Genomic DNA, 57,671 nt, shown 5'->3' on the forward strand with positions numbered 1-57,671 from the left:
CCTGATGATCACCGGTCTCGTGCCTGTGCTGTTGCCGCGTCAACTCCCGCTCAACGCGGACGATCCACCCAATCCCGGAACTTGAAACCGCCCTGGGGCGGGTGCGGCAGGAATTTGCGACTCTGGAGGGCCTGGCGGGGTCCGAGGCACTGAGCAGGCGAGGGTCACGGTTGGTTGCCGTCCCGGCGGGGAAGCTTGTCGCCGATCGCCTCGACCAGGGTCTCGACCTCCTGGGGGAACTTGCGGGCCCAGGTCGTCAGGAACGCGCTCTTTACGATGTGGCCGGAGGTGAAGTCCAAGTCGCCGCCAATCTGTTCCCAGATCATGTGTCTGTCCCAGTTGGTCAGCGAGCGCTCCTTCACGACCTTCTTCACGCGCTCCTGGTCGTGCAGGTCGAGGTGGAGGGCCACCGCGAGCCGACCTGCTTCTTCATCGAGGCAGTCCAGAATCCGCCCCAGTACATGTGCTTCGGGCGAGCCGGAGCCAGGAAGCGTGAAGATCCCCTTCTCCGGGTCCGCACGTTCAGCTTGGTCACCGTCGAGGATGCAGATCGATGGAAAGGTGACGGTCGGGTCGACGTTGTGATGAGCGTTGACCTTGATGGCGGGGTCGTGGCCTCCCATTCCATGGACCTTGACCTCGTCCAGCTCGATACCTCCGTGGCTGCGCAGAGCGGTGGTGACCATGAGCTCAGCGAAGTCATCCTCAACGAAGATCGCGAGTTTGGCCTGGATCTGTCCGGTGATGGTCCGCAGGGCTCTGACGTCGAGCTTTCCCTGGATTACGGCGCCGTCCAGAGCGGCCCAGATGGCCTTGGAAGGCAGTGGGGCCAGCGCGTCGTTGGAGTGCGTGGTGAAAATGACCTGGCAGGACTTGCGGTGTGCGACACCGATCAGGTATTCGACCATGCGCTGAGTGGCCACCGGGTGTAGGCCGTTTTCGATCTCCTCGATCAGAATCATGGCCCCAGGGGAAGCGGCTTCGACCTCGGCGACGATGCGGATAACGCTCGCCTCGCCGGCGCCGAAGTGGAACTCGGAGTATCCGTCGCCCCGAGGGGTGAGCCCGGAGAAGAGTGAGACCTTGCCAGCCTTGTCCACGTAGAGCTGCTGGAACCCTTCTATGGGCTTGGCCAGGATCTTTGCAGCATGCTGAGTGACTTCAGGGTCAAGCGTGACCTCGCGCACCGCGGCGAAGGACCCACCGATGGCGGCCTTGAGCTTGGACCGCTCCGTGGCGGGCAGGGTCCGCTCGACTCCGAACACCAGCACCTCGCGATCGAGCGCGGTGCGATTCCATTTGAGCTGCTTGAAGCTCGCTGTGCGTGAAACCGACAAGCGCGGTGTGTGTTCTTTGTCGATCAGTTCATACTCAATCGACCAGTTCTGCATGCTGGCGTCATATTTGCCACTCTTGGCGAAGAATCGTCCCGGCGAGACACTCTTGTAGGCGAGCGCCGCTGCCCCCAGAACAGTGGTCTTGCCCCCACCATTTGGCCCGACGAGCGCAGTGACCGGGAAGTCGAAGGTGACTTCACGGTCGGTGAAGCCTCGGAGCTTCCGCAAGGTCAGCCGCTTGAGGTACTTGCCGTAGTTCTCCTTGGAGACCTTGGTCTCCAAGTCGGTGATCACGCTCGGCCGGACTTCGCTCCTGTAGTCAGCCACCACTGCCCCGTCTGTTTCTCGACTGCTTATGGGGTCATGGTCTCAGATGTGACGGTCCGAAAGGCGGCTCGTCACTCTGGTGCGGCCGGATGGAGGTCGGGATGGGGCGTGTTGTGCCTCTTTGTTGAGGCGTGCCGGTCTTTCGGCGTTGCCGGATCTCGCGCTGCGTCTCAGCCTTGTCGAACTGCTCTTCCTGCCATGCGAGGTGGCGGCGGCGCCTGGAGACGTGGAGGTTGAGTGTCGCGTAGGAGACGGACGTGTCGTGCTCATCCATCAACGCGGCCCAGATGTCCCGGGTGCCCAACCCCGCGTCCAGCATAGAGTTGATCAACAGCGTGGCCGCACGAGTCACGGGGGCTTGCTGGGGTGGGAGGTCGCGGGACAGCGGCCGGTTGTGAGCGAGGGCGTCTCGGACCAGTCGCCTCGGGACGCGGTAGCGGTCGGCGAGTTGCCGAAGGGTCAAGCCTTCGTCTCGGGCAGCGTCGTGCAGTTGGAGGTAGAGGTCCGGTCGCCTGCTCGCAAGATGCGCTTTCCCTGGCCCTGGTCGGTAGCGGCGGCGCGGCGTACTCACGTCGGAGAGCACACGCTCCAAGCCTGCGACGGTGCGTCCGGAGACGTCTGCGAGGCGCTCGACGCGAGGTTTGCCGAACCATTGAGGCGGGCCGCAGAGGAATCCGTGCAGGTAGCTGGGCTTGAGGTGGTTGGCATGGGCGAGACGCCGGATGAACGAGTCAGTTCCCTCGCCGAGCCGCGGCGAGACCTGGACGGGGAGCCGTGCAAGGTGCCCGTAGGGGGTGCCGGTCACCGCCTGCCCGCCTTCGCCGGCGGAGTGGGCGTCTCCGCAGCATGGTCCAGCGGAATCGCGCGGAGCACGCCTTCGGTGATGCGTTCGGTTCCGCTGAGGATGGCGTCGATCGCTGCTCCGCGGATGGCGTGCGACAGAGCCCCGATCATGCCGACTGTGCGGTTGTAGAGGTAGCGGTCCAGTTTGACCAGGCTGCCCGGCGGGTGGTCGTGTAGGAGCAGGGTCTGTTCCATGGTCGCGACCAGTCCCTTCCACTCGTCGCCGTAAGGGAACGGACGGGTCGGGACGAGGGTGAACCGGCCCGCGATCTGCGCGCCGCGGACCCCGGCCAGCAACTCGCTGTTTTCGATGTCGATGCCCGCGTAGACGAACGTGGCAGGGATGCGCTCGGAGAAGTACTTCAGCGTGTCCGACACCTCGGCGCCGGACCGGGTGGTCTGCGAAATGTTGTGGATCTCGTCGACGAGGACCAAGCCGACACGGGTGTCGGTGCAGACGCCCACCACAGCCTCGATGATGTCAGTCATGTTCGACCGAGCCCGGACCGGCAGACCGAGGAAGCGGGCAAATTCCGCGGCGACCATGCGGGGAGTCGCAGCGGGCGGGACGGTGATGTAAAGCACCGGGATGCGGTCGGGGACATTCGGGTGGCGAGCCCGGTCGAGGAGTTCATGGGAGCGTCCGAGCTGGGTAATGGCGCTGGTCTTGCCGGTGCCGGGCAGGCCGGAGACGATCAGCCCGCGACGGGCGCTGATCGTGTGCCGGTTGAGCAGGACCAATCGCCGCCCGCAGATCACCGTCTTCTCGACGAACGAGGTGGAGACGACGAGCAAGCGGGCGTGGTGGTCGAGACGGTTGTCGTCGTAGCGGACTCGTTCGTCCGGGGACAGCCGCCGCAGTTCGCCGGGGGCGAGCAGGCCTGGCGGTTTGGGCGGGCCGTCGATGAACCGGCGCCACCCCTCCAGAGTGGTGAGCTGGCGATTGGCGTCGGCGTCGGCCTCCTGCAGGACGGTCGGCGGGGATGTAGTCACGGACGCCTCCAAGGGTTGGCAAGCGGGTCGAACAGGCCCAGTGGGATGACCTCGGCGAGTTCGGTGTCCGCCTCCTCGTTCGAGGCGGTCATCGTGTCCGGCGGTGGGGTGTGGACTGGCCGGTCGGTGGCGGTTGCCCGCGTGCGGGCGGCGACGCGACGGTCCCTTCGGGAACGCTTGGTCGGCTGGCCCTTGTCCGTGGCCGGACCTTCGTGGGCGCGTTTGAGCAGGGCTGCGGCGGCGTCCGCGATCTGTTCCTCGGTGCCGCCCGGAACCTGTTCGCGGGCGTGGTCCCAGGCCATCTCGCCGAAGGGGACGCCGACGCGGTGCAGGTGTTTCCAGAACACGGTGATCCACCGGTTGCGCCGTCGGTCGCGTACCCAGATCCGGGAGATGTCGTAGGGGTCGTAGTGGATCTCCCAGAGGCCCTTCTTCACCGTCACCCCGGAGTGCTGGCGGCGCAGCGGGTTCAACTCGCGGTCGTCGTAGGTGCGGTGCTTGATGCGGATGCCGTAGGAGTTGATTGCCTGCCAGCGTTCTGGCAGTAGTTCGACGTAGTCCTCGCCGTTCAGCGGGACGGGAACATAGCCGCAGGACTCCAGCAGGATCGCGTACTTCTCGTTCGGTGAGAATGCCCGCCGGGGTGCATCCGGGTCGCGTAGCGCGTCATGGGGCCTGGTCTGCCAGCAGGCGATGATCCACTCGTCGAGAAGGTTCTGGAGTTCGGGGAGGGACCACAGCGGTCCGTCCTCCAACTTGCGGCCGCGGCGGTCCGTGGTCGAGCCGGTGTAACCGGCGGCGAACTGGGCGAACAGCGTGGCCGCGGAACCCAGGGTCTTCTCGATCGTGCCCTTCTCAAACGGCGATGCCTTGTGCGTCGGCTGCAGGTTGATGCCGAGGTAGCGGCAGGAGGCCCGGAAGTTGTGCGAGATGAACACCTTGCCGTGGTCGCAGACGATCGTCTCCGGCACGATCACCGGCCGGGCCGCCGCGTGCTCCAGACGCTCGTCGATGCTCAGCAACCGCCGGTGCGGCAACACCGATCGGGACATCCGCAATGCCTGAGACCAGCCCGGACGCATCGTCTCTGGGGTAACACTGCGGGCCAGCAGGGCGGAAGCGTCCGCGGCCTTCGTGGTGGGCCGCAGCACCGCCGCAGTGATCGACCTGGTGGCGATGTCGACCATGGCCGTCAGCTCGACCTTCTCGGCGACCCCGTCGTCCAGCCGCACCAGCACGTCCAGCGGCGTGGAGTCGATCTGCATCAGCTCACCCGGAGCACTGGCCGGCACTTCACCGAACGGTCCGGAGGGCCTGGCGTGGATCGAGCGGCGGGTGCGGGCCGAGCCGGTGGCGTGGGTGCCGGAGGCCAGTTTCTCGAACAGCCGGTAGAACGTGGCCCGCGACGGCAGCTCAGCGCCGGCGGTCTCCTCGTCAGCGGCGAGAATCTGCTGGGTCCGCCAGATGATGAACCCGATGGTCCTCGACGACGCTTCGGCAGTCTCGGCGATCGCCTGCCGCATGGCCTCCACCACCGCCGCATCGACCTGCCCGAAGGCCGGCATCTGTTTGGCCGACCGGCCGTCGGCCAGTCCAACCAGCCCGTCCCGCTGGTAGCGCTGGCGCCGCTGCTTGATCCCGCTGGCCGTTACCCGGTGCCCGGCCTCTGTCAGCTCGGCGGCCTTGGCCCGCTCGCGCTGAGCCAGCGAATGCTGTTTCGGGTCGAATTCAGACCGCGGACCGGCCCCGTCCGGGGCATCCGGCGGCACCCCGTGCAGGACCTCCAGAATGTGCCTCTCCCACCAGCAGGCCTGTTCAGCGGCCGTCTCGGGAAACTCCGCGATCCGGGCCGTCGGCGGCACCCGCCTCTCGCTGGTCACCGGACGCCCCCATCAGCCAGGCGCACGATCATGCGCGGCCCCATCAGCTCGGTCGCCATCGCTTCCACGGTCAGGTGCTGAAGCCAGAGGAGGTGGAACAGCACGGGCAGCGTTGTCAGCCGATCGCCCGCCGAGACAGCCCCAGCCATCAGCGGCCCCGGGGTCGCAAAGACCTCCCGGATGCGGGCCGCGACCGGGCCGTTAAGACAACGAGGGTGCCGGTAACGCGACAGCCACCGGACGTTCGCCAGCAGCACTGCCTCCGGAACCCCGACTCGGTCGAAACACCACCCGGCCTGGGCGCAGGCCAGGCGCGTCACTTCGAACGCTTCGGCATCCTTCGGCTCGATCCGCTCGTCCGCACGGACATCGACGACCACCGCCGAGCCGTCCCCACGGCGTACGAAGTAGTCCGGGGCGTGCCGACGCTCCCTCTCACCGTCGTGCCAGTGCAGCCAGAACGGCTGTGACGCGATCCCCACCACTTCGGGATCGAAGTCCATCAGCAGGACCCGGTCCCGCTCCAGCCACGACTCGAAACCGACGTGCCGCCCGGTCGTGGCAGCCCAGTACCAGCCCGGAAAGTGACGCTCACCACGCGACCACCGAAAGGGCCGTACGGGCGGTGTGTCCTCGAAGCGGGCCGTCACGCAGTCCAGGAGCGGACGTCGCCGACGCTCGCGTACCGCATCCACATACGACAGCTCGACATACGGCCCTGCAAGATCCACCTCAGCCGGTACAGCCACCCAGCACCCCCAGTGCGACTAGCCGCACGACTAGGTTCGCTGAGATAGAAGGCCAAACGACTGGGTTCGCTGAGTAAACGCCTCGAATGGATGAGAGCGGACAGCGGGGCCGGGCATGACCGCCCCGCGCGCGATGTACTAGAGTTATCTCGACATCGAGATATCTGCCGAAGGTGCACCGCAGCCGCCGGCTCGGTAAGGGTTACCTAACTTAGCCTTACCTTAGCGGATCGGCCGAGATGCCGAGGCGGCAGGATCGTGGTGGTACGCGCACATCAATGAAGGAGACTGTCGTGTCGGCGAACAGCTTCGACGCCCGCAGCACGCTGCAGGTGGGCGACGAGTCGTACGAGATCTTCCGGCTGGACAAGGTGGAGGGCTCGGCCCGACTGCCGTACAGCCTCAAGGTCCTGCTGGAGAACCTGCTCCGCACGGAGGACGGCGCGAACATCACCGCCGACCACATCCGCGCCCTCGGTGGCTGGGACTCCCAGGCGCAGCCCAGCCAGGAGATCCAGTTCACGCCGGCCCGCGTGATCATGCAGGACTTCACCGGCGTGCCCTGTGTCGTGGACCTCGCCACCATGCGTGAGGCCGTCAAGGAGCTCGGCGGCGACCCGGCGAAGATCAACCCGCTGGCCCCGGCCGAGCTGGTCATCGACCACTCCGTCATCGCCGACAAGTTCGGCACGAACGACGCCTTCAAGCAGAACGTCGACCTGGAGTACGGCCGCAACAAGGAGCGCTACCAGTTCCTGCGCTGGGGCCAGACCGCCTTCGACGAGTTCAAGGTCGTCCCGCCCGGCACCGGCATCGTCCACCAGGTGAACATCGAGCACCTGGCGCGCACGGTCATGGTCCGGGGTGGCCAGGCCTACCCCGACACCCTCGTCGGCACCGACTCGCACACCACCATGGTCAACGGTCTCGGCGTGCTCGGCTGGGGCGTCGGCGGCATCGAGGCCGAGGCCGCGATGCTCGGCCAGCCGGTCTCCATGCTCATCCCGCGGGTCGTCGGCTTCAAGCTCACCGGCGAGCTGCCCACCGGCACCACCGCCACCGACCTGGTGCTGACCATCACCGAGATGCTCCGCAAGCACGGCGTCGTCGGCAAGTTCGTCGAGTTCTACGGTGAGGGCGTCGCCGCCACCTCGCTCGCCAACCGCGCCACCATCGGCAACATGTCGCCGGAGTTCGGCTCCACCGCCGCGATCTTCCCGATCGACGACGAGACCATCAAGTACCTGAAGCTGACCGGCCGCTCCGAGCAGCAGCTCGCGCTCGTCGAGGCCTACGCCAAGGAGCAGGGCCTCTGGCTGGACCCGAAGGCCGAGCCCGACTTCTCCGAGAAGCTGGAGCTGGACCTGTCGACGGTCGTCCCCTCGATCGCCGGCCCGAAGCGCCCGCAGGACCGCATCGTCCTCGCCGAGGCCGCCCAGCAGTTCGCCAAGGACGTCCTCAACTACGTCGAGGCTCCCGTCGCCCAGCAGGCCACCGCGGCCTCCCCGGTCGACGAGGCGAGCAACGAGTCCTTCCCGGCCTCCGACGCCCCGGCCTACGGCCACCAGGAGAACGGCGCCGGCGCGCCGCAGCACGCCGCCGGCACCGGTGCGGCCGTCCCGTCGAACCCGGTCACCGTGACCGCCCCCGACGGCACGAAGTACGAGCTGGACCACGGCGCGGTGACGGTCGCCGCCATCACCTCCTGCACCAACACCTCCAACCCGTACGTCATGGTCGCCGCCGCCCTGGTGGCCAAGAAGGCGGTCGAGAAGGGCCTGACCCGCAAGCCGTGGGTCAAGACCACCCTCGCCCCGGGCTCCAAGGTCGTCACCGACTACTTCGACAAGGCGGGCCTCACCCCGTACCTCGACAAGGTCGGCTTCAACCTGGTCGGCTACGGCTGCACCACCTGCATCGGCAACTCCGGCCCGCTGCCGGAGGAGGTCTCCAAGGCCGTCAACGACAACGACCTCGCGGTCACCTCGGTCCTCTCCGGCAACCGCAACTTCGAGGGCCGTATCAACCCCGACGTCAAGATGAACTACCTGGCCTCCCCGCCGCTGGTCGTCGCGTACGCCATCGCGGGCTCCATGAAGGTGGACATCACGCGGGACGCCCTCGGCACCGACCAGGACGGCAACCAGGTCTTCCTGAAGGACATCTGGCCCTCCGAGGCCGAGGTCAACGACGTCGTGGCGAACGCCATCGGCGAGGACATGTTCAACAAGTCCTACCAGGACGTCTTCGCGGGCGACGCCCAGTGGCAGGCGCTGCCGATCCCGACCGGCAACACCTTCGAGTGGGACGCCGAGTCGACCTACGTCCGCAAGCCCCCGTACTTCGAGGGCATGGAGATGGAGCCGGCTCCGGTCTCCGACATCTCCGGGGCCCGCGTCCTCGCCAAGCTGGGCGACTCGGTGACGACCGACCACATCTCGCCCGCCGGTGCCATCAAGGCCGACACCCCGGCCGGCAAGTACCTCACCGAGCACGGTGTCGAGCGCCGCGACTTCAACAGCTACGGCTCCCGCCGCGGCAACCACGAGGTCATGATCCGCGGTACGTTCGCCAACATCCGCCTGCGCAACCAGATCGCGCCGGGCACCGAGGGCGGCTACACCCGCGACTTCACCCAGGCCGACGGTCCGGTGTCGTTCATCTACGACGCCTCGCGCAACTACATCGAGCAGGGCATCCCGCTGGTCGTCCTGGCCGGCAAGGAGTACGGGTCCGGCTCGTCCCGCGACTGGGCGGCCAAGGGCACCGCGCTGCTCGGCGTCAAGGCCGTCATCGCCGAGTCGTACGAGCGCATCCACCGCTCGAACCTCATCGGCATGGGCGTCCTGCCGTTGCAGTTCCCGGAGGGCCAGAACGCCGAGTCCCTCGGCCTGACCGGCGAGGAGACCTTCTCCTTCGCGGGTGTCGAGGAGCTCAACAACGGCACCACCCCGCGCACGGTCAAGGTCACCACCGACACGGGCGTCGAGTTCGACGCGGTCGTCCGCATCGACACCCCCGGTGAGGCCGACTACTACCGCAACGGCGGCATCATGCAGTACGTGCTGCGCAGCCTGATCCGCAAGTAACACGCGAGCAAGCGGTACGGCAGGGCAGTCGAGGGCCGCACCCCCGGTGACGGGGGTGCGGCCCTCCGCCGTTTCCGGGTGCGCGGCCGACGCGCACGGGGAGCCGGGCCGTGACCCCTGCGGCAGCCAGGCCCGGGGCGAATCAGGACGCGGAGGGGGGAAGACCGATCGAACGGCTTTCCTCCACGACCTGGTAGCCGGCGCTCGTGTACAGGTTCATCGCCACGTCGTTGCCGCCCCACACGGTGAACATCAGCACCGAGTCGCCCGCTGCGAGCGTGGCCTGTTCGCCGACCGCCATCGCGGCCCGCCCGTACCCCCTGCCGCGGTGCGCTTCCTCGATCTGCAGTGAGTAACCGTAGGTGATCCCTGGGAGATGCCCGTGCTTCAACCAGCCGGTACCGATCCGCTCGCCCGCCGCCTCGAGCACCAGGAACGTGTTGTCCGGTGTCGACAGTCCCTCGGGTATCAACTTGGCGAAGTCGCGGTCGGACTTGCGTGCGGCGTCCTCGGGGCTCAGGGCTCCCGCCCGGACGATGTCGCCGACGTAGGCGGCCTTTTCGGAGGCGAGCCATCCGAGGTACTCGTCCTGGGCCATCGGCCGTGCGGTGACGCCGTCGACGGCTTCGGGCACGGAACCGAGGCGTCGCGTCCTGAGCTGGCCGCGGACGCCGTAACCGTCGAACAGCCGGCCGGCCGACTCGGTGAGCCGTACCTCCAGTCGGCGAGCGCCGCGATCCGCGCACCATCCCTCGGCCCAGTCCCGGGCGGCCTGCTCGTGCTCCCGGCCTGCGTGGCGAGCGTCGACGTGGAGGTCGCCGATGCGGCCCGTGAGCGTGCCCTTGTCATCGGTCACGCCCACGGCGACGTGTCCCGCTCGGGCCCCGTCGTCCGTGATCTCGGCGACGGTCCAGCCGCCGATGTCGGCGCGTGCTTCCTCGGCCATGCGCTCCGCCGCGGCCGCACCGAGCCCAGCCGCCGTGTACGCGGCGAGCAACCGCCGCTCGAAGTCCTGCCGCCATTCCGTGCTGTCACCGAGGACGTGGATTTCTGTCACCGGATCACACTAGCCACGCTGTCATGGACCTGGCTTGTGTTTTTCGCCCGGCGCCCCGCTGTCGGACTACCGGCGGCCAGGGAAGACGCGGGGCGCCGGCCCGAGGGCGGGACGGGGGATTCCGCAGAGGTGCGGTTGCCGGTGCGGGACTAGCCTGGGAAGTACTCGGGCGGCCCGCACACGCCAAGGTCCGCGCAAGGCCGGCGCCCGCATCAGTCTCCTCGTTCTGCCGACCGGGCGCAGCGCCGCGTCGCCGACGGGCGCCCGCATCAGGCAGGAGAACGAAGATGGCTTGGAATGTGAACGGTACATATGTGGAGAGCTGCAACTGCGACACCGTGTGCCCCTGCACCACCTCGGGCCTTACCGCACCCGCCGACAACGAGCGCTGCCAGGTGACCCTCGCGTTCCACGTCGCACGAGGCGAGGTCGACGGCCTGGACGTCTCGGACCACAGCGTCGTCGTCTTCGCCGACACCCCGCAGGTGATGGCCGACGGCGGCTGGCAGGTGGCCCTGTACGTCGACGCCTCGGCCGACGACAGCCAGGCGGACGCGCTGGGCAAGGTGTTCTCCGGGCAGGTGGGCGGACCGATGGCGGCACTCGCGCCCCTCATCGGCGAGGTCCTCGGTGTCGAACGCGTCCCCATCGACTTCGGTGACGACGGACACCGTCACACCGTGCGAGTGGCGGACGCCATCGACATCGAGATCGAGGACCAGGTGGCCCCGCAGTACGGCGAGGACGGCCCGGTCATGGGACTGACCGGTATGTTCCACCCGGCGAACAGCACACTGACCGTCGCCCGGTCGACGCGGGCCCTCGGCAAGGACGTACACGGCCGCTCATGGGACTTCACCGGCCGCAACGCGCACTCGGCGACCTTCTCGTGGTCGGCGTGACCAGAACGACGATCACCGTTCGCCACCGGACGCGTTACACCGGGCTGCTGCTGCTCACGGCGGCTGCCGCCTGGGCCTGGGTGGTGCTGCGCCGGGGCGACATGGGATCCGGGACCATGACGGGGGACCTGTTCGCCTTCATGGTCACCTGGACGATCATGATGACCGCGATGATGCTGCCCGCCACGGCACCGGTCGCCTCCCTGTACGCACGGACGGGCCCCGTGCACGAGGCCCCGCGCATGATCGCGTTCACCGCCGGCTACGTGCTGGTCTGGGCAGCCGCCGGACTGCCGGCGTACGCCCTGGCCGTCGGCGCCGATCAGGTCACGACCGCACACCCCACGGCAGGGACGGCGGCGGCCGCCGCCGTCTTCGCCGTCAACGGTCTCTACCAGCTCACCCCGTTCAAGGACTTCTGCCTGACCAAGTGCCGCTCACCGATCGGCCTGCTGCTCCGCTACGCGTCGTACCACGGCCCGTCGCGCCACCTGCGCGCCGGAGCACACCACGGCGCGTTCTGCCTCGGATGCTGCTGGTCCCTGATGCTGCTGCTCACCGCGTTCGGTGTGATGAACCTCTGGGCCATGGCGGCCCTGGCCACCGTCGTCGCCGCGGAGAAACGCCTGCCGCGCGGTCCGCTTCTCGCCCGCGTCGTCGGCGTGACCTCGCTGGCCCTCGCGATCGCCGTCTTCTGGGCGCCCTTCCTGGCCCCCAACCTCACGGGTGGCGGCATGACCGGGATGCGGGGCCTCTCTCATCCGTGACGGGCCGAGGGCACCCAGGGGCTCCGACCTCACGGCTGTGCTTGCCTCGGCAGGGTCAGGATTTCGGCTCCGTCGTCGGTGATGGCGATCGTGTGCTCGCTGTGTGCCGTCCGGCAGCCTGTCGCGCTCCGGAGCGTCCACCCGTCGGCATCGGTGACGAGGGTGGCGGTGTCCGCCATGACCCACGGTTCCAGTGCCAGCAGCAGCCCGGGGCGCAGTTCGTATCCCCGGCCGGGCCGTCCGGTGTTCGCGACGTGCGGGTCCTGGTGCATCGTCGATCCGATGCCGTGACCTCCGAAATCGGTGTTGATCGGGTACCCCGCCTCGCTGAGGACCGTGCCGATGGCGTGGGAGATGTCGCCGATGCGGGCCCCGGGACCGGCGACGGCGATCCCCGCGGCCAGCGCACGCTCGGTCGCACTGATCATCGCGACGCTCTCCGGGGGCTTCGCGTCGCCCACGACGAAGCTGATGGCGGCGTCCGCGGCGACTCCGCCCTTGGAGACGGCGAGGTCGAGCGTCAGCAGATCACCGTCGGCCAGCGTGTAGTCGTACGGCCGCCCGTGGAGCACGGCGTCGTTGACGGCCGTGCAGATGTAGTGGCCGAACGGGCCGCGTCCGAAGGACGGCGCGTAGTCGACGTAACAGGACTGCGCTCCCGCCTCGACGATCATGGCCTTGGTCCACCGGTCGATGTCCAGCAGATTCGTGCCGACCGTGCTACGCCCCTTCAGCGTCTGCAGGATGTCGGCGACCAGGGCGCCTGTGTCCTTCGCCCGGGCCACCCGGGTGGGGTTCAGGATCTCGATCATGCGGCGACTTTCTCACGTGGTCAATAATTATACCGGCAAACTATACCGGTAAAGGTGGGGGAGTCGTGGTCGGGTTCCCGCCCGGCGCAGAGCAGGCCGACTCTGGTCACGACACGGTGAGGGGTGGTTGTCTGGCTGCGGCGATCTCACCGAACGCCCTGACTCGACCCGACCGGCCCGGCCGGCAGGAGGACTCCGCTGCCATGAGCAACAGCCCCTACACGTACGAATACAAGGTCGTCACCTTCCGGGAGTCGCTGATCGGCGACGCGCTGGACAGCGACAAACTGGAGAAGGTCCTGAACAAGCATGCCGAGGACGGCTGGGGTCTCAAGGCCATCACCTCCGCCGACGTCAAGGGCCGCATAGGCCCCGGAGCCGTCGAGGGGCTGCTGCTGACCTTCGAGCGTCCGCGCGGATGACGGGACCGCTGTGCCCCCCGGCCGAGGCCATGCCCGAGCGGACCTCGGCCGGGGGCCCGGGCGCCTGACGGGCCGCGAGTTTCGGATGGTCGACATCGGGGAGCCAGTCCTGCCCGGGTGCGTACTCCAGCCAGCGCCGGGCGCGGCCGGCCTCGGTGAAGCCGCGCAGCAAGGTGTCGAGCAGAGGATGGCGGGACGACTCCCGCCAGGCCAGCGACCACGCGTACAGCGGTGTCGGCTCGACGAGCGGGATACAGCGCAGGCCTGTCCGGTCCGGCAGCGGCACGTCGGCGGGGAAGACGGTGAAGCCTTCCGGGTCGGCGCTCAGGTGCTGGACGAGACGGTCCAGGCCCAGATTGGGGCCGTCGTGCCGCCGCGTGATCCCGAACTCGTCGGCGAAGCGGCGCAGGAAGTCCAGGCGGTCCAGTTCGGCCGGGCACCACAGGACGCTGTCGCGCAGGTCGGCCGGGCGCAGTGCGTCGGCGTCGGCCAACGGGTGGGACGGGCCGACCACCACGTCGACGGGTTCCAGCCGCACCAGCCGCTGGGTGAGTCCCGCGTCCCGGCCGTCGGGCAGCGGGTGCACCCGGCCGAATCCCAGGTCCGTGTCGCCGCTGAGCAGGGCCTGCGCCACTGACGGCCAGTCACGTCCCGGGCCCGGCTCCCATCGCACCGCGCCGAGCTCCCGTACCGCCTCGGCGACCGTGCGCATCGGCGCGTACAGATGGCCCCACGTGTCGATCCGTACGACCGGTCCGGCGCCCGTCACCGCAGCGATCGCCCGCTCACCGGCTGCGAGCGCCTCGCGCGCGGCCGGCAGGAACCGCACTCCCGCCTCGCTCAGCCGGACACCGCCCTGGCGCTCGAACAGCCTCGTGCCCAGCGACTCCTCCAGCCGTGCGATGCGCTTGGACAGCGCCTGCTGACTGGTCCTCAGTTCTTCGGCGGCCCGCCCGAAGTGAAGTGTCCCGGCGGTCGCGACGAAGGCGCGGACCAGGGCGAGGTCGAGGTCCATGCCGCTGACCTTATGCGACAACCCCGCGTTGTGGGCATGGCGGCCTGGTTGTTGGCCGGGCCGCCACTCCACCCGGTCGGATGGTCCCGACGGCAGGCCACCGAAGGGATGAGCACGATGAAAGCTTTCGTACCGACCGGAGATCCCGCCGAGCCGGTCGTCCTCGCCGATGTCGCCGAGCCGACGCCCCGCCCCGACGAGGCGCTGGTGAAGGTCGAGGCGTTCTCGGTCAACCGGGGGGAGACGTTCAAGCTGGAGAAGCCCGTCCCCGGCGAGCGTCCCGGCAAGGACATCGCGGGCCTGGTCGTGCAGCCGGCCGCCGACGGCAGCGGACCGTCCGGAATCACTCGGGTCGTCGGCCACCCCATGTCGGGCGGCTGGGCGGAGTGCGTGGCGGTGCCGACCGACGCGCTGGCCGAACTGCCGGACAGTGTCTCCGTGCTCGAGGGCGCCGCGCTGCCGCTGGCCGGGCTCACCGCGCTGCGGCTGCTGCGTGCCGCCGGACCGGTGCCGGGCCGGCGGGTCCTGCTGACCGGTGCCTCCGGGGGTGTGGGCCACTTCGTCACCGAGCTCGCGGCCGCCGCCGGGGCCCAGGTCACCGCCGTCACCCGGGACGCGGAACGCGGCGCCCGACTTGCCGCACTCGGTGCCGCCGAGATCGTCCACGACGTGGGCGACGCCCGAGGTCCGTACGACATCGTGCTGGAGTCGACCGGAGGCCGGGCCCTCCCCCTCGCGCTCGCACGGCTCGCCAGGCGGGGCACGCTCATCTGGTTCGGGCAGGCCAGCCGCACACCGGTGACGCTCGACTTCTTCGACTTCTTCACCGGGCCCGAGTCGGCCGTCATCCGCCACTTCCACTACCTCGACGCCGACAGCCGCCTCGACGACGATCTGGTGGCGCTCGTCCGGCTGACCGCCGAAGGCCGACTGCACCCCGAGATCGGCCGCGTCACGGACTGGGCCGACACGGCGACGACCCTGACCGACCTGCGCGACCGTCGCGTCCGCGGCAAGGCCGTCCTCACCCTTTCCTGAACCGTCCCCGTCCTCAACCACCCCTGGACCGAAGGAGCAAGACCGTGACCATCAACCACGACCCCAGGGCCGTCGTCGTCCGCTACGTCGAGGCCGTACGTGACGGCGACGCCGACGTCATCCACGACAGCTTCTCCGCAGACGCGACCTGGCACTACCCGGGCGACCTGCCCGTCTCCAGGGTGTGGCGAGGGCGCGACGAGATCGTCGACGAGTTCCTCGGCAACATGGGAACGGTCTTCGTCCCCGGCACCCTGGAGATCGAACTGGTCGGCACGATCGCCGAGGGCGACCGCGTGGTGGCCGAATGGACCGCCAAGGCCAGGACCGTGTACGGCGGCACCTACGACAACCGCTGCATCGGCATCTACACGGTGCGCGACGGCAAGATCGCCTCCGTCGTGGAATACGCCGACACCCGGCACGTGGCCGCGACCCTCTTCCCGGACCACGACACCCACCGGTCGACCGGCACCGAGTGAGCCACCCCCGTACGCCGTGGTGGTTCTCCGTACGTGTTCTCCTGCGACCTGATCCGCCGGACCGGCCCTGGCCGGCAGGCCCGGGGCGATCAAGAAGTCCGGATCCCGGCTTCGGTGCGTCACCCGACGGCCGATGCGGACTCCACCCCGCACCACCGTTTACATATCGCCTCCCAGCGGCTAACTTCCCAAGCAAGTGGGGTGGGAGCGCTCCCATCGTCGGACCGGAACCCGCCGCCGGGTTCGCTCCCGCCTCGCCCAGCCCCCCACGCACTCGCAGACCCTCGCACGGCCGTCAACCCAGAGGTAGATGTGTCATGCCTACGACGTCCCCACCATCCCCTCCGTCCCCACCACCCTCGAACGCCCGCGCGGAGCGTCCCCGGTTACCCCACCCCACCCGCCGGAGCGCCCTCTTCCTGGTCCTCCTGGCCCTCCTGACCACCATCCCCGCCCTCGGTCTCATCCTCGCCGCCGGCGGGCGGGCGGAGGCGCACGGGACGCCGATGAAACCGGGCAGCCGTACCTTCCTGTGCTGGCAGGACGCACTCACCAGTACCGGTGAGATCAAGCCCGTCAACCCCGCCTGCAAGGCGGCCCAGCAGGTCAGCGGCACCACGCCCTTCTACAACTGGTTCTCCGTGCTGCGCTCGGACGGCGCCGGCCGCACCCGCGGCTTCGTGCCGGACGGCCAGCTGTGCAGCGGCGGCAACCCCAACTTCACCGGCTTCAACGCCGCCCGCGCCGACTGGCCGGTCACCCACCTCACCGCGGGCGCGACCGTCGACTTCTCGTACAACGCCTGGGCTGCGCACCCCGGTTGGTTCTACGTCTACGTCACCAAGGACGGCTACGACCCGACCAAGCCGCTCACCTGGGACGAGATGGAGGACCAGCCGTTCCTCACCGTGGACCACCCGCCGCTCAACGGCAGCCCGGGCACGGTCGACGCCAACTACTCCTGGACCGGGAAGCTGCCGTCCGACAAGACGGGACGCCACATCATCTACATGGTGTGGAAGCGCTCGGACAGCACGGAGACCTTCTACTCCTGCTCCGACGTCGTCTTCGACGGCGGCCACGGCGAGGTCACGGGTATCCACGACCCGGGCAACCCGTCCGAGCCCCCGCCCGGCACCTGCACGGCCACCCGCAAGACCACCGGCAGCTGGGCGAACGGCTACCAGTCCGAGGTGACCGTCACCAACAGCGGTGACGTGCCGATGCTCGGCTGGATGGTCGACTGGTCGCTGCCGAGTGGGCAGTCGGTGGCCAGCCTGTGGAACGGCAGCGCGACGTACAGCGGACAGGACGTGATGGTCCACAACGTCGACTGGAACGGCTCGTTGAGTCCGGGGCAGAGTACGACGTTCGGATACGTCGTCCAGGGCTCCGGCGGTGACACCACGACGACCCTGCCCTGCCAGGTCGGCTGAACCACCCCTCCGGGCGGGCCCCGAAAGGGGAGGGGCCCGCCGGACACGCGCACGCTCCGGGCCCGCCGGACACGCGCACGCTCCGGGCCCGCCGGACACGCGCACGCCCCGGGCCCGCCGGACACGCGCACGCTCCGGGCCCGCCGGACACGCGCACGCCCCGGGCCCGCCGGACACGCGCACGCCCCGGGCCCGCCGGACACGGGCGGGCCCGGGGCCCACCGGTCAGGCCAGCAGTTCCACCTCCGCCAGCGTCGACTCCCGGTCGAGCACCAGCCGGTACTCCCGGTAGGTGCCCGGCGAGGCGATCGTGAAGGCCCGGGTCTGGTGGTCCCACCGGAAGGCTTCACGCGAGCGGTGGTCCAGGGTCTCCCAGTGGCTGCCGTCGGTGGAGCCCTGCAGGGTCCAGCCGGCCGGAGCGCTGGTGCGGTCCGCGGACGAGGTCAGGGTGTACTGGAGCGGCTCGACCGCGCCCCTGGCCGGCAGCGCCACCGAGGTGACCGTCGCGTCCGTCGACGAGGTGTTGTCGAACAGCGGGCCGTCGCCCTGCAGGACGTCCGCGCGGGGAGTCGGGACCTTGTCGTCCCGGGTGATGGACACCGGGGCCGCGTTCCGGCCCGAACCCCAGGTGGACGGCCGGGAGCCCATGTGGAAGTCCAGGACCGCGCCCTTGGCGAGCAGGGAGTGGGGCAGGGACGTCGAGGTCCAGGGCCGGCCGTTGACGGTCAGGCCCTGCACGTAGACGTTCCCGGCGCTGTTGCGGGGCGCCCGCACCACCAGGTCCCGGCCGTTCTCCAGGTGGACGGTCGCCTTCGTGAACAGCGGGGAGCCGATGGCGTACTCACCGCTGCCCATCACCAGCGGGTAGAAGCCGAGCGCGGAGAAGAGGTACCAGCCCGACTGCTCGCCGTTGTCCTCGTCCCCGTGGTAGCCCTGCCCGATCTCGCTGCCCGTGTAGAGGCGGGACAGTGCCTCGCGGACGGCGGCCTGCGCCTTCCAGGGCTGGCCGGCCGCGTCGTACATGTAGATCACGTGGTGTGCGACCTGGTTGGAGTGGCCGTACATGCCCATGCGTACGTCCCGGGCCTCGGTCATCTCGTGGATGACACCGCCGTAGGAGCCCACGAAGTCGGGGGAGGCCGTCTCCGGGGTGGCGAAGTACTGGTCGAGTCTGTCGGCGAGCGCGTCACGGCCGCCGTAGAGGTTGGCCAGGCCCCGGCCGTCCTGCGGAACGGTGAAGGCATAGCCCCAGCCGTTGGTCTCGGTGTAGTCGTAACCCCACACGCGCGGGTCGTACTTGGCGGAGTCGACCCGCCAGTGGCCCTGCGCGTCGCGGCCCTGGAAGAAACCGGCCTCGGGGTCGAAGAGGTCGACGTAGTCCCGGGCGCGGTTGAGGAAGTACTGCGACTCCTCCTCGTAGTGCCGCTCGCCGGTCTTCCGGTACAGGGCCTCGCCCATCCGCGCGATGCCGTAGTCGTTGACGTACCCCTCCATCGCCCACGACAGGCCCTCGGGCGTGTCGGTGCCGGTGTAGCCGAGGAAGGGCGAGGTGATCATGCCCTTGCGGCCCACGCCCGGCATCGGCGGCACGACGGTCGCGTTCTTCAGGGCCGCGTCGTACGCCGTCCTCGCGTCGAAGTGCACGCCCTTGACGTAGGCGTCGGCGAAGGCCACGTCCGAGGAGGTGCCGGTCATCAGGTCGGCGTACCCGGGGGAGGACCAGCGGGAGGTCCAGCCGCCGTCCTTGTACTGCTGGACGAAGCCGTCGACCATCCTGCCCGCCTGGGACGGTGTCAGCAGGGAGTACGCCGGCCAGGTCGTGCGGTAGGTGTCCCAGAAGCCGTTGTTGACGTAGACCGTGCCGTCCACGATCTTCGCGCCGGTGTGCGTCGGGGTGTCCGGACCCGGCATGGGGGAGAAGGGGGAGGCGTACTCGCTCCGGCCGCCGACCTCCTCGAAGCCGGAGTTGGGGTAGAGGTACAGCCGGTACAGGCCCGAGTAGAGGGTGGTCAGCTGCTCGGGGGTCGCACCCTCCACCTCGACCCGGCCGAGCAGCCCGTCCCAGGTCCGCCGGGCGCGCGCCCTGACCGTGTCGAAGGAGGTGCCGTCCGGGATCTCCTGGCGCAGGTTGTCCTTCGCCTGGTCGGTGCTGATCAGCGAGGTCGCCAGGCGCAGGGTGACCGTGCGGTCGGCGCCGGCGGCGAAGCGCAGATAGCCCTTGACCCCGCTCACGGCGCCGTCCGTGACCGGCTGGTCGAACTCGCCGTACACGAACAGCCGCGTCGCACCCGTCGACAGGCCCGACTTGACGTCGGAGTAGCCGGTGACGGTCCCGTGCTCCTCGTCCAGGGTGAGGCCCGCCTGCTCGGTGACGTTGTCGAAGAGCACGCTCGCGTCCGCGCCCGGATAGGTGAAGCGCAGCACCGCCGCGTGATCCGTCGGCGTCATCTCCGCCTTCAGCCCGTTCTCGAACCGCACCCCGTAGTAGTACGGCCGTGCGGTCTCGTTCTCGTGCCGGAAGGGCAGCGCCCGTGCCTCGCGTCCGGTGTCCGGGGTGCCCGGGGCGGCGGACGGCATCAGCTGGAAGGTCTGCCGGTCACCCATCCAGGGGCTCGGCTCATGACTCGCGCTGAACGCCTGGATCGTCGGCAGGTTGTCGTCGTCGTTGGCCCGCGCGTACTCGTACAGCCAGCTCAGCGAGGACGCGTTGGTCACCGGCGTCCAGAAGTTGAAACCGTGCGGGAGCGCGGTCGCCGGGAAGTCGTTGCCGCGGGAGAAACTGCCGCTGGAGTTGGTGCCGCGCGTGGTCAGCGCGTAGTCGGACAGATGGGCCCGGGGCTTCGCGGGGGCCGCCGGTGCCATCACCACGTCGTCCAGCCAGCCGCGGAACTTCGCCGGCCCGGCCGGGGAGTCGTAGGCCAGCAGTACGCGGTCGACCGTCTTGCCCGCCGCGACCGACCCGATCCGTGAGACCACGTCGTTCCACTGGTTGACGTACAGCACCTTGGCCGCGCCCTGCCCCCGCGGCGACAGGGGGAAGCCGTGCTGGTCGCTCGCGCCGAGGTCGCTCAGATAGGTGCCGTCGGTGAACGCGAGGTCCACGGAGACGTTGGTGGCGTCGTAGTCGCGGTCGCCGTCGGCCATCGAGGGGAAGAGGCGGTACGACAACCGGGTGTCGGGGCCGACCGCGACGTTCACGTCGAAGATCTTGTTGTACGAGTACGCCCGCCCGGCCGCCGTGTGGCGTCCAGCGTAACGCAGTGCCCGCTTTCCGGTGAACCCGGCGCGGGCCTTCGCGGTCGGCGAGCCGCTCGGTCCCCGGTCGACCAGCGAGAGCATGTCCTGCGGGACCGGGCCGCCCCCGCCGCCCGTGGAGAACTGCACATCGGCGAGCTGCACGATGTCCGGGGCGCCGGCGTTCTTCGTGATCTCCAGCCGGAAGTGCTGGTACTCGGCCGGCTCGGCGAGGTCGTAGGACTTCGTCCGGAACCGTTCGGAGAAGGACTCGCCGGAGCGGGTGTCGACGGTCTTCCAGTCCTTGCCGTCGGCGGAACCCCGCAGGGTCCAGTCCTGAGGGTCGCGTTCGGCGAAGTCATTGGCCGAGGTGAGGGCATATGTCAGGATTTTCAGGGGTTTGTCCAGATCGAACTCGACCCAGCCGGTGTTCTCGAAGGTCAGCCACTTGGTGCCGGGCTCGCCGTCGACGAGGTTCTCCTTCACCTCGCCCGCGCCCGCGTTCTCGCCGCCGGCCCGCACATCCGTGACATGGTCGGTCACATTGCCCGGGATGCCGGTGCTGTAGCCGCCGTCGACACCCGAGGCGCGCTCGGCGCCGTCCGGTCCGGTGTCCACGGTGTTCAGCCAGTCCGGAGCGGGATCGCCCGGTTCGAACGAGGACGCGAACTCCCGGTCGGCGGCGGGCGTCCCGGCGGGCAGCGCGACCGCGGCTCCCGGTGAGCCCACCGCCATGACGAAGGCGGCCGTGAGGACGGCCGCCGGACCCCATCTGTACCGAGTTCTCCGCTGCATCTACGGAAACCCTCCCTGCGCCCGGTCATCCGGACAACGTTGTCAACTGTGGGCGCAGGAACCAGTAGGTGGTCAAGTGGCCGGTGATGTCAAGGCCGTTGAGTGTGGCATTCAGGCCTAATGGCAGGGAATTCTCCCGCACGGAACACGCAGGGGGCTCGTATTTCCGCGAGGTCTCAACTCGGATAAGACCCATGGCCAACCCTGCCCTCGATCTTGCTCCGCCGGTGAGGAGTGGACTATACCTGTCGGCGTTTCCTGCAGTACTCGGCGTTTCCTGCACGACCCAGCGCTACCCGACCGCGGTGCCGGGGAGGATCCGGTTCACCGCCTGAGTCCTGGAGAAGGCGAGGACTTGAGCATGGGATCCACTTCCGCAGCGAACCACGGTGCCGGCGGTGTCGGCCGCCGCGACCTGATCAAGCGGTCGGCCGCACTCGGCCTCATGGGCGTCCCGGTGGCGGGATTCCTGTCCGCGTGCGCCAGCAGTGGCGGCGGCGGTCAGGACAAGGCCAAGACGGGCAAGAAGACCGGCAAGAACCCGCTCGGCGTCAACGACACCGCCCCGATGGAATTCGTCCTGTTCGACGGCGGCTTCGGCAAGGAATACGCCCAGGACGCCGTGAAGATCTACCAGAAGGACTTCCCGAAGGCGAAGGTGAAGTTCTCCGCCACCCAGAAGATCCAGTCCACCCTCCAGCCCCGCTTCAACCAGGGCACCCCGCCCGACCTCATCGACAACTCCGGCGCCGAGCAGATGGACATGGGTGTCCTGGTCGGCAAGAAGCAGCTGGCCGACCTCACCCCGCTGCTGGACGCCCCGTCGTACGACGACCCGGACAAGAAGGTCCGTGACACGCTGCGCCCCGGCATCGTGGAGATGGGCCAGTTCGACGGACAGCCGGTCTGGATCCTGTACTACGCCTACACCGTCTACGGCGTCTGGTACTCCCAGAAGGCCCTGGACTCGCTGGACGAGAAGTACCCCGAGACCTGGGACCAGATGCTCGCGGTGTGCGCCAAGGCCAAGAAGAAGGGCATGGCGGGCTGGACCTACGCGGGGAAGTACCCGTACTACATCCCCTTCTCGCTGTACCCGATGATCGGCAAGGTCGGCGGCCGTGAGGTGCTCGACGCCATCGACAACCTCGAGCCGAACGCCTGGAAGCACCCGGCCGTCAAGGCCTGCTTCGAGGCGTACTACGAGCTCTACAAGAAGGGGTACATCCTGCAGGGCACCCCGGGCCTGGACCACATCCAGTCGCAGACCGCGTGGGCCAAGGGCAAGGCGCTGTTCATCCCGAACGGCTCCTGGGTGGAGAACGAGTCGGCGAACGTCATCCCCAAGGACTTCGACCTCGCCGTCTCCGCGCCCACCGGCATCGACTCCTCCGACAAGATGCCCTTCGGCACCATCTGGGCCTCCGGTGGCGAGCCCTTCGTCGTCCCGGCGAAGGCCGCGAACCCGGAGGGCGGCATGGAGCAGCTGCGCATCATGCTCAGTGAGGCCTCCTCGAAGAACTTCACGGCCAAGGTGAAGTCGCTGACCGCCTACAACGGCGGCACCTCCGGGATCACCCTCACCCCTGGCCTGAAGTCGGGCGTCGCCGCGCTGCAGAAGGCGGGTGACAATGTGGTGAATCCGCGTATCCAGGACTGGTACGTCCAGCTGCAGAAGGAGCAGATCGGGGTGGCCGGTCTCGGCGAGATGATGGCCGGAAGGGCCACCCCGGCCGAGACCATCAAGAAGATCCAGGGCTTCGCCGACGCGGCCGCCAAGGATTCGACGATCAAGCACTACAAGCACCAGTAACCCGTACGGCCCATACAGCCCGTATTCCATATCGGCACCGGAGTGGCGATGCAGCACGGCAAGTACCGGTTCATCGTGGGGTTCCTGGCGCTCCCCCTGGGACTGTACGCGCTCTTCGTGGTCTGGCCGTTCATCCAGTCCATCTACTACTCGTTCACGGACTGGACCGGTCTGAGCCCCGAGTTCAAGATGGTCGGCCTGGACAACTACAAGAGGATGCTCAGCGACGAGATCTTCTGGAAGTCCTTGCAGCACAGCTTGATGTTCGCGGTCGTGCTGCCGCTGGTGACGATCAGCCTGGCGCTGTTCTTCGCCTTCATGATCAATGTGGGCGGGCGCAGGAGGAGGGGCGGCCCGGTGATCTCCGGGGTCCGGGGCTCCTCCTTCTACAAGATCGTCTATTTCTTCCCGCAGGTGCTGTCGATCGCGATCGTCTCCCTGCTGTTCGCCTTCGCGTACAACCCCGACAGCGGCGCGCTCAACTCGCTGCTGCGGGGGATCGGCCTCGGCCACGTCCAGCCGCTGTGGCTCGGCGACCCGAACCTGGCCCTGTGGTGCGTGATGGCGGTGCTCGTCTGGTCCACGGTCGGCTTCTTCGTCGTCCTGTTCTCGGCGGGCATGGCCTCCATCCCGGCGGACCTGTACGAGGCCGCGCTGCTGGACGGAGCCGGCCGCGCCACCACCTTCTTCCGCATCACCCTGCCGCTGCTGTGGGACACCGTGCAGTCCGGCTGGGTCTACATGGGCATCCTCGCCCTGGGCGCCGAGTCCTTCGCGGTCGTGCAGATCATGACGACCGGGCCGGGCGGCCCCGACTACTCGACCACCGTGCTGGTCCTGTACGTGTACCAGAAGGCGTTCCGGGACGGTCAGGCCGCCTACGCCACCACCATCGGCGTCGCCCTGCTCGTCGTCACGCTGGCCTTCGCCGCGGTCGTGATGCGGCTGGGCCGTCGCGAGCGGCTGGAGTTCTGAGCAGATGAAGACGACGGAATCTCCCGAGACCCCCGGCACTCCCGAGACCCCCGCCCCCGCGCCCGCCGGGTCCGGTGTCCCCGTGGTGAAGGTGGACCTGCCGGCCGGAGCGCGGCCGGGGCGGAAGAAGGAGGGCGGCGTCCTCAACGTCTTCTCGCACGGCATCCTGGTCATCTGGGCGATCATGGTGGTCATGCCGCTGCTGTGGGCGGTGATGACGTCCTTCAAGGACGACAGCTCCATCTTCGGCTCGCCCTGGTCGCTCCCGGACAGGCTGCACTTCGACAACTGGGCGCGGGCGTGGACCGACGCCAACATGAGCGACTACTTCCTCAACACCGTCCTCGTGGTCGGCGGTTCGCTCATCGGCACGCTGGTCCTCGGCTCCATGGCCGCCTACGTCCTGGCCCGCTTCGACTTCCCCGGCAACCGCTTCATCTACTACCTGTTCATCGGCGGCATGAGCTTCCCGGTCATGCTGGCGCTGGTCCCGCTGTTCTACGTCGTGAACAACATGGGCCTGCTGAACACCATCCACGGCCTGATCCTGGTCTACATCGCCTACTCGCTGCCGTTCACGGTGTTCTTCCTGACTGCGTTCTTCCGCACCCTGCCGACCTCGGTGGCGGAGGCGGCCTTCGTCGACGGCGCCTCCCACTCCCGCACGTTCTTCCAGATCATGCTGCCGATGGCCAAGCCCGGCCTGATCAGCGTCGGCATCTTCAACTTCCTGGGCCAGTGGAACCAGTACATGCTCCCCACGGTCCTCAACACCGACCCCGACAAGCACGTCCTCACCCAGGGCCTGGTCCAGCTCGCCGTCAGCCAGGGCTACAAGGGTGACTGGTCCGGTCTGTTCGCGGGACTGGTGATGGCGATGCTGCCGGTGCTCGCCGCGTACATCGTGTTCCAGCGTCAGGTGGTCGCGGGGCTCACGGCGGGGGCTCTGAAGTAGCGCGCGGAGGCGGCACCCGCCTTCGCAGAAGCAGATTCGCACGCGGCCGCCCGCCCTCCCGCCGGGCGGCTCCGGACCATTCCGCGATCATTCCGCGTCTGAACGGTCCCGCCGGCTCTCCGGCGCCCCGAGAAGTTCCCGCTCCCGGCCCCCGGCACGGCTGCCGGAACCCCGTCGTCCGGCACTGCCGCCCTGCTCGGGAGTGGCGTGCGCAGACCCGGACGGGGTGTCGGGCGGAACGGAACATGCGAGAGCGATTTCCGTCAAGGACTTGACTGCGGTAACCCCTACAGCACAGCTTGGAGTTCATAACTTGTAAGTGGCCCGGTTCCGCGGTTGTGACCTGGGTCACGGGCGGCGCAGGGGCCGCCCGGCCGATGGCGGGAGTGGATGGGTCGATGGAGACTCCGGGGTCGCAGTCGTCACTGCACCGAGCCAACCTGGAACGGGTCGTACGCGCGGTACGGCTCGCCGGGTCGCTCACGCAGGCCGAGATCGCGCGGACGACCGGCCTGTCCGCCGCGACGGTCTCCAACATCGTGCGGGAACTGAAGGACGGCGGCACGGTCGAGGTCACACCCACCTCGGCCGGCGGCCGGCGGGCCCGCAGCGTCTCGCTGAGCGGTGACGCCGGCATCGTCATCGGCGTCGACTTCGGGCACACCCACCTGCGCGTCGCGATCGGGAACCTCGCGCACCAGGTGCTGGCCGAGGAGTCCGAGCCGCTGGACGTCGACGCCTCCGCGACCCAGGGCTTCGACCGGGCGGAGGTGCTGGTCAACCGTCTGGTCGAGGCGACCGGCGTCGACCGGTCCAAGATCGCCGGAGTCGGCGTCGGTGTACCCGGTCCGATCGACGTCGAGTCCGGGACGCTCGGCTCGACCGCCATCCTGCCGGGCTGGACCGGAGCCCGCCCGGCCGAGGAGCTCAGGGCCCGCCTCGGCGTCCCCGTGCACGTGGACAACGACGCCAACCTCGGCGCCCTGGGCGAACTGGTCTGGGGCAGCGGGCGGGGTGTTCGTGATCTTGCTTACATCAAGGTCGCCAGCGGTGTCGGCGCGGGCCTGGTGATCAACGGGAAGATCTACCGCGGCCCGGGGGGCACGGCGGGCGAGATCGGGCACATCACGCTCGACGAGGCCGGGCCGGTCTGCCGCTGCGGGAACCGCGGCTGCCTGGAGACCTTCGCCGCCGCGCGCTACGTGCTCCCGCTCCTGTGGTCCAGCCACGGCACCGACCTGACGCTCGAGGGCGTCGTACGGCTGGCACGGGACGGCGACCCCGGCTGCCGCCGGGTGATCGGCGACGTAGGCCGCCATGTGGGCAGCGGAGTGGCCAACCTCTGCAACCTGCTCAACCCGAGCCGGGTGGTCCTCGGCGGCGACCTGGCCGAGGCCGGAGAACTCGTCCTGGGGCCGATCAGGGAGTCCGTCGGGCGCTACGCCATCCCCAGCGCCGCACGCCAGCTCTCCGTGCTCCCAGGGGCCCTCGGAGGCCGCGCGGAGGTGCTCGGGGCACTCGCTCTCGCCCTCAGTGAGATGGGTGATTCAACCCTTTTGGACGGCACTCCGGCGGTCGCCGCACCCGCCTTCACTTAGAGAACGAATGACGCCGTTGCCATCTCGTTAAGTATTTACTTCTTGACGTCGCACGTGTGGCCGAGTTGACTTCCAGCCACCTCGGCCGCAGCGTTGCGGCCCTGTCAGGGAGGCACCCCAAACAATGAACGCAACGATGCGTAGAGTCGTGATCGGAACCGCGGCGGTTTCGATGGCCCTGTCGATGGCCGCCTGTGGCAAGGCCGGCGACAAGAAGGACGACTCCGGCAGCACCAAGAACTCCTCCAGCGGCGGCAAGACCATCGGTCTGCTGCTTCCCGACAGCGTCACCGCGCGCTACGAGAAGTTCGACCACCCGTTCTTCGAGGCGAAGATCAAGTCGCTCTGCTCCGACTGCACGGTCGAGTACGCGAACGCCGCGGGTGACGCTGCCAAGCAGGCCCAGCAGGTGAGCAGCATGATCACCAAGGGTGTCAAGGTCATCGTGATCAGCGCCCAGGACTCGGCCGCCATCAAGTCGTCCATCCAGACCGCCGTCAACAAGGGCATCAAGGTCGTCGCGTACGACCGCCTCGCCCAGGGCCCGGTCTCGGGGTACGTCTCCTTCGACAACGTCAAGGTCGGCGAGCTGCAGGGCCAGGGCCTGCTCGACGCGCTCGGCTCCAAGGCGAACAAGAAGTCCAAGGTCGTCATGATCAACGGTGACGACGCCGACCCGAACGCCGCCCAGTTCAAGCAGGGCGCGCACAAGGTCCTCGACGGCAAGGTCGACATCGCCTACGAGCAGTCCGGCCTCTGGAAGGACTCCGTCGCCGCGCAGAAGATGAAGGCCGCCATCACCCAGCTGGGCGCCAAGAAGATCGCCGGCGTCTACTCGGCCAACGACGACATGGCTGCGGGCATCGCCACCACCCTCAAGGGCGCCGGCATCAGCGGCATCCCGCTGACCGGCCAGGACGCCGAGCTCGCGGGCATCCAGCGCATCCTCGCCGGCACGCAGTCCAGCACGGTCTACAAGCCGTTCAAGCAGGAGGCCGACACCGCCGCCGAGATGGCCTACGACCTGCTCCAGGGCAAGAGCATCTCCTCCCTCGCCACCACGACGCAGACCAGCGGCTCCGGTGACAAGGTGCCCTCCGACCTGCTGACCCCGATCTCGGTCACCAAGGCCAACATCAAGGACTCGGTCGTCAAGGACAAGATCTACACCGTCCAGGAGATCTGCACCGGCGAGTTCGCCAAGGCCTGCAAGTCCGCCGGACTGCAGTAAGCGCTCCAGCGACGCCCGGGTGACGCCCGTACGAGCCGCCTTCAGGCGCTCGTACGGGCGTCACCCGGGCACCGGACCGCCGAGCGGTCCCCGCGGAACCCCTCCGACGCCCGCCCCGGCTCTCATACCCCGCTGCCGGGCGGGCGTCGGACGGAACCGTTGCCAAGCGCAGCGTGTTCGCGCATGTTCATCTTGTTAACCGCGTGCATTCGCACGTCCCTCCGCGCCTGTTCCCCAAGCGCGGCATCCCCGCCGGTCAGGCGGCGAAGGAGATGGTTCACGTGTCCGCTACGCCCGTGCTGGCGTTGCGCGGAGTCTCCAAGCGGTTCGGTGCGGTCCAGGCCCTCACCGACGTCGAGCTGGAGGTCCACGCCGGAGAAGTGGTCGCCCTGGTGGGCGACAACGGCGCAGGAAAGTCCACCCTGGTCAAGACGATCGCCGGTGTCCACCCCATCGACGAGGGCGTCATCGAGTGGGAGGGCAACCCGGTCACGATCAACAAGCCGCACGACGCCCAGGGGCTCGGCGTCGCGACGGTCTACCAGGACCTCGCGCTGTGCGACAACCTCGACGTGGTCGGCAACCTCTTCCTGGGCCGCGAGCTGCTGCACCGGGGCGTCATCGACGAGGTGTCGATGGAGAAGCAGGCCCGCGAGCTGCTGAGCACGCTCTCCATCCGCATCCCGAGCGTCCGCATCCCGATCGCCAGCCTCTCCGGCGGTCAGCGCCAGGTCGTGGCCATCGCCCGCGCCCTGATCGGTGACCCGAAGGTGGTCATCCTCGACGAGCCCACCGCCGCCCTCGGCGTCGAGCAGACCGCGCAGGTCCTCGACCTGGTCGAACGGCTGCGGGAGCGCAACCTCGGCGTCATCCTCATCAGCCACAACATGGCGGACGTCAAGGCCGTCGCGGACACCGTCGCCGTGCTGCGCCTGGGCAAGAACAACGGGTCCTTCTCCGTGAAGGACACCAGCCACGAAGAGATCATCGCCGCGATCACCGGTGCCACGGACAACGCCGTGACCCGTCGTGCGGGGCGTCGCACCGCGGAGGCGGCCAAGTGAGCGAGACGTCGAACACCGTGAAGAAGGACCCGGAGCCCGCCGTGTCCAAGGACACCGCCGTCGCGTCCGTCGAGGACCCCACGTCCGCGGCCGTCCCCGTCGTCGACCCGCGCCTGCTGGTCCGCGAAGAGGGCTTCAAGGGGTACATCACCGAGTTCAAGCGGAAGATCAAGGGCGGTGAGCTGGGCTCGCTGCCGGTCGTCATCGGTCTGATCATCATCTGGACCATCTTCCAGGTGAAGAATGACCGCTTCCTCAGCGCCGACAACCTGTCCAACATCAGCTACTTCATGTCGGCCACCGGCATGCTGGCCATCGGCCTGGTGTTCGTGCTGCTGCTCGGCGAGATCGACCTGTCCGTCGGCTCGGTCAGCGGTCTGGCGTCCACGGTGTTCGCGGTCTTCGTCGTGAACCACGGCATGAACGAGTGGCTGGCGCTCGTCCTCACGATCGTCACCGGCGTCGCCATCGGCGCGCTGCACGGCTGGTTCTTCGCCAAGATCGGAGTGCCCGCGTTCGTCGTGACACTCGCCGGCTTCCTCGGCTGGAACGGTCTGATGCTGTGGCTGCTGGGCGACAGCGGCACGATCAACATCCCGGCCGACTCCGGCCCGGTGCACCTCCTCGGGCAGAGCTCCTTCTTCATGGACCAGGCCATCGTCGGCGCCTACCTGCTGGCCGGCCTCGGTGTCGTGCTGACGCTCGTGGGATCGTTCAACGAGCAGCGTCGCCGTCGCGCGGCCGGTGTGCCCTTCCGGCCCACCAGCGAGATCCTCGTCCGCGTCGGCCTGCTCGCCGTCGCGTCCTTCGCCGCCGCGGCCGTGCTGAACAGCTCCAACGGCGTCTCCAACGCCCTGGTGATCTTCCTCGCGTCGCTGATCGTCGTGGACTTCGTCCTGCGCCGCACCACCTACGGCCGCAAGGTCTTCGCGGTCGGCGGCGGCATCGAGGCGGCCCGCCGTGCCGGTATCAGCGTGCCGATGGTCCGCATCACCGTGTTCGCCATCTCCGGCGGCTTCGCGGCGGTCGGCGGCATGTTCTTCGCCGGTCAGACCGCGAGCGCCACGCTGAACGCCGGTGGCGGCAACACCCTGATGCTGGCGATCGCCGCGGCGGTCATCGGCGGTACGAGCCTCTTCGGTGGCCGGGGCTCGGTGTGGTCGGCGCTGCTGGGCATGCTGGTGATCCAGTCGATCCAGACGGGTCTGGACCTGCTGAACATGAACACGTCGATCCAGTACATGATCACCGGTGCGGTGCTGCTGGGTGCGGTGGTCATCGACTCGGTGTCGCGTCGTAGCCAGAAGGCCGCGGGGCGCGCATAACGCGGGGGGCCGTTTACGCGGCAGCGCCGTAAGGGGTGCGGTGGTTTCTGCGGGTGCCGGTCCGTTGTGGCTGGTCGCGCCCACGCGGCGGAGCCGCATGTCGGCAGAGCCCCGCGCCCCTCAAGGCATTGCGGTCCCGCCCCTGAGGAACAAGCCGTGTGCCCGGTGCCTTCAAGGCGCCGGGCACTGGTGTGTCTTGCGGGCGTGTCAGATGGGTACCGCCCTTCGGGTGACGCATCACGCACCGCCCGGGCGCCGTCCGCCACAGCGGAACATTAGACTCGACGAGCCCGGCAACAGCTCGATCAGCTTTTACTGCAAGGAGGCACGGGTGCCGCTGCTGACCCGCATCAGGGGACCGCGCGATCTGGACCGGCTCAGCCTGGAGGAGCTGGACCAGCTGGCAGAGGAGATCCGGACCTTCCTCGTCGACGCCGTCTCCAAGACCGGCGGCCACCTCGGCCCCAACCTGGGCGTGGTCGAGCTCACCATCGCCCTGCACCGTGTCTTCGAGTCACCGAAGGACAAGGTGCTGTGGGACACCGGGCACCAGTCGTACGTGCACAAGCTGCTCACCGGCCGGCAGGACTTCTCCAGGCTGAAGATGAAGGGCGGCCTGTCGGGCTACCCCTCGCAGGCCGAGTCCGAGCACGACGTCATCGAGAACAGCCACGCCTCGACGGTCCTCGGCTGGGCCGACGGCATCGCGAAGGCCAACCAGATCCTCGAACGCGACAGCCACGTGGTCGCGGTCATCGGCGACGGCGCGCTCACCGGCGGCATGGCCTGGGAGGCGCTCAACAACATCGCCGAGGCCAAGGACCGCCCGCTCGTCATCGTCGTCAACGACAACGAGCGGTCCTACGCACCGACCATCGGCGGTCTCGCCAACCACCTGGCCACGCTGCGCACGACCGACGGTTACGAGCGCTTCCTCGCCCGGACGAAGGAGATCCTCGACCGCACCCCGGTCGTCGGAAAGCCGCTGTACGAGACCCTGCACGGCGCCAAGAAGGGGCTGAAGGACTTCATCGCCCCGCAGGGCATGTTCGAGGACCTGGGCCTGAAGTACGTCGGCCCGATCGACGGCCACGACATCGAGGCGCTGGAGTCGGCGCTGGCCCGCGCCAAGCGCTTCGGCGGCCCGGTGATCGTGCACTGCCTCACCGAGAAGGGCCGCGGCTACCAGCCCGCCCTCCAGGACGAGGCCGACCGCTTCCACGCCGTCGGCAAGATCCACCCCGACACCGGCCTGCCGATCAGCAGCTCCGGCGCCGACTGGACCTCGGTCTTCGGCGACGAGATGGTCGAGCTGGGGCGGGAGCGGGGGGACATCGTCGCCATCACGGCCGCCATGCTCCAGCCGGTCGGCCTCGACAAGTTCGCCAAGGCCTTCCCGGAGCGGGTGTACGACGTCGGCATCGCCGAGCAGCACGCCGCCGTGTCCGCCGCGGGTCTGGCCACCGGTGGCCTGCACCCGGTCTTCGCGGTGTACGCCACCTTCCTCAACCGCGCCTTCGACCAGGTCCTGATGGACGTCGCCCTGCACAAGTGCGGAGTGACCTTCGTACTGGACCGGGCCGGTGTCACCGGCACCGACGGCGCCTCGCACAACGGCATGTGGGACATGTCGATCCTGCAGGTCGTGCCGGGGCTCCGGCTGGCCGCGCCGCGCGACGCCGACCAGGTGCGCGCCCAGCTGCGCGAGGCCGTCGAGGTCACGGACGCGCCGACCGTGGTGCGCTTCTCCAAGGGCGCCGTCGGCCCCGCCGTACCGGCCGTCGGCCGGGTCGGCGGCATGGACGTGCTGCGCGAACCCGGCACGGACCGGCCGGACGTCCTGCTGGTCTCCGTCGGTGCGCTGGCCCCCATGTGCCTGGAGATCGCCGCCCTGCTCGACCAGCAGGGCATCTCGACCACCGTCGTCGACCCGCGCTGGGTCAAGCCGGTCGACGAGGCCATGGCCCCGCTCGCGGACCGCCACCGCGTGGTCGTCACCGTCGAGGACAACAGCCGCGTCGGCGGTGTCGGCTCGGCGGTCGCGCAGGCGCTGCGGGACGCCGGCGTCGACGTGCCGCTGCGCGACTTCGGCATCCCGCCGCGCTTCCTCGACCACGCGTCCCGCGCCGAGGTGATGGCCGAGATCGGGCTGACCGCCCCGGACATCGCCCGCCAGGTCACCGGTCTGGTCTCCAGGCTGGACGGCAGGTACGACCGCCCGACGGCCGAGGTCGACTCCGTGGAGCCCGCGCGCGACTAGTCGCTGTCGTTCCCAGAGCCGGTTCCGCCACGTCTCCCAGTGGCGGAACCGGCTCTTTTGCGTGAACCTGCCTGTGCCGGGGCATACGCATCCCCAGCCCTCTCGATCATGTCGAGCGACGAGCGTGTGGGAGGTAGGCCCGTGAGCAGCACCCTCTTCCGGACGAAGAAGGTCGAACAATCCATCCTCGACACCGAGGAACCCGAGCACGCGCTCAGGAAGTCCCTCTCCGCGCTCGACCTCACGGTGTTCGGCGTCGGTGTCATCATCGGCACCGGCATCTTCGTCCTGACCGGCGCCGCCGCCAAGAACAGCGCCGGCCCCGCCGTGTCCCTGTCCTTCGTCGTGGCCGGTGTCGTGTGCGCGCTGGCCGCCCTCTGCTACGCCGAGTTCGCCTCAACGGTACCGGTGGCGGGCTCCGCGTACACCTTCTCGTACTCCTCGCTCGGCGAGCTGCCCGCCTGGATCATCGGCTGGGACCTGGTGCTGGAACTGGCCCTCGGTACGGCGGTGGTCGCCGTCGGGTGGTCCGGTTACATCCACTCGCTGCTGGACAACGCGGGCTGGCACCTGCCGGCGGTGCTCAGCGGCAGGGACGCCAACCCCGGCTTCGGTTTCGACATCCTCGCCGCCGCCCTCGTGCTGGTGCTCACGGCCATCCTCGTCGTCGGCATGAAGCTCTCCGCTCGGGTCACCTCGGTCGTCGTCGCCATCAAGGTGGCCGTCGTCCTCGTCGTCATCATCGCGGGCGCCTTCTTCATCAACAGCGGCAACTACCACCCGTTCGTCCCGCCTTCGCAGCCCGTGGCGGCGGGCGGCGACCTCAAGGCCCCGCTCATCCAGCTGATGTTCGGCTGGGCGCCCTCCAACTTCGGTTTCATGGGCATCTTCACCGCGGCGTCCGTCGTCTTCTTCGCGTTCATCGGCTTCGACGTCGTGGCCACCGCCGCCGAGGAGACGCGCAACCCGCAGCGCGACGTGCCGCGCGGCATCCTCGGCTCCCTGGTCATCTGCACCGCGCTGTACGTCGCCGTGTCGATCGTCGTGACCGGTATGCAGAAGTACAGCGCGCTGTCCGTGGACGCACCGCTCGCGGACGCGTTCAAGGCCACCGGGCACCCCTGGTTCGCGGGCCTGATCAGCTTCGGTGCCGCCGTCGGACTGACCACCGTGTGCATGATCCTGCTGCTCGGCCAGTCCCGGGTGTTCTTCGCGATGAGCCGTGACGGGCTGCTGCCCCGGTTCTTCTCGCACACCCACCCGAGGTTCCGCACCCCGTACCGGCCGACCATCCTGCTCGGTGTGATCATCGCGGTCGTCGCGGGCTTCACCAGCCTCAGCCAACTCGCCGAACTGGTGAACATCGGCACGCTCTTCGCCTTCGTCGTCGTCTCGATCAGCGTGATCATCCTGCGCCGTACCCGGCCCGACCTGCCGCGCTCCTTCCGGACCCCGCTGGTGCCGCTCGTCCCGATCCTCTCGGTGCTGGCCTCGCTCTGGCTGATGGTGAACCTGCCCGCCGAGACCTGGCTGCGGTTCGCGATCTGGATGGTGATCGGCTTCGTCGTGTACTTCCTCTACGGCCGCACGCACAGCCGTCTAGCACGGCGCGGGGACACCGCGCTCGGCGAGGCCGCGCCCCCGAGCGGGAACGTTTCGTGACCGGACGGGTCGGTGCCGCGCCCACCGGCCGCGGGGGACCGGAGAAGCACCCGGCTCAGCCCAGTACCGTCCGGGGCCCCGTCACCTCAGCCCCCGACGCGGTGACCCGGTCCCTCAGTTCGCGGTCGGCCGTGACGACCAGCCGGGGCCGGCCGGGGGACTTGGCGACCAGTTCCACGATCCGGTCGTCGCCGCTGCCCGGTGCGGAGTCCACCCGTACGCCCGGCACGGACTCCACGCCCCGGGCCGCGCCCTCGACCACCAGCACGATCTCCACCGGATCCGGGCGGCCGGGCAGCCCGTTCCCGGCGAGCCGGTCGCGCAGGCGTTCGGCGGCTCCCTTCCGGTCCCGCCACCAGCCGTCGGGCACCGACCCGACCACGTTCGCGGCATCGATGATCACGAGCAGCGAGACTTCCTCAACCATGTGACCAGGGTCGCACGGACCCGGCCCCGGGGGCCGGGCCACGATGACCGGCCGGTCCCGCTTAAAGTGAACCGGTGAACGGCGACTGGCTCCTGCGCGGCCGCGACGGCCGCCTCAGTGTCTACCTCCCCTCGGACGACGCCGTCCTGTGCCGGGCGGAGCGCGCACCCGGCGGTCCCTGGACCGCACCCCGCAAGGTGGGCGGCGACCAGAAGCTGCACCCCGTCCTGGCGGTCGGTCAGGGCACCGACGGCTACGCCCACCTGGTCTCCTGGCGGCCCACGACCAAGGGCGAGTCGGGCCTCGTCCACTCCACGCACTTCCGCCCGCTGCTGGCCGCGCTGGACTGGACCCCGGTCGGCCATCCCGGCAAGAAGGGCGAGCGCACCGGCACACCGGCCGTCGCGGTCGACGAGCAGGGCCGCGCCCACGTCTTCGTACGCAACAAGGGCGGCGGGGTGAGCATGCTCGCCCAGAAGGAGAAGGGCGGCTGGGAGCCCTGGCGCGACCTCGAGGGCGGCGCCGTCCAGGAGGGGCTCGCCGCGGTGACGGGGGAGTCGGGCCGGGTGGAGCTGTACGCGCCCGTTTCCGAAGGCATCCGGTACTGGCGCCAGGAGGAGCCGGGCGCGGAGCCCGTCCTGCGGGAGGCGATGGAGACCCCGGTCCGTCCGGGCACCCTGTACGCGCTGGCCACCTCGCCCGGGAGCACCACCGTCTTCTACACCGACGACGCGGGCGGCCTGTGCACCTGGCGTCCCGGCGGCAAGCCGGTCACCCTGCTCCCGTCGGCCGGTCCCGGCCCGGTGTCCGCGGTGCGCTGCGACCTCGACGGCCACGACTGCACACTGCTCGCCCAGCGTTCGGCGGGCGGGCGGGTGGCCTTCGCCGCGTATCCCACCCAGGAGGAGTCGGCGGGTGCCTGGTGGGCGGAGTCGGGTCCGCGGCTTCCCGTCGACGCGGTGGTGTCCCTCGCGGTCGACGCCGAGGACCGGGTCGTCGCGGCGACGTTGTCCCCGTCGACCGGGCAACTCCTCCTCACCCGCCGCAAGGCCGAGCCGGGGCTGGCGCTCGAGGCGTGGCGGGAGGTGTGAGCCGCGGCCGCGGGTCCGGTGCCGCTCAGGGCGTGCCGCCGCCCCGGGCCGGTGACTTCAGGGCCGACGCGGAGACGGCGCCGTCGGTCCGCAGCGCCCGCCACAGCCGGTCCGCCTGGGGCCGGGCGGCCACGACCCGGTTGGGGTCCTGGGTGTCGTAGCGCACCGGGAGCATGATCGTCTCCATGGCCGCCGGGTCGATCCCGTTCATGCTGCGGCCGAACTCGGCGAGTCTCGTCAGGGAGGCGAGCCGGGAGTCGGTGGTGAGGGACGCGGTGAGGGTGTCCGCGATGGTGTAGGCCTTGGCGGGGCTGCCCAGCAGGTCCTGGTGCTTGATCTCGGTGAGCAGGGCCGTCAGGAACCTCTGCTGCAGCCCGATGCGTCCGAGGTCGCTGCCGTCCCCGATGCCGTGCCGGGTGCGGACGAACTGCAGTGCCTGAGTGCCGTTCAGGCGGTGGGTGCCGGCGGTGATGTCCAGGCCGCTGGAGGTGTCGTGGATGTCCTGGCCGACCGTGACGGTCACGCCGCCGATCGCGTCGACGAGTTCCTTGAAGCCCGCGAAGTCGATCTCCACGAAGTGGTCCATGCGCACCCCGGACATCCGCTCCACCGTCTTGACGACACAGGCCGGGCCGGCGAGCGAGTAGACGGAGTTGAACATCACACGCTTCGCGCCGGGCAGCTTCGTCCCGTCCCGCCCGGTGCACTCGGGGCGGGTCACCAGGGTGTCGCGGGGGATGCTGACCGCCACGGCCCGCCTGCGGCCCTCGGGTATGTGGACGACCAGCGCGGTGTCCGAACGCGCCCCGGACACATGGCCGGTGCCGAGCGCGGCGTTGGCGCCGGCGCGCGAGTCCGAGCCCAGGACCAGCAGGTTCTGACCGGACGTCGGCAGCTTCGGCGGGCGGTCGTCGCCGATGGACCGGTCGAGGTCTACAGCCTTGATGTTGGAGTCGAGGCCGCTGTACAGCCAGTAGGCCGTCCCGCCCACGGCCGCGACCAGCACGAGGGCGCAGCCCGCGATCCAGCGTCCGACGCGCCGTCGACGACGCGGCGGTGTGTCCGGAACGACATCCGCGGGTTCGTGTCTCGGTCCGCTGCTGCCGCCCGGCTTCGTCGGGGCATGCGTCATGACGGGTTCCTTCCTCAACTCAACAGTGGTGCGCCTTGGTTCGCACATGGGGCAGGGCACGAGTGGGGGAGGGACCGGGCCTGCGCGGCTCTGATGCCGTGGCGTGTGCGAACTATAGACCGGACGGCGGGTCGCACACGGGTCGCCTGGTCACTGTATGCTCGCCCCTCATTCACATGGCCGCCACATGTACTTTTCGAAATGTGGACGCGTGATTGACAGTCAGGTGAACGCGCGGTGAAGATGTGTGCAGCTTGTGAAAGTTGAACGATTGTCGCATGGAACCGATCGGCTCGTCCGAAGTGTTCCGGCGGTCGTGCGCCCGGGCCTGGGGGCGAGGGGGCGTGCGACCGCGGGTGCTCACCTGTCCTCGACCGGTGAGAGACGAGGGAGGGTGGCCGTGGTCCTGTGCATCCCGGACGGCGGTGTGACGGCCGAGCCCGGTCTGCTGCAGCGTGGGGGGCGGTGCGGAAGTCAGGTGAGTGGGAACAATCCCGAGGCGAGCGCGCTCGTTTCGACGTACCGGTCGCTCGTGCCGGTCGGGGCCCGGCGTCAGGTCGTCCGCCGGGTGCCGCGCCCGCTGCGGGCCGCGGTGATGCGGTCGCTGACCGCCGCCGACGCCGCGCGTTCCGCCCTGGTGGTGCGGGCGCTCGGTGACGGACGCGGCGGCGAGGACACCGCAGGTCCGCCGCGGGTCGTCCGCGTGGACGGCAGGCACCGCCGGGCCGTCGAGGTCCCCGGCATCACCGCCTGGGCCGCCCGGGCGCGGAACCTGCACATCCTGGTCACGCTGCTGGAAGAGGCGGGGATCGACTACTTCTGTGTCCGCGGCACCGCTTCGCCGAACCCCTGCGTCGCGGTACCGGAGCGGCTGCGCGCCGACGTGGAGGACGTGCTGCGGACCGCCTGCGGCCACTACCCCGGCTACGTCTGCGGCGCGGCCCGGGGCCCGGTCCGGCCGGGCGCCTCGACGGCGAGCTGGCGTGCCCTGCGGGCGCAGCGGGTGCTGCGCGTCGTGTGGAACGTCTGCGACCCCACCGGGAAGCTGGTGTTCGGCCGGGAATCCGGCTGTGACATCGAGTTCTGGTCCGAGCGGGAGGGCCGGCTCGTCGCGCCCCGCCCGAACCGTGTGACGACCGAGGTACCGGTGGACGGGGGCCGCTGCCAAGCCGAGCAGAAACGATTCAGCGAAGTGCCGTCCATGTACACCACCGGGCAGGCGCGCACCCTGCCGGAGTTCGTCGCCGCCCTGCCCGACGACCACCTCTTCCCGATCGACGTCGTCTACACCTGGGTCGACGACTCCGACCCCGTCTGGCGCGCCCGCAAGGAGGCCACCCGACGCGTGCTCGAGCGGAGCACAGGCGACGGAACCCTGCACGAACAGGCGGCGAACGACTCGCGGTACGCCAGCCGCGACGAGCTGCGCCACTCGCTGCGCTCGATCCACCAGTACGCGCCCTGGGTGCGGACCATCTTCCTCGTCACCGCCGGGCAGGTGCCCTCCTGGCTCGACACCGGCTTCCCCGGCATCAGGGTGGTCGACCACACCGAGATCTTCTCCGAACCGGACGCGCTGCCGACGTTCAACTCCCACGCCATCGAGAGTCAGTTGCACCACATCCCCGAGCTCTCCGAGCACTTCCTCTACCTGAACGACGACGTCTTCCTCGGCCGCCCCGTGCAGCCCGGCACGTTCTTCCACCCCAACGGGCTGTCCAAGTCCTTCCGTTCGAAGGCACTGATCCCCTCGGGCCGCGCCGACTTCACGGACCTGCCGGTCAACGCGGCGGGCAAGAACAGCCGGGGACTCATCGCCCAGCAGTTCGGCACCGTCATCTCCCAGAAGATGAAGCACACCCCGCACGCCCTGCGGCGCAGCGTGCTGACCGAGATCGAGCAGGTCTACGCCCACGCGCACCGGGTCACCCAGCACTCCCGCTTCCGGTCGCCGCACGACGTACCCGTCGTCTCCTCGCTCTACCACTACTACGCGTACCACTCGGCACGCGCGACGGCCGGGGACATCCGGTACCAGTACATCGATCTCGCGGACGACCTGGCCCAGCGCCGCCTCAACACCCTGCTCGCCAGGCGCGACTACGACACCTTCTGCATGAACGACACCGTGGCCGCCGCCGACCCCGCGGCCCAGGACCGCATGGTCGCGGACTTCCTGAACGCCTACTTCCCCGTGCCGAGCCCCTACGAGCGAACCGCCGCCGGCATCCCCGCACCCCGCACGGCCCCGGCCGCGGAACTGGACGGAGTCCGGGCATGACCACCTCCACCGCGACCCGAACCACGGCGTCCGGCCGGACCACCACCGCGCCGCGCGGACCGCGCGCCCTGCTCCGCCACGTGCGCCTGTGGCTGATGCTGCGCGTGTTCGTGCCCCTGCGGAAGAACCGCACCGCCCGGCTGCGGTACGCGGCCGTCCTCGACGGCCAGACGGTGAACCTGCACGCCGTGCTGCCCCGCTCCGCCCAACTGCCCGACCGCGCCGCCGTGGTGGTGCGCCGGCGCCGCAGTCGGCATCTCGCCGGGGCACGCGTGTACCGCGGCCCGGACGGCGAGCTCCTCATGGACGCCGCGATCCTGATGGGCGAGGAGGTCGGCGGCGTGCCGGCCGGCCCCGGACGGTGGAAGCTCGGGCTGCGCATGCACACCGGACGCCGGTCGCGGACGGTGCCGCTGCTGCTCCTGCAGCCGCCGGTTCCCTACGAGGGTCCGACCAAGCCCATGGTGGCCTCCCCGGTCACCGGCGCACGCCACCGCGTCGGGCGCACGGTCACCGGCACCGCCCGCATCGTCAGCTCGGCTCCGAGGCCGGCGGTCGAGGTGGTCAAGGTGCGTATGTCGCACGCCGGAGTCACCGTGGACTGCCGGGTGCTGGGCACCCGGGTGGACACCCCGTGGGCCGAGTTCGTCGCCGCCGGGCGCCGCATCCGGCAACCCGTCCACCCGCTGGGACCGGACACCTACCGGATGGAGGTGCCGCTGGACCGGATGGAGCCGCGCTCCTCCAGACCGGAGCACTGGGACGTCGTGCTGTGCCAGGAGGCGGGGCCGTCGCTACGGCTCGGCAGGAGACTGCACGACGTCCGCAACCCGCGGCGTGTCTTCGCCATGCCCAGCATGGCCATGACCCCGGCCGGCCGCAGCCCGATGATCGTCCAACCGCGCTACACCCCCGCAGGCAACCTCCGGGTCACCTGTACGCGCATGCCCGAGGCAGACTGAACCCCGAGAAGTGAACATCACATTCCTGCTGACCACGGCCGATGCCGTCGGCGGCACCGAGAGGGCCGTGTTCAACCAGGCGTCCGAACTCGCCGCCCGGCACGACGTCCGCGTCCTCAGCGTCTTCAAGAGCAAGCCCGAGCAGTTCTTCCAGCCCGACGAACGGGTGCGGGTCGACTACCTGGTCGACCTCACGACGGCCACGCCCCGGCCGCTGCGGCCCAGCACCGTGGACGACACGGTGTGGTCCGCGCTGGCCGCCCTGCCCAGCGACATCGTCGACCGGTCCTGGGAGCCCGTCTTCAGCCGGCTCAGCGACGTCGAGCTCGAGTACGCTCTCCAGCAGACCGACACGGACGTCCTGATCACCACGACGCCCGCCCTGATGGCACTGGCGGTCCGGCTCGCCCCGGCCCGGGTGATCACCGTCCACCAGGAGCACCGGGTCTCCGAGCTGCGTGGCCCGACCGGTGAACCGCTGCTGCGGTACGCCGCCCGGCTGGACGCGCTGGCCGTGCTCAGCGAGCGGACCCGGGAGTGGTTCGCCGAGACCCTCGGCGCGACCGCTCCCCGCCTGGAAGTGGTGCCCAACGCCCTGCCCAGCGGCTTCCGGCCCCGGTCGACCCTGCAGACCCGGACCGTCGTCATCGCCGGCCGGCTCGTCGCGGAGAAGCAGGTCGACCACGCCCTCACCGCCTGGGCGAAGGTGGCACCGGCCCACCCCGACTGGCAGCTGCGCATCTTCGGGGACGGACCGCTCAGCGGCGCCCTGCGCCGGCAGATGGACATGCTCGGCCTGCACGACTGCGTGCAGCTCAACAGCAACTCCCGCTACCTGGCCGAGGAGTGGGCCAAGGCCAGCATCGCCCTGCTGACCTCCCGCACCGAGGCCTTCGGGCTGGTGCTCGCGGAGGCCCAGGCGGCGGGCGTCCCGGTCGTCTCCTACGACGCGCCCAACGGCCCGCGGGAAGTGGTGATCGACGGTCACACCGGCCTCCTGGTCCCCCTGGGCGACACCGACGCACTGGCCTCCGCGCTGATACAGCTGATCGAGGACTCCGAGCTGCGCCACCGGATGGGAGCGGCGGCCCTCGCCTCCGCGAGCAGGTTCTCGTCCGCCGTGGTGACCTCCCACTGGGAGCGGCTCTTCCACGAGCTCGTGGCGGAGCGGGACAGCGGGCGGCGTGACCTCGCGAAGGCGGAACGCCACGCGGTTCACGTCTACCTCAGCGGTGCCGACGGCGCTCTGCCGAAAGCCGCGCCCGCTCCCCCCGGATCGGTCCGGACGAACGGTCAGCGCGCGCTGGAGCAGCGTCTGCTGGAGCGGCGTGGCCTGGTGCACGACGGCGGCCAGGTGTGCCGGCAGCTGGAGTGGGAGTCCCCGTGGGACGTGGTCCAGGCGAACCTCGCGCTGGCCGCGAACGCCCTGGAAGGCGCGGGCATCCCGTACATGGTCGTACGCGACCGCATGGTGCGGCACACGGTCGCCGTGCACGCGGACCACCGCGAGGCCGTCTTCAGGACACTCGCCGACCGCTACGCGGACGAGCCCGTCTACGCCTCCGTGCTCAGTGAGGGCCAGAAGACGATCGCGACCGGCCTCGTGGCTCTGCTGGGCGACTACTCCGGCACCCCCTGCTCGGGCATCCGCGTGTACCAGAGCCTCGTCTCCCCGTCCCGCACCCTGCGTCTCGGCGCCGTCTACGGCTGCACGATCACCTTCTGGGAGGACGAACCGGACGACGTGGACCACCTCAAGTCCCCCGCCCGGACCCTGATCGGCGACCGCGTCCCGCACAGCGCCATGCGGCGCAGCACGACGACCCTGGGAGGCCGTCGCTACCCCACCCTCGTGGCCTTCAACCAGACGATCGTCGGCGACGTCGACTTCCCCGTGGACGCCGTATACACCTGGGTCAACGGTGCGGACATCGACTGGCTGGAGCGCAAGAACGCCGTCCTGGCCGCCAAGGGCATGGACACCCAGGACTCGGCCACCAGCGCCGCCCGCTTCCGCGACCGCGACGAACTGCGCTACTCCCTGCGCTCCATCGACATGTACGCCCCGTGGATCCGGAACATCTACATCGTCACCGACCGGCAGACCCCGCACTGGCTGGATGTCTCCCACCCTCGGGTACGCGTCGTCGACCACACCGAGATCTTCGGCGACCGGGGAGCGCTGCCCACGTACAACTCGCACGCCATCGAGAGCCAGTTGCACTACATCGACGGGCTGGCCGAGCACTTCCTCTACTTCAACGACGACATGATCCTCGGGCGGACCGTGCAGCCCGGCATGTTCTTCCTGGGCAACGGGCAGGCCAAGCACTTCCTGTCGCCCACGGCCGTGCCGATGTCCCCGATCTCGCAAGAGGACGAGTTCAACATCACCGCCGCGAAGAACAACCGGGCCCTGATCGAGCGGTCCTTCGGGCACACGCTGACCCACGCGTTCCTGCACGCCCCGTATCCGCTGCGCCGCAGCGTGCTCGCCGATATCGAGCGCGACTACGCGCAGGAGGTGGCGGCCACCGCGAGCAGCCAGTTGCGCAGCCGCACCGACGTGTCGATCGCCTCGTCACTGCACCACTACTACGGCTACTTCACCCGGCGCAGCGTGCCGGGCGGCATCTCCTGCGGATTCGTCAACGTCGGCCTCGCCGAGCACGGTCCGCGGCTGAACCGGATCCTGACCGCGCGCCCCCACGACGTGTTCTGCCTCAACGACTACCACGACGGTGATGTGTCGGCGGAGGAGCAGGACGCCATCCTCGCCGCCTTCCTGCCGAGCTACTTCCCGGTGGCGAGCCAGTTCGAGACGGGCTCCGTACGCAACCGGCGCGCCCACGCGGGCTATCTGCCCGGGTGGCCGCTGTGACCCGCCCCCACCACACCGAAGAACCCGACCAGAGCGACGAAAGCCGACCCATCGTGTCCAGCCCCGCCTCCGTCCTGCAGATCGTCGCCCACCCGGACGACGACCTGTACTTCATGAACCCCGTGACCTTCCAGGCGATCAAGGCGGGCACGCCCACCACGACGGTCTACCTCACCAGCGGGGACGCCGACGGACGCAACCCCCGCCCCTGGCAGATCGGGCCCCCCGCCGAGGACCGGGAGGCCTACGCGAAGGCGCGGCAGAACGGCATCAAGGCCGCGTACGGCGCGATGGCCCTCGGTGACCGCACCGCGCCCTGGACCCCGTCCACCCTGCCCACCGCGGGCGGCGCCGTCGCCGAGGTCCACACCCTGGCCGACGCGCCCTGGGTGAAGCTGGTCTTCCTCAACATCCGCCAGCACGGCACGCCCGACGGACCGCCGCGCAGCCTGCACGTGCTCTGGCAGGAGGAGGCCGAACGGGTCCCCACGCTCGCGGTGAGCGGCGGCCTGGTGAAAGAGCGGTACTGGTACACGCGTACCGGACTGGTGGACACGCTGGTCCAGATCCTCGACCTCGTCGGACCGACCCTCGTCCGCACCATGGACCCGGATCCGGACCGCCTGGTCCACGACGAACGGTTCCCGCAGCACCACGACTTCGGCGATCTGGCGGACCACTGCGACCACACCGCCACCGCTCTCTTCTCGTGGCTGGCGCTGGAGCGCTACCAGGGCCCTGGCGAAGGCCGAACCTTCGCCGTCGAGGCCTTCCGCGGCTACTCCAACGAACGCTGGCCGCACATCCTCGGCCCACGGGCCATCTCGCTCAAGGAGTACTTCCTCAACGTCTACGGCGCGGCCGACGGGTACGACTGCGGCGACCCCGCCGGCAGCGGCGACTACGCGGTCGGCTGGAGCGCGCGCACCACGGGCTGGGTGCAGAGCACCACTGGGCGCCATCCGCACGGTCCCTGGCTCGGGCGCGACGCGCGCGGCCGCCTGACGGCGTTCGCCGTCGTCAACCAGCAGGCCGCGGTGTGGCTGGAGACCCAGCCGGGAAACGGCCAGTGGCGCGGACCGTTCTTCCTGGGCGGCGGCCCCCTGTCCCCGGGGCTCGCAGCGAGCCTGACCCCGGACGGCCGCTGGCAGGTCCTCGCCCGGCGCATGTCGCACGTCGGCCCGGACCACTCCCAGCGGCGGGAGATCGTCCTGCTCGAACAGGACGAGCAGGACGGCAGGTTCACCGGATGGACCATCCTGGGCAACCCCTCGGCCGGCAACCCCGGACGCGACCGGCACCTGGGCACGCCGGCCGTCGCCCGTGACGCCCTGGGACGGCTGCACCTCTTCGTGCGCAACGCGGGACAGGGGCTGCACACCCGGGTCCAGGAGACGGACGGCGTCTGGGGCGCGTGGACGGACCTGCGCGGCCACGAACTCCAGGAGGGCCTCGCGGCGGTGACCGCGCCGAACGGCCGGGTCGAGGTCTTCGCCGCCAGCCGGGACGGCGTCTTCCACTGGTCCCAGGCTTCCTACGACCGGCCACTGCGGCGCGGACCCCGCTTCCGTCTCACGGTCCCGGCGTCACCCCCCGCGGCGGCCGTGCAGCCGAACGGCCGCGTCATGACGGTCTACCGGCAGCCCGAGACGGGACGACTGCTCATGGCCCAGGAGGACGCGCCCGGCGGTCAGTGGAACAAGCCGGCCGTGCCGATCGGCGGACGCGGCGGCTTCGGCGCCGTCGCCTGTGCCCCGGGGCCCGACCCGGAGACCGGAACGCTGGTGGCCACCCTCAGCGATACGGGTGGCATCGCCTACCGCTTCCTGCCCGGCGACCACCCCTGGCAGGAACTCCCCACCGACACCCTCGGCGGCCCACCGGCCCACGCCCCCGCCGCGGCCTTCGACGTCGTCGGCCGCGCCACGATCGCCCTGCTGGGTCCGGACGGCCGCCTGGCCGTCGCCCGTCAGGCCGGCCGGGGATCGGTGGGGTTCGGGTCGTGGCAGGTGGTGGGCTGAGGGACGGGAACCGGGGCCGGCCCTGGAGACGTGCCGGGAGACGCGAGTGCGCGATGATGACCACCGTGGACACCGAGACACTCATCGACGCCTGGCGGCGTCTGCTCACCGGCTCCGGCAAGTCATGGGTGCTGTTCGAACACGGCACCTGCGTGGTGCTCGAACAGCCCGCCGCTGATCTCACCGAGCAGGCCGTCGGCATCCTCCGCGAGTTCGGCCCCGTGCATGTCGCCACCTCCGCCGGCGACTTCCGGGTGCTGGAACTCAACACCGGCGAGGGCTGGTTGGTGACGAGTCACCACCCGGACGTCGTCACCTTCGTCCCGCGCGACGATCCCGAGGACCCTTCGCACCTCGCCGTCGGCATCCTGGGCCGCTCCCGCCGCGACCGCGACGGCACGGAACTGCGTGTCGTCCACGTGGAGGCGGCCGCACACTCCTGAGGCGGGTTGCCCGAGTCGCCCTGGCCGGACCGGTGAGCTGCTGCGGGTACGACCGGAGTCAGCGGAGGCCCGAGCCGCCTCGTACCTCTCCTCCGCGGTCGCCGACGCCGCTCGCCCAGCGGCGGGTGACCTCGGCGACGGCGGCCGCCGCGCGGTCGGCGAGCGCCCGGTCGACGCGTACCCCGGGGGCGGACTCCACGTGCAGGAACGGCACGTTCGCGGCTTCCGCTGCGCGGCCCTCGACGTTCTCCCGGCCCTCCAGCGGGCAGTTCCGCTCCCAGGCCCGGCACACGTGGAAGCCGCGCGTGCCCAGGGCGTCGGCAAGTCCGCGACCGTCCGCGCGGCCCGCCGAACCGGCACCGGTCGAGGCGACCACGTCGTACCCGGGGGCCGTGGAGGCCGTCATGCCGTGCAGCTGGACCCCGGGCATCCCGCGGCGGACCAGCTCGGCGCAGATGGCGTAGAAGACGGTGTCGCGACGGTGCGCCACGTCCGCGGAGTTGCCGCGTCCGGCTTTGCGATGTGCGCCCGCGAGCACCAGGACGCCGCCGGGGGAGTCGCGCAGCACCCGAACGCCCAGCTGCTCGGTGGCGAGGTCGGCCACCGGGTGCGGGATCTGGACCGACCAGCGCGGAGGGTGGTCCAGATCGACGTAGACCCGGCCCCAGCCGCGCGGTGTCGCGGTGGCGTCGGTGCGGTCGGCCACCTCGGCGTAGTGGTGGCCGGAGACCCGGTCGAAAACCGTGCGTACCGTGAAGTCATGCTGTGAGAGCAGGTCTTCCGCTCGTTCCCGGTGGCCGTCCAGGAGCAGCCCGACGCCTTCGGCGACCGCGGCGCGGTCCGCTGCGCCGGGTTGCCGGTAACCGTGGCCCGGACCGAACCGGCTGGTGAAGTCCGCCACCTCGCGCGACAGGTCCACCTGCTGCGCGCGCTCCCCGGGGCGGGGGCCGGCATCCTCGCCTCCGTCGCGGCCGGCGCGGAGCACGGTGATCAGGACGCCGGCGGTGACCAGCACGATGGTCGCGATCGTTATGAGTCGCGAGCGAGTTGCCCTCATGGTGGTATCAAGATATCCCGGCGAAAGTACGCCGTGAAAAAAGGTTCTCCGGCACACCGAACCTCCCCCGGAGATCAGGCGTCTTCAGGTGCGCAGGCGCGCACTGACCTCGCGCGCCGATTCGCATACGAGGGGAACCCGGAATCATGAAGAGCAAGCTGACCGCCGTGGCCCTTGCGGCCGTCGTCGTCGCCGGCACCGCCGCTGCCGCCGTCCCGGCCTCGGCCGCCACCGTCAAGGCCGCACCGGCCCGCTGCCACACCGCCGACCTGAAGGCCGGCTTCGCCACCGGGGACGACGCCAAGCCGGAGATGGGGCAGACCGAGAAGCAGACGGAGGCGTTCATCTGGTTCACCAACCAGAGCACGCACACCTGCACCCTGTACGGCTTCGCCGGTGTCGACATGGTCGGTGCGCAGCCCACCGACGGCACCTGGTCGCTGGCGCGCTCCGCCGAGAAGCCCGAACAGCTGGTCCTGCAGCCGGGGGACACCACGGACTTCGGCATCACCCTGCTCCCGGTGGCCGCGTCCACGCCGCGCAACGAGAAGTTCGTTCCGGCGAAGTTCCTGGTCACCCCGCCCAACGAGACGGAGCACTTCACCCTGAAGTGGCCGTTCGGCGGCCAGATCCTCAAGCAGGACGGCGCCACCCACCCGGCCACCTACCTCCACCCGGTCGGGCGGTAACCAGCTCGGGAGGTCGTGCTTCCGGCACCGGAGCTCCCGGCACGCGGGCGCCGGCCACCACTCGGTGGTCGGCGCCGTTGTACTGGGACCGGCCGCCCCCGTCGGTGACGCGGACTCCTCCAGGGGCCGGGCGAACTCTCAGCGTCCGGCTCGGACCGCGGTGCGGGTCACCGGGATCCACAGCTGTGCGTCGGACTGCGCCGGGTCGTCCGGTGACGGACGGGTGCGCAGCATCTCCGGCCCGGGACGGTACTCGTACGGGTTGGACGGGATCCACCGGGCGGCCACGTCACCCCACATCCGCTGCAGCGCCCGCGGGAACGGCCCGGTGTTCTCGAACACGGCCCAGGTGCCCGCCGGGCAGTCCAGCACGTCGAGGTCCCCGGGCACCTCGGCCGCCGTGGTCACCACGCCGTGGTAGTAGTCCAGTTCGCTGCCCTCCTCGAAGCCGTCCGAAAGACGCACGGTCGCCGACACCACGCCCTCCGGATCCTGGTCCGAGAGGCCGACGATCCGCAGCAACGTCTCCGGCGAGATACTCCGGACGTGTTCGGCGATGTGCGGGTTGACGCCCTGGTAGATCAACGGGACACGCGCCTTCTTGCCGACGACCCGGAATGCTTCCTTCTCCACGATGCGGTACCGCATGGTGCTGTTCCCTTCGACGGTGAGGCGGAAGGACAGCCGGGGCTGTGAGTTGAGAGCGGCGCCGGTACGCCTGGCCTCTCCGGGACCGACGCCGTGGACGGCACGGAACGCCCGGGCGAAGGCCTCCCCCGAGGTGTAGCCGTAGCGGATCGCGATCTCCAGCAAGGTCGGTTCCCCGGCCAGCACCTCGGCTCCGGCGACGGTGAGCCGCCGGCGTCGGACGTACTCCGACAGCGGCATCCCCGCCAGCGACGAGAACAGCCGCCGGAAGTGGTATTCCGACGTGACCGTGATCCGGGCCAGCGCGGACACCTCGATGCGCTGGTCGAGGTGATCCTCGATGTACTCCATGGCCTGGTTCAGCCGATCCAGCAACCCGGGCCTCCTTCCCTTTCGGTCACCGACGTTAGGAAGGACCGGGCCCTCCGCACCCGACATCCTGTGCCCGCTCCGGTCGGGTGCGGCAGCACACCGGGCCGGCCCTGCGGTCACGGCCGGGCGCGGGCCAACGGGATCTCGACGGGAAACAGGCCGTCTCCCGTGGTGCGCCTGGGTTCGGTCATGCTGAAAGGGGGTTGGGCCATGACCCGCGGGCGGGTCCCGCGGTTCGGATGGGAGGAGTGGAGCAGCAGCGGATGGGCCAGCACCACGTCGCCCTCCTGCGCGACGACCTCGGTCACTCCCGGCCGGCCTTCACGGTCCAGGACGTCCAGCACGTGTTTCATGGGTTCGTCGAACTCGTCGGCCTCCAGCCCGCCCGGCTCCGCCTCCCACAGGATGCGGGCGGCCCGGTGGTGCGAGCCGTCGGCGAGGAGGGTTCCGCCCCCGCCAGGGTCCACCGTCGAGAAGCAGAAGAGATTGAGCAGTGCCTGTTCGGGCGACCGGACGTGGTGGCGGAACCAGTTTCCCTCGATGTGCCAATCGTCCCCGTAGGGCGGGTCGTCGAAGCTGGGGAAGTTGACCGGCCACCAGCCCATCTCCCGGGTCATCCGCCAACGGCCGGGCCCCACCAGCTGATCCACGGCCGAGCGGAACCGCTCGCTCAGAGCGTCCGTGTACGGCGGTTCCGTCAGCATCTCCTTCAGCCAGACCTGGGGCCGGGTCCACTGTTCCGGGCGCTCCAGGTCGATCCCGATCCGCTCACCGAGGTCCCGCCGCACCGCTGCGGCCACCGCCGGAGCGAAGGCGTTCCGGAGAACGGTCCAGCCGCGTTCGACGAATTCGTCGATCTGACCGTTCGAGAGAGGTCCGGACGCCATGGACGGATGTTACGACGACGACGACGGCGGCGGCGGCCGGCCGCCGCCGGCTAGCCGCGCACTTCGGCCAGGCACGCGTCGTAGAGGTCCATGATGTCGCCCCTGCCGTCGTCGCCGACCCATGTCATCGTCGCGGCGTCCAGGCAGGCGAACGCCGTCGCGATCACCGCGCGGGCCCTCGGAGCCGCGTTGCCGGCGGCGGGGTCCAAGCGTGCCTCGACGAGCGGCAGCAGGTCCTCCTGGAACTGCAGCCGCTTCTCGAGCCAGCCGGCACGCAGGGACGGGGTGTGGTGCAGGAGACGGAACCGACGCAGGGCCTGTTCGTCGCTGTCGTGCAGGGCCAGTACGGCGGCGATGCCCGCGCGCAGGGCCTCCCAGACGCCGGCTTCGACGGGTTGTTCGCCGACCGTGTCCCTCAGGACCTGCCCGAACCGGTGCCGGTCGCCGCCGAGGAGGTCCTCCTTGGTGCCGAAGTAGCGGAAGAGGGTGCGCTGGGAGACGCCGGCCTCTCGCGCGATCTGGGCGATGGTCGTCTCGTCGTAGCCCTGCTCGGTGAACAGGCGCAGAGCGGTCTCGAGGATCTCCTGGGAGGCCAGTTGCCGCGTCCGGTCCCACAGCGTGGTCGATGCGCCCGTCGCTGTCCTGGCTTCCTGCTGCATGCCACCAGGCTAGCCGAGCGCTGCCTGCCGGCACCCACATCAAGCTTGGCAGTCGCTGCCAATCTGGCATACGCTGCCTCGTGTGGTCGTCGCGGCGACGCCGGCCGTTCCCCTGGCAGGCGCCGCTCGCCGATCGCCCCCTACCCGCCCCGGAGTACGCAAAGGAACGCATCATGTCCGCACCCGCAGCGTTGATCACCGGTGGAACCAGCGGCATCGGCAAGGCGACCGCCGAGCTGCTCCACCTCCGTGGCCACCGCGTCATGGTCACCGGCGTCGGCGGTGTCGCCGATGCCGGTCTTCCCGAAGACGTCAGGGTCGTCCGGGCCGACGCACGGTCCCTGCCGGACCTCGACCATGCGATGGACCAGGTGCGCCGGCACCTCGGCTCCCTCGACCTGCTCTTCCTCAACGCGGGCGTCTCCCGCCCCGGCCCGATCGAGTCGACCGACGAAGACACCTTCGACGACCTGTTCGACATCAATGTCAAAGGCACCTTCTTCACCCTGCAAAAGGCGCTTCCACTTCTCAACGAGGGTGCCTCGGTGGTGTTCACCGTGGGCGCCGGCGAGGGGATCGGAGCCGCCATGACAGCCGCCAAGGGCGCTCTCGTGCCCCTCATGCGGTCCCTCGCGCTCGAACTCGCCCCCCGCCGCATCCGCGTCAACGCCGTCAGTCCAGGACTGATCGACACGCCCGTCTACGGCAGGATGGGGGTCCCCCGGGAAATGATCGACTCCTGGGCCCGGGACGTCCCGCTCGGCCGCGTCGGCGCCCCCGCCGACGTCGCCGAAGCCGTGGCCTTCCTCGCCTCGGACGCCGCCGGCTACATCACCGGCGACAACCTCGTCGTCTCCGGGGGCATCGGCGTCCACGCCCGTGCCTGACGAGCGGGGGCCGGTGGCCGGCCTCGCGTCATCGGCCGCCGCAGCCGAATAATACACACCGCGTACTACTCGTCGCGTACTGATCCAGTCGGCGGTGACCTCGTCGAGCGGCTCAGCCGGATGTGCGCAGCAGCTGCCGGAGCGTCTCGAAGGCGGTGGGGCGTGGCCGGTCCGCCAGGAAGCGGCGGATCAGGGCGGCGCACTCCCGCGGGCTGTGCAGGCTGGTGTCCACGTCGATGTCGTGCAGTGCGTGGGAGTGCACCTGGTGGTACTGCATGGCGGCCAACCCGGCCTGACGGTCGCCACGTTCGTTCTCGCGGCGCTCCAACTCCGGTAGCGGACAACGGACTCCGACCAGGACCGTGTCCTCGGGCACGAGCAGGTCGAGCAGATCCAGCAGCCGCCAGCGGCGGCTCAGCGGATGGTCGACGACGAGGTTGTTGCCTCCCGCGGCCATGCCGGCGACGGCGCGATGGAACCCTTTGGCCGTGCGGTCGATCTCGGCCTGGAGGTCCTCCCCGGCCATGTCGCGGTCGCAGCGCATGGCATGGAAGGCATCCACGGGCATGTGGAACCAGCTCCCCTCGAGCATGCCGAGGAGTTCCCGGGCGATGCTGGTCTTGCCGGAGCTGGACGTGCCGTTGAGCAGGATGACCGTCCCGCCGGCCGGTGTGTCGGGGATACGGGCGTGCGCCGGGTCCACCGTGCCGAGAGCTTCCTCCGTCGTCATACGACCTTCCTACAGCAGGGCGCCGGCGAGCAGGCACCCCGCCCGGCTCAGCCCCTGACCGGCGGGGGCCCTTGAAGGCGGTGCCCGGCGGTGAGCTTGCCGGGCGACAGACCTGCCGGGAGGCATCGCCGGCCTTCTGGCAGGATCTTCGGATGCGTGAGCAACCATCATCAAGGACACCGAACGCCAACACCGGGACGGACGAAGCCGAGTTGGCCGCCGCCGAGGCCGGCCGGCCCGGTGCGGCACGTGCGTATGCCGAACTCCTCACCCGCAAGGGCCAGGTGGACGAGGCGCTGCCCTGGTGGGAGAAGGCGGCGGTTGAGGAAGGGGATGCCGAGGCGGCTCGTACGCTCGCCATCGTTCACAAGGACCGGTGGGACTTCGAGGAGGCCGAGCGGTGGTATCGCACGGCCGCCGACCGGGACGGGGGGTGTGCGTTCGGGCTGGCCACGCTGTTGAAGGAGGCGGGAGATCAGGCCGGGGCCCAGGAGTGGTACGCGCGGGGCGCCGAGTTGGGCAGCCTGGAGTGCGTGACCAACGGGGCCGTGATGCTCGCCGGGCAGGGTGCGTGGGAGGAGGCGCTGGTCCGGCTCGGCGAGGCGTGCGAGAGAGGAGACCGGAAGGCCTTCCAGGCGCGCCACATCGTCGAGGGCATCCAGGACGACCTGGAGCGATGGGGGGACGCGCTCGCGGCGGCCGAGCGAGACGGGGACCCCGAGGCCGCCTACGACGCGTTGAGCGACCTGCGTGACCCCGAGTACCAGGGCATGTTCGACGCCTATCCCGGCACGGTGGCGGCAGGGGAGGCGCTGTACGCCCGGGCCGCCGCGCTCGGCAGCGCCCGGGCGCTCGTGGAGCAGGCCATCCTCGTGGAGCGGGACACCGGCCGATGGCCGGAGGCACGTGCCCTCGCCGAGCGCAGCCACCGACTCGGATACTCCGGCGCCGCCTTCGTGCTGGGTATCTGGTGGGAGGAACGCGGCGAGCTGCGGGAGGCGGAGAAATGGTTCCGGGCAGCCGACGAGAACGGCGGCCACGACCTCGCCTGCCTCAGGCTCGGAGTGCTGTGCAAGCGTCAGCGCCGGCTCGACGAGGCGGAGGAGTGGCTGCGCAAAACCGGGGTGGACGAGGAGAACTACGACGCGTTCAACGGCGTCCAGGAGCTGATCGTCGACACGCTCAAGGAGATCGCCGAGCTGCGGGCGGAGCCCGAGAGCCCCGCGGACGCCGAGCGCCGGGCCCGTCTGCCGGGCCTGCGGGCCGCCGCCGAGGCGGACGGCGCCGGCCCCGAGGAGATGTTCGCCTACGCCGACGCGCTCGACCGGCTGCGCCGGCTGCCCGAGGCCGCCGAGTGGTATCGCCGGGCCGGCACTCCGCGAGCCGGCCTCGGCCTCGGCCGCATGCAGTACCAGCTCGGCGGTGCCAAGGGCACGTACATGCTCCCGTTCTACGAGCCCGCGGCGGCGGCAGGGGACGCCGAGGCGGCGTACGACATCGCCGAGATCCACTCCGAGGCCGGTGACAAACGCTCGGCCGGTGTCTGGTACCACCGGGCGGCGCTGCTAGGACATGGCCGGGCCGCCTGGCACGTGGGCTGGATCAGCGAGGAACGCCGCGGCGACCCGCAGTTCGCGGAACGCTGGTACGTACGGGCGGCCGAGACGGGCCTGGCCCGGCCGGCCTACCTCGCGGGCATGAGCATGGTTCGGTACGGGCGCCATGCCGAGGCCGAGCGATGGCTGGTGATGGCCTGGGAGGAGGGCATCGTCGAGGCGTCCTACTACCTGGGGCGTGCACTGCGCGGTCTCGGGCGCGCGGAGGAGGCCGTGGAGTGGCTGCGGCGCGCCGTCGAGCGGTATGCGGAGTTCGAGCGCGAACGGTACGGGTTCAACAGGCCTGATCCCCGGCCTGAACTGGCCGAGCTGCTCATGGAGTCCGAACAGGACGAGGAGGCCGCTGACGTCGTGGCGAGGATCCTGGAGGAGTACCCCGGCCATCTGAAGGGCAACCGCTACGCCGGCATCCTCGCCCGCCGCAGGGGCGACCTGGAGACGGCCGCGAAACACTTCGAGGAGATCGCCGACAGGGACCGCGACGGAAGCGTCGGGCTGACACTGAGGGAGATCAGGGAAGTCCTGGCACAGGTTTCGCACCCGCACTGAAAACCGGTGCCCGGCACACCAGATCGATGTGCCGGGCACCGGACAGCCGTACGGAAGGCGGCTACGCCGGAACGCTCGCCACGCCCGGGGCCAGGAACTGCTTGCCGTTCACGCGCTCCGAGACGCCCTCGCGGTCCAGGTACGGCGTGATGCCGCCCAGGTGGAAGGGCCAGCCCGCGCCGGTGATGAGGCACAGGTCGATGTCCTGGGCCTCGGCGACGACGCCCTCCTCGAGCATCAGCCCGATCTCCTGGGCCACCGCGTCCAGCACACGGGCGCGGACCTGCTCCTCGGTCAGGACGGTGTCGCCCTGCTTGAGCAGCGCGGCGACCTCCGGGTCCAGCTCGGGCTTGCCGCTGTCGTAGACGTAGAAGCCGCGCTTGCCCGCCTTGACGACGGCGGCGAGGTTCTCGGAGACCGTGAAGCGGTCCGGGAAGGCCCGGTTGAGGGTCTCCGAGACGTGCAGGCCGATCGCCGGGCCGACCAGCTCGAGGAGGACCAGCGGGGACATCGGCAGGCCCAGGGGCTCCACCGCCTTCTCCGCGACCTCGATCGGCGTGCCCTCGTCGATCACGTTCTGGATCTCGCCCATGAAACGGGTCAGGATGCGGTTGACGACGAACGCCGGGGCGTCCTTCACCAGAACCGCGGTCTTCTTCAGCTTCTTGGCCACCGCGAAGGCGGTCGCGAGCGACGCGTCGTCGGTCTGCTCACCGCGGACGATCTCCAGAAGGGGGAGGATCGCCACCGGGTTGAAGAAGTGGAAGCCGACGACCCGCTCGGGATGCTGCAGCTTCGACGCCATCTCCGTCACCGAGAGGGAGGAGGTGTTCGTCGCCAGGATCGCGTGCGCCGGGGCGACCGCCTCGACCTCCGCGAACACCTGCTGCTTGACGCCGATCTCCTCGAACACCGCTTCGATGATGAAGTCGGCGTCCGCGAAGCCCTCGGCCTTGTCCAGAACGCCGGTGACCAGGGCCTTCAGCCGGTTCGCCTTGTCCTGGTTGATGCGGCCCTTGCCGAGCAGCTTGTCGATCTCGGCGTGGACGTAGCCCACACCCTTGTCGACGCGCTCCTGGTCGATGTCCGTGAGGACGACCGGGACCTCCAGGCGGCGCAGGAACAGCAGGGCGAGCTGCGAGGCCATCAGACCCGCGCCGACCACGCCGACCTTCGTCACCGGACGCGCCAGGTTCTTGTCCGGGGCGCCCGCCGGGCGCTTGCCGCGCTTCTGCACCAGGTTGAAGGCGTAGATGCCGGCGCGCAGCTCGCCGCCCATGATGAGGTCGGCCAGCGCCTGGTCCTCGGCGTCGTAGCCCTGCTGCAGGTCGCCGTTCTTGGCGGCCGCGATGATGTCCAGGGCGCGGTAGGCGGCCGGGGCCGCGCCGTGCACCTTGGAGTCGGCGATGAAACGGCCCCTGGCGACGGCCTGGTCCCAGCCCTCACCGCGGTCGATCGCCGGGCGCTCGACGGCGATCTCGCCCTTGAGGACGGCCGCCGTCCAGATCAGCGACTGCTCCAGGAAGTCGGCGCCCTCGAAGATGGCGTCGGCGATCCCGAGCTCGTAGACCTGCTTGCCCCCCAGCTGCTTGTTCTGGTTGAGGCTGTTCTCGATGATGACCGAGACGGCCTTGTCGGCGCCGATCAGGTTCGGCAGCAGCGTGCAGCCGCCCCAGCCGGGGACCAGGCCGAGGAACACCTCGGGCAGGGAGAACGCGGGCAGGGCCGCGGACACCGTGCGGTAGCTGCAGTGCAGGCCGACCTCGACGCCGCCGCCCATCGCCGCGCCGTTGTAGTACGCGAAGGTGGGGACCGCGAGGCCCGACAGCCGCTTGAAGACCTCGTGGCCGCCCTTGCCGATGGCGAGCGCGTCCTTGTGCTCCTTCAGCAGCTCGACGCCCTTGAGGTCGGCGCCGACCGCGAAGATGAACGGCTTGCCGGTGATGCCGACGCCGACGATCTCGCCGTCCGCGGCCTCCTTCTCGACCTGGTCGATCGCGGTGTTCAGGTTCGCGAGCGAGGCCGGGCCGAAGGTGGTCGGCTTGGTGTGGTCGAAGCCGTTGTCCAGGGTGATGAGGGCGAAGCGGCCCGCACCCAGGGGCAGGTCGAAGTGGCGTACGTGCGCCTGCGTGACGACCTCGTCCGGGAACAGCTCGGCCGCGCCCTTCAGGAGTTCAGCGGTGGTGCTCACTTGTCGCCTCCGTCGAAGTGCGGGTTCTCCCAGATGACCGTCGCGCCCATGCCGAAGCCGACGCACATGGTGGTCAGGCCGTAGCGGACGTGCGGCTGCTCCTCGAACTGGCGGGCCAGCTGCGTCATCAGGCGGACGCCGGAGGAGGCCAGCGGGTGGCCGAACGCGATGGCGCCGCCGTACTGGTTCACGCGCTCGTCGTCGTCGGCGATGCCGTAGTGGTCGAGGAAGGCCAGGACCTGGACGGCGAAGGCCTCGTTGATCTCGAAGAGGTTGATGTCCTCGATGGACAGTCCCGCCTTGGCGAGGGCCTTCTCCGTGGCCGGGATCGGCCCGTAGCCCATGACCTCGGGCTCCACGCCCGCGAAGGCGTAGGAGACGAGGCGCATCTTGACCGGCAGGTCGTTCTCGCGGGCGAAGTCCTCGGACGCGATGATCGAGGCGGTGGCGCCGTCGTTCAGACCGGCCGCGTTACCGGCGGTCACCCGGCCGTGGACGCGGAACGGGGTCTTGAGACCGGAGAGGTTCTCCAGGGTGGTGCCCGGGCGCATCGGCTCGTCGGCGGTGACCAGGCCCCAGCCCGTCTCACCGGCCTCCGGAGTGGTGCGGCGCACCGAGATCGGCACCAGGTCGGCCTGGATCTTGCCGTTGGCGTACGCCTTGGCGGCCTTCTCCTGGGAGCGCACCGCGTACTCGTCGGCGCGCAGCTTGGTGATGTGCGGGTACCGGTCGTGCAGGTTCTCCGCGGTCATGCCCATGAACAGGGCGGACTCGTCGACCAGCTTCTCCGAGACGAAGCGCGGGTTCGGGTCCACGCCCTCGCCCATCGGGTGGCGGCCCATGTGCTCGACACCGCCGGCGATGACGGCGTCGTACGCGCCGAACGCGATCGAACCGGCCGTGGTCGTCACGGCGGTCAGCGCGCCGGCGCACATGCGGTCGATGGAGTAGCCGGGGACGGACTGGGGCAGACCTGCCAGGATGCCGGCCGTGCGGCCCAGGGTCAGACCCTGGTCGCCGATCTGCGTGGTCGCGGCGATGGCGACCTCGTCGATCTTCTTCGGGTCGAGCCCGGGGTTGCGGCGCAGCAGCTCCCGGATCGCCTTCACGACGAGGTCGTCGGCGCGGGTCTCGTGGTAGATGCCCTTGGGGCCCGCCTTGCCGAACGGGGTGCGGACGCCGTCTACGAAGACGACGTCCCTGACGGTACGAGGCACGATGGCTCTCCTCCAGGGTGCGGGATGGCACTGCTGCGACGCGCAAGCGCTGAGCGCGCGCTCAGGACCCATGCTACTTATCGGTAACGTAGCTGCCCAGTCCAGGCTGCCCAAGCGGTGAAGGTCACATCGGCGGCGCGGTGCCGGAGGCCGTCTCTCCTCCTCCCTTGACGGCCTCCGCGATCCGCAGGGCGGCCTCGGCGGGCGTGAGGTGCGTCGTGTCGACGACCTCGGCCTCGGCGTGCAGCCACGTGCGGGCCGCCTCGGCGTAGGGCTCGAGGTACCTGAGACGGAACGGGGAGTCGGGGCCGAGAACGGTGTCGCCCGCGATGCGCCCGCGGAGAGTGTCCTGGTCGGCGTGGAGGACGAAGTGCCTGACCGGGACGGCGTGCCGGGCGAGGCCCGCGCTGATCTCGCGCCAGTACTGCTCGACCAGGACGGTCATCGGTATCACCAGGGTGCCGCCGGTGTAGTCCAGCACGCGGCGGGCGGTCTCGACGACGAGCGGCCGCCACGGCGGCCAGTGCTGGAAGTTGTCCGTCTCGGGCAGCCCCGGCGTGATGTCCATGAGCGTCTCGCCGACCTTCTCGGCGTCGAACACCCGCGAGTCCGGGATCAGTTGCTGCACGAGCGCGCTGGTCGTCGTCTTGCCCGCGCCGTGGGTGCCGTTCAGCCATACGATCACGGGACCCGATGCTAGCGCCGGGCGACTAGCGATCCGGCGGTGCCGTCGACCCCCTCGGTGTCAGCACGGGGGTGGGGACCGGATGCGAGCCCGGGCCCTCTCCCGTGATCACCCCGAACAGGGTCCTGGCCGCCTCCGCGCCAAAACCGTGCACGTCATGGCTCATCGCGGACAGCGTCGGGTGG

44 protein-coding genes (1 of these 44 running past the window's edge) are annotated in these 57,671 nt (G+C 69.9%); 25 read left to right on the forward strand and 19 right to left on the reverse strand.

Annotated features, from left to right (window positions below; translation table 11 throughout):
• Window positions 1-164 precede the first annotated feature (164 nt).
• The 4 genes from ACWC21_RS22855 to ACWC21_RS22870 all read right to left on the reverse strand — a co-directional run bounded on the left by ACWC21_RS22855 (window position 165) and on the right by ACWC21_RS22870 (window position 6,129).
• Entirely contained in the window at window positions 165-1,664 is a 1,500-nt protein-coding gene (locus ACWC21_RS22855) for an ATP-dependent nuclease (protein ID WP_450884633.1), read from the reverse strand.
• Window positions 1,665-2,465: 801 nt separating this feature from the next.
• Window positions 2,466-3,500, reverse strand: a complete 1,035-nt coding sequence (locus ACWC21_RS22860; RefSeq protein ID WP_450884635.1) for an ATP-binding protein — start codon at window positions 3,498-3,500, stop codon at window positions 2,466-2,468.
• Window positions 3,497-5,023: a Mu transposase C-terminal domain-containing protein gene (locus tag ACWC21_RS22865; RefSeq protein WP_450884753.1), complete on the reverse strand. Its 1,527-nt coding sequence runs from the start codon at window positions 5,021-5,023 to the stop codon at window positions 3,497-3,499. The genes ACWC21_RS22860 and ACWC21_RS22865 overlap by 4 nt, the downstream gene beginning before the upstream one ends.
• Window positions 5,024-5,376: 353 nt before the next feature.
• On the reverse strand, window positions 5,377-6,129 hold the full coding sequence (locus tag ACWC21_RS22870) for a TnsA-like heteromeric transposase endonuclease subunit (RefSeq protein WP_450884637.1): 753 nt from the start codon (window positions 6,127-6,129) through the stop codon (window positions 5,377-5,379).
• A 293-nt stretch (window positions 6,130-6,422) separates the two neighbouring features.
• Here ACWC21_RS22870 and ACWC21_RS22875 point away from each other — a divergent pair, with 293 nt between their 5' ends.
• Window positions 6,423-9,218, forward strand: a complete 2,796-nt coding sequence (locus ACWC21_RS22875; protein ID WP_450884639.1) for an aconitate hydratase — start codon at window positions 6,423-6,425, stop codon at window positions 9,216-9,218.
• Between the two features lie 142 nt (window positions 9,219-9,360).
• Here ACWC21_RS22875 and ACWC21_RS22880 read toward each other — a convergent pair whose 3' ends face one another.
• The gene (locus ACWC21_RS22880; RefSeq protein WP_450884641.1) at window positions 9,361-10,275 is read right to left on the reverse strand and encodes a GNAT family N-acetyltransferase; all 915 of its coding nucleotides are present in this window, start codon (window positions 10,273-10,275) and stop codon (window positions 9,361-9,363) included.
• A gap of 287 nt (window positions 10,276-10,562) precedes the next feature.
• Between ACWC21_RS22880 and ACWC21_RS22885 the strand changes: the two genes are divergently transcribed.
• Together ACWC21_RS22885 and ACWC21_RS22890 are read left to right on the forward strand one after the other, a co-directional pair.
• Window positions 10,563-11,177, forward strand: a complete 615-nt coding sequence (locus tag ACWC21_RS22885; RefSeq protein ID WP_450884643.1) for a DUF1326 domain-containing protein — start codon at window positions 10,563-10,565, stop codon at window positions 11,175-11,177.
• Window positions 11,174-11,944 carry a DUF2182 domain-containing protein gene (locus ACWC21_RS22890; RefSeq protein WP_450884645.1) on the forward strand — a complete coding sequence of 257 codons (771 nt, stop codon included), beginning with the start codon at window positions 11,174-11,176 and terminating at the stop codon, window positions 11,942-11,944. Before ACWC21_RS22885 ends, ACWC21_RS22890 begins: the two co-directional genes overlap by 4 nt.
• Window positions 11,945-11,973: 29 nt before the next feature.
• Here the strand turns inward: ACWC21_RS22890 and map are convergent, their stop codons facing one another.
• Window positions 11,974-12,756, reverse strand: coding sequence for a type I methionyl aminopeptidase (gene map, locus ACWC21_RS22895; RefSeq protein WP_450884647.1), 783 nt, complete (start codon window positions 12,754-12,756; stop codon window positions 11,974-11,976).
• A gap of 203 nt (window positions 12,757-12,959) precedes the next feature.
• Between map and ACWC21_RS22900 the strand changes: the two genes are divergently transcribed.
• Window positions 12,960-13,178, forward strand: a complete 219-nt coding sequence (locus tag ACWC21_RS22900) for a DUF4177 domain-containing protein (RefSeq protein WP_450884649.1) — start codon at window positions 12,960-12,962, stop codon at window positions 13,176-13,178.
• On the opposite strand, the gene ACWC21_RS22905 is transcribed toward ACWC21_RS22900, so the two are convergent.
• Window positions 13,111-14,193, reverse strand: coding sequence for a LysR family transcriptional regulator (locus tag ACWC21_RS22905; protein WP_450884650.1), 1,083 nt, complete (start codon window positions 14,191-14,193; stop codon window positions 13,111-13,113). The two genes, ACWC21_RS22900 and ACWC21_RS22905, sit on opposite strands and share 68 nt — an antisense overlap.
• Before the next feature lie 117 nt (window positions 14,194-14,310).
• Here ACWC21_RS22905 and ACWC21_RS22910 point away from each other — a divergent pair, with 117 nt between their 5' ends.
• The 3 genes from ACWC21_RS22910 (at window position 14,311) to ACWC21_RS22920 (ending at window position 17,149) form a co-directional block, all read left to right on the forward strand.
• The gene (locus ACWC21_RS22910; protein ID WP_450884651.1) at window positions 14,311-15,231 is read left to right on the forward strand and encodes a zinc-binding dehydrogenase; all 921 of its coding nucleotides are present in this window, start codon (window positions 14,311-14,313) and stop codon (window positions 15,229-15,231) included.
• Window positions 15,232-15,275: 44 nt separating this feature from the next.
• A complete protein-coding gene (locus ACWC21_RS22915; protein ID WP_450884652.1) occupies window positions 15,276-15,713 on the forward strand; it encodes a nuclear transport factor 2 family protein in 438 nt (145 codons plus the stop codon).
• Window positions 15,714-16,030: 317 nt separating this feature from the next.
• Window positions 16,031-17,149 carry a lytic polysaccharide monooxygenase auxiliary activity family 9 protein gene (locus ACWC21_RS22920; RefSeq protein ID WP_450884653.1) on the forward strand — a complete coding sequence of 373 codons (1,119 nt, stop codon included), beginning with the start codon at window positions 16,031-16,033 and terminating at the stop codon, window positions 17,147-17,149.
• Between the two features lie 225 nt (window positions 17,150-17,374).
• Here the strand turns inward: ACWC21_RS22920 and ACWC21_RS22925 are convergent, their stop codons facing one another.
• The gene (locus tag ACWC21_RS22925; RefSeq protein ID WP_450884654.1) at window positions 17,375-21,178 is read right to left on the reverse strand and encodes a GH92 family glycosyl hydrolase; all 3,804 of its coding nucleotides are present in this window, start codon (window positions 21,176-21,178) and stop codon (window positions 17,375-17,377) included.
• A 361-nt stretch (window positions 21,179-21,539) separates the two neighbouring features.
• On the opposite strand from ACWC21_RS22925, the gene ngcE reads away from it, so the two are divergent.
• The 9 genes from ngcE (at window position 21,540) to ACWC21_RS22970 (ending at window position 34,061) form a co-directional block, all read left to right on the forward strand.
• Window positions 21,540-22,991 (forward strand): N-acetylglucosamine/diacetylchitobiose ABC transporter substrate-binding protein, encoded by a 1,452-nt coding sequence (gene ngcE, locus ACWC21_RS22930; protein WP_450884655.1) that lies wholly within the window; start codon window positions 21,540-21,542, stop codon window positions 22,989-22,991.
• Between the two features lie 48 nt (window positions 22,992-23,039).
• Window positions 23,040-23,966, forward strand: coding sequence for a carbohydrate ABC transporter permease (locus ACWC21_RS22935; RefSeq protein WP_450884656.1), 927 nt, complete (start codon window positions 23,040-23,042; stop codon window positions 23,964-23,966).
• Between the two features lie 4 nt (window positions 23,967-23,970).
• Complete coding sequence (locus tag ACWC21_RS22940) at window positions 23,971-24,921, forward strand: carbohydrate ABC transporter permease (RefSeq protein ID WP_450884657.1); 951 nt, start codon at window positions 23,971-23,973, stop codon at window positions 24,919-24,921.
• 398 nt (window positions 24,922-25,319) lie between these two features.
• Entirely contained in the window at window positions 25,320-26,519 is a 1,200-nt protein-coding gene (locus ACWC21_RS22945; RefSeq protein WP_450884658.1) for an ROK family transcriptional regulator, read from the forward strand.
• Window positions 26,520-26,655: 136 nt separating this feature from the next.
• The gene (locus tag ACWC21_RS22950; protein WP_450884659.1) at window positions 26,656-27,750 is read left to right on the forward strand and encodes a sugar ABC transporter substrate-binding protein; all 1,095 of its coding nucleotides are present in this window, start codon (window positions 26,656-26,658) and stop codon (window positions 27,748-27,750) included.
• Window positions 27,751-28,022: 272 nt separating this feature from the next.
• Entirely contained in the window at window positions 28,023-28,814 is a 792-nt protein-coding gene (locus ACWC21_RS22955; protein WP_450884754.1) for an ATP-binding cassette domain-containing protein, read from the forward strand.
• Window positions 28,811-30,139 carry a sugar ABC transporter permease gene (locus ACWC21_RS22960; RefSeq protein WP_450884660.1) on the forward strand — a complete coding sequence of 443 codons (1,329 nt, stop codon included), beginning with the start codon at window positions 28,811-28,813 and terminating at the stop codon, window positions 30,137-30,139. Before ACWC21_RS22955 ends, ACWC21_RS22960 begins: the two co-directional genes overlap by 4 nt.
• 331 nt (window positions 30,140-30,470) lie before the next feature.
• Window positions 30,471-32,399: a 1-deoxy-D-xylulose-5-phosphate synthase gene (gene dxs, locus ACWC21_RS22965; protein WP_450884661.1), complete on the forward strand. Its 1,929-nt coding sequence runs from the start codon at window positions 30,471-30,473 to the stop codon at window positions 32,397-32,399.
• Window positions 32,400-32,540: 141 nt separating this feature from the next.
• On the forward strand, window positions 32,541-34,061 hold the full coding sequence (locus ACWC21_RS22970; RefSeq protein ID WP_450884662.1) for an amino acid permease: 1,521 nt from the start codon (window positions 32,541-32,543) through the stop codon (window positions 34,059-34,061).
• Between the two features lie 55 nt (window positions 34,062-34,116).
• Here ACWC21_RS22970 and ACWC21_RS22975 read toward each other — a convergent pair whose 3' ends face one another.
• A complete protein-coding gene (locus tag ACWC21_RS22975; protein WP_450884663.1) occupies window positions 34,117-34,488 on the reverse strand; it encodes an NTP pyrophosphohydrolase in 372 nt (123 codons plus the stop codon).
• A 74-nt stretch (window positions 34,489-34,562) separates the two neighbouring features.
• Here ACWC21_RS22975 and ACWC21_RS22980 point away from each other — a divergent pair, with 74 nt between their 5' ends.
• Window positions 34,563-35,579: a hypothetical protein gene (locus ACWC21_RS22980; protein ID WP_450884664.1), complete on the forward strand. Its 1,017-nt coding sequence runs from the start codon at window positions 34,563-34,565 to the stop codon at window positions 35,577-35,579.
• Between the two features lie 25 nt (window positions 35,580-35,604).
• On the opposite strand, the gene ACWC21_RS22985 is transcribed toward ACWC21_RS22980, so the two are convergent.
• Complete coding sequence (locus ACWC21_RS22985) at window positions 35,605-36,711, reverse strand: LCP family protein (protein ID WP_450884665.1); 1,107 nt, start codon at window positions 36,709-36,711, stop codon at window positions 35,605-35,607.
• A gap of 595 nt (window positions 36,712-37,306) precedes the next feature.
• Here ACWC21_RS22985 and ACWC21_RS22990 point away from each other — a divergent pair.
• Genes ACWC21_RS22990 through ACWC21_RS23010 form a run of 5 tightly spaced genes read left to right on the forward strand, consistent with a single transcriptional unit; the run spans window position 37,307 to window position 45,299 of the window.
• Window positions 37,307-38,992 carry a stealth family protein gene (locus tag ACWC21_RS22990; protein ID WP_450884755.1) on the forward strand — a complete coding sequence of 562 codons (1,686 nt, stop codon included), beginning with the start codon at window positions 37,307-37,309 and terminating at the stop codon, window positions 38,990-38,992.
• Entirely contained in the window at window positions 38,989-39,954 is a 966-nt protein-coding gene (locus ACWC21_RS22995) for a hypothetical protein (RefSeq protein ID WP_450884666.1), read from the forward strand. The genes ACWC21_RS22990 and ACWC21_RS22995 overlap by 4 nt, the downstream gene beginning before the upstream one ends.
• Window positions 39,955-39,964: 10 nt before the next feature.
• Window positions 39,965-42,835 (forward strand): stealth conserved region 3 domain-containing protein, encoded by a 2,871-nt coding sequence (locus ACWC21_RS23000; protein WP_450884667.1) that lies wholly within the window; start codon window positions 39,965-39,967, stop codon window positions 42,833-42,835.
• Window positions 42,832-44,856, forward strand: coding sequence for a PIG-L family deacetylase (locus ACWC21_RS23005; protein ID WP_450884668.1), 2,025 nt, complete (start codon window positions 42,832-42,834; stop codon window positions 44,854-44,856). Before ACWC21_RS23000 ends, ACWC21_RS23005 begins: the two co-directional genes overlap by 4 nt.
• A 56-nt stretch (window positions 44,857-44,912) precedes the next feature.
• Entirely contained in the window at window positions 44,913-45,299 is a 387-nt protein-coding gene (locus tag ACWC21_RS23010) for a hypothetical protein (protein WP_450884756.1), read from the forward strand.
• A 58-nt stretch (window positions 45,300-45,357) separates the two neighbouring features.
• On the opposite strand, the gene ACWC21_RS23015 is transcribed toward ACWC21_RS23010, so the two are convergent.
• Window positions 45,358-46,356 (reverse strand): hypothetical protein, encoded by a 999-nt coding sequence (locus tag ACWC21_RS23015; RefSeq protein ID WP_450884669.1) that lies wholly within the window; start codon window positions 46,354-46,356, stop codon window positions 45,358-45,360.
• A gap of 146 nt (window positions 46,357-46,502) precedes the next feature.
• Here ACWC21_RS23015 and ACWC21_RS23020 point away from each other — a divergent pair, with 146 nt between their 5' ends.
• Entirely contained in the window at window positions 46,503-47,045 is a 543-nt protein-coding gene (locus tag ACWC21_RS23020; RefSeq protein WP_450884670.1) for a DUF4232 domain-containing protein, read from the forward strand.
• 138 nt (window positions 47,046-47,183) lie between these two features.
• Here the strand turns inward: ACWC21_RS23020 and ACWC21_RS23025 are convergent, their stop codons facing one another.
• The 3 genes from ACWC21_RS23025 to ACWC21_RS23035 form a co-directional block, all read right to left on the reverse strand.
• A complete protein-coding gene (locus ACWC21_RS23025) occupies window positions 47,184-48,068 on the reverse strand; it encodes an AraC family transcriptional regulator (RefSeq protein WP_450884671.1) in 885 nt (294 codons plus the stop codon).
• A 113-nt stretch (window positions 48,069-48,181) separates the two neighbouring features.
• Entirely contained in the window at window positions 48,182-48,952 is a 771-nt protein-coding gene (locus ACWC21_RS23030) for a phytanoyl-CoA dioxygenase family protein (protein ID WP_450884672.1), read from the reverse strand.
• A gap of 50 nt (window positions 48,953-49,002) precedes the next feature.
• Window positions 49,003-49,611, reverse strand: coding sequence for a TetR/AcrR family transcriptional regulator (locus ACWC21_RS23035; protein ID WP_450884673.1), 609 nt, complete (start codon window positions 49,609-49,611; stop codon window positions 49,003-49,005).
• Window positions 49,612-49,784: 173 nt separating this feature from the next.
• Between ACWC21_RS23035 and ACWC21_RS23040 the strand changes: the two genes are divergently transcribed.
• A complete protein-coding gene (locus ACWC21_RS23040) occupies window positions 49,785-50,498 on the forward strand; it encodes an SDR family oxidoreductase (protein ID WP_450884674.1) in 714 nt (237 codons plus the stop codon).
• Window positions 50,499-50,610: 112 nt separating this feature from the next.
• Here the strand turns inward: ACWC21_RS23040 and ACWC21_RS23045 are convergent, their stop codons facing one another.
• Window positions 50,611-51,228 carry a phosphotransferase-like protein gene (locus ACWC21_RS23045; protein WP_450884675.1) on the reverse strand — a complete coding sequence of 206 codons (618 nt, stop codon included), beginning with the start codon at window positions 51,226-51,228 and terminating at the stop codon, window positions 50,611-50,613.
• A 152-nt stretch (window positions 51,229-51,380) separates the two neighbouring features.
• Between ACWC21_RS23045 and ACWC21_RS23050 the strand changes: the two genes are divergently transcribed.
• The gene (locus ACWC21_RS23050) at window positions 51,381-53,393 is read left to right on the forward strand and encodes a tetratricopeptide repeat protein (RefSeq protein ID WP_450884676.1); all 2,013 of its coding nucleotides are present in this window, start codon (window positions 51,381-51,383) and stop codon (window positions 53,391-53,393) included.
• A 61-nt stretch (window positions 53,394-53,454) separates the two neighbouring features.
• On the opposite strand, the gene ACWC21_RS23055 is transcribed toward ACWC21_RS23050, so the two are convergent.
• From ACWC21_RS23055 to ACWC21_RS23070, 4 genes are all read right to left on the reverse strand, one after another.
• A complete protein-coding gene (locus ACWC21_RS23055; protein ID WP_450884677.1) occupies window positions 53,455-55,584 on the reverse strand; it encodes a 3-hydroxyacyl-CoA dehydrogenase NAD-binding domain-containing protein in 2,130 nt (709 codons plus the stop codon).
• Window positions 55,581-56,801 carry a thiolase family protein gene (locus tag ACWC21_RS23060; RefSeq protein WP_450884678.1) on the reverse strand — a complete coding sequence of 407 codons (1,221 nt, stop codon included), beginning with the start codon at window positions 56,799-56,801 and terminating at the stop codon, window positions 55,581-55,583. The genes ACWC21_RS23055 and ACWC21_RS23060 overlap by 4 nt, the downstream gene beginning before the upstream one ends.
• A gap of 124 nt (window positions 56,802-56,925) precedes the next feature.
• Window positions 56,926-57,486 carry an AAA family ATPase gene (locus ACWC21_RS23065; RefSeq protein WP_450884679.1) on the reverse strand — a complete coding sequence of 187 codons (561 nt, stop codon included), beginning with the start codon at window positions 57,484-57,486 and terminating at the stop codon, window positions 56,926-56,928.
• Between the two features lie 25 nt (window positions 57,487-57,511).
• Window positions 57,512-57,671, reverse strand: partial view of a LacI family DNA-binding transcriptional regulator gene (locus ACWC21_RS23070; protein WP_450884680.1) — the final stretch only. It continues 878 nt past the right edge of the window; 160 of the gene's 1,038 nt are visible here — the last part of the coding sequence; the start codon falls outside the window, past its right edge — the gene reads right to left on this strand; its stop codon occupies window positions 57,512-57,514.

Source organism: Streptomyces sp. NPDC001348, assembly GCF_053597535.1.

Excerpts from the sequence above, each read along its gene's own strand:
- ACWC21_RS23040 (WP_450884674.1), top strand. The coding sequence starts at position 49,785 with ATGTCCGCACCCGCAGCGTTGATCACCGGTGGAACCAGCGGCATCGGC.
- ACWC21_RS22925 (WP_450884654.1), bottom strand. The coding sequence starts at position 21,178 with ATGCAGCGGAGAACTCGGTACAGATGGGGTCCGGCGGCCGTCCTCACG.
- ACWC21_RS23035 (WP_450884673.1), bottom strand. The coding sequence starts at position 49,611 with ATGCAGCAGGAAGCCAGGACAGCGACGGGCGCATCGACCACGCTGTGG.
- ACWC21_RS23015 (WP_450884669.1), bottom strand. The coding sequence starts at position 46,356 with ATGAGGGCAACTCGCTCGCGACTCATAACGATCGCGACCATCGTGCTG.
- ACWC21_RS22990 (WP_450884755.1), top strand. The coding sequence starts at position 37,307 with ATGCGGTCGCTGACCGCCGCCGACGCCGCGCGTTCCGCCCTGGTGGTG.
- ACWC21_RS22935 (WP_450884656.1), top strand. The coding sequence starts at position 23,040 with ATGCAGCACGGCAAGTACCGGTTCATCGTGGGGTTCCTGGCGCTCCCC.
- ACWC21_RS22985 (WP_450884665.1), bottom strand. The coding sequence starts at position 36,711 with ATGACGCATGCCCCGACGAAGCCGGGCGGCAGCAGCGGACCGAGACAC.
- ACWC21_RS22920 (WP_450884653.1), top strand. The coding sequence starts at position 16,031 with ATGCCTACGACGTCCCCACCATCCCCTCCGTCCCCACCACCCTCGAAC.
- ACWC21_RS22900 (WP_450884649.1), top strand. The coding sequence starts at position 12,960 with ATGAGCAACAGCCCCTACACGTACGAATACAAGGTCGTCACCTTCCGG.
- ACWC21_RS22995 (WP_450884666.1), top strand. The coding sequence starts at position 38,989 with ATGACCACCTCCACCGCGACCCGAACCACGGCGTCCGGCCGGACCACC.
- ACWC21_RS22975 (WP_450884663.1), bottom strand. The coding sequence starts at position 34,488 with ATGGTTGAGGAAGTCTCGCTGCTCGTGATCATCGATGCCGCGAACGTG.
- ACWC21_RS22950 (WP_450884659.1), top strand. The coding sequence starts at position 26,656 with ATGCGTAGAGTCGTGATCGGAACCGCGGCGGTTTCGATGGCCCTGTCG.
- ACWC21_RS22910 (WP_450884651.1), top strand. The coding sequence starts at position 14,311 with ATGAAAGCTTTCGTACCGACCGGAGATCCCGCCGAGCCGGTCGTCCTC.
- ACWC21_RS22865 (WP_450884753.1), bottom strand. The coding sequence starts at position 5,023 with ATGCGGCAGGCGATCGCCGAGACTGCCGAAGCGTCGTCGAGGACCATC.
- ACWC21_RS23010 (WP_450884756.1), top strand. The coding sequence starts at position 44,913 with ATGACCACCGTGGACACCGAGACACTCATCGACGCCTGGCGGCGTCTG.
- ACWC21_RS22940 (WP_450884657.1), top strand. The coding sequence starts at position 23,971 with ATGAAGACGACGGAATCTCCCGAGACCCCCGGCACTCCCGAGACCCCC.
- ACWC21_RS23050 (WP_450884676.1), top strand. The coding sequence starts at position 51,381 with ATGCGTGAGCAACCATCATCAAGGACACCGAACGCCAACACCGGGACG.
- ACWC21_RS22885 (WP_450884643.1), top strand. The coding sequence starts at position 10,563 with ATGGCTTGGAATGTGAACGGTACATATGTGGAGAGCTGCAACTGCGAC.
- ACWC21_RS22945 (WP_450884658.1), top strand. The coding sequence starts at position 25,320 with ATGGAGACTCCGGGGTCGCAGTCGTCACTGCACCGAGCCAACCTGGAA.
- ACWC21_RS23045 (WP_450884675.1), bottom strand. The coding sequence starts at position 51,228 with ATGACGACGGAGGAAGCTCTCGGCACGGTGGACCCGGCGCACGCCCGT.
- ngcE (WP_450884655.1), top strand. The coding sequence starts at position 21,540 with ATGGGATCCACTTCCGCAGCGAACCACGGTGCCGGCGGTGTCGGCCGC.
- ACWC21_RS22905 (WP_450884650.1), bottom strand. The coding sequence starts at position 14,193 with ATGGACCTCGACCTCGCCCTGGTCCGCGCCTTCGTCGCGACCGCCGGG.
- ACWC21_RS22955 (WP_450884754.1), top strand. The coding sequence starts at position 28,023 with ATGGTTCACGTGTCCGCTACGCCCGTGCTGGCGTTGCGCGGAGTCTCC.
- ACWC21_RS23030 (WP_450884672.1), bottom strand. The coding sequence starts at position 48,952 with ATGGCGTCCGGACCTCTCTCGAACGGTCAGATCGACGAATTCGTCGAA.
- ACWC21_RS23020 (WP_450884670.1), top strand. The coding sequence starts at position 46,503 with ATGAAGAGCAAGCTGACCGCCGTGGCCCTTGCGGCCGTCGTCGTCGCC.
- map (WP_450884647.1), bottom strand. The coding sequence starts at position 12,756 with ATGATCGAGATCCTGAACCCCACCCGGGTGGCCCGGGCGAAGGACACA.